Consider the following 56,556-nt stretch of genomic DNA (forward strand, 5'->3'; position numbering starts at 1 on the left):
ACAAATCCATTTTTATCACCCCCACCTTAATCCTCCCCCATCAAAGGGGGAGGAAAAAGTGAGGAGTACTCAGGACATGAATGTTGCCTTAGAATCTAAGGTCTCCAAAGAATCAGCAATAAATATCGCGGAGCAAAGGCTTGAAACCACAGGAGCGGTGCAAGTGCACACAGCAACTTTGTGCATTTGCCCTTTAGAAATGGACAGCGTAATAAGTTACTACTTAGTGTGGGATATTTCAATCGCTTGCTCAAATGAAATAGTGGGTTCCAGAAATAGCAAGAGAATCCTAATTGATGCCGTCACTGGTAAAATTTTGAAAGAATTTGATTTGATTTTTCATGGTAATTGGACTATTGATGGGCATGTGATGGGGGTAATCCGACCGGAATATCGTTATGATTCGCCAGATTGTCGGCTTTTTCCTTTTGAAAAACTTATTATAACATTGATCCGGGATATTATCATATTTTCTATACGAATGCCGTCGGTTACTATTATGACCAAGGATACACTTCGCAATCAACAAATCAATTAGAAATTAAACTTGCCGGGTTTTTTATTTCAGAAATGTGGAAAAAATGGTTTGATGCTATTCCACCGTGGATACATAATGCACCAATTGCTTCTCATTTCTATACATTTCCCAGTGCCGGAAGTCGCCATTATGATTATATCTGGTCTGAGAGCCAAGGCTCACAAGAGGAAGAAGCAATCAATGCTTATTGGCACACAACGAGAATTGGTAAGATAATAATGGATGAACCTTTTTGGTATTATGGTGCTGGTTATCCAATTAAAGTTTGGGTAAGTGAATATGACGGCGAATCACCATATTATAACCCATCTACCGAAGAATTATGGTTTACACGCTATTATAATTATCATTGGGCATTATCAAGTGACTGCATTTATCACGAGTATGGCCATCATATTATTTGGAATGTCTATGGGAAAGATTTTATTGGTGGGACAAATCCTACTTCTCAGAGTCGCGCGATGGAAGAAGGTTTTGCAGATTATTTAGCTTGCACAATAAACGATGATTGCCTATCTGGTGAGGATGTGCCAATCCCGGGCAGTTTACCAAGAAATTTAGATAATCAACTTATGTATCCTTATAACATGATTAATGAAGCCCATCATGATGGTCAGATCATCGCTGGTGCTGTGTGGGATCTTAGAACTTATTTAGGTAAATATAGGGGAGATTACTTATTTTTAAAGGCGCTGCGTATTGTTCCTCAACCTGTTGATTTCTTCGAGTATTTAGAAAACACACTCATTGCTGATGATGACAATGCCAATTTATCGGATGGAACTCCACACGACCCGGAGATTTTACATGCCTTTAAAAACCATGGAATTACGCTAACTGATTATCTTCCGCATCCATATAATCTTCATTCCACGCTTATAGAGGCTGACAAGATTTATTTAGAATGGGATCGCATTCCTTATGGTGAAGATGGATTTATTGTACAGCGCTGGACTCAGGAAACGGGGTGGATAGATTTACCACCCACACCCTATTTGTGGTGTCACGATGAGAATTTGCAGCCAGCAAAAACCTATCAATATAGGGTCGTAGCTTATAAAGGCTCTTTACGCTCTGGACCATCAAATACAATTACAGTTCAAACGATTTGGGCACCCTACGACCTTTTTGCAAATCCTGTGGTTTATGAAGGCGTGCAGATCTATTGGACTGATGATTTGCCAGACGAGGAGGGGTTTAAAATTGAAAAGAAGATTGGCACTGGAAGTTATTCAGTGGTTCACACCACTGGACCAAATGAGACATCCTGGTATGATGATGATATTGAAAACTATTCTGGTCAACAGGTCAGATATCGGGTAAGGGCATTTACGGGCAATTACATCTCTGATACTTCAAATTCGGTTGTCATCCCATCGGCCCCCGGCATCTTTACGGATAGCCTCAAAGCGATTGGCAATCATGTTCACAATGCGGGATACTTCAACTGTCGTAGTTTAAGGCGAGCAAATGATGGAGCCTGCCATTTGGTATTGGTTCATCATGGCAGAATATGGTATACAAAATCAACCAACAATGGCACAACCTGGCAATTAGCCATTCCACTTACTGAGCAAAATCCATCTACGCCCTCCTTGGCAATTAACTCATACAATCATCCCTGTTTTGTGTGGGATGAGACTAACGCACAGGGCAATCATATGCTTACATACGCATATCAGGATATTTCCGGAAATATCCATAAGTTCGCACTATTGACAAAACCTAATAGGTTATACCCTTCAATCGCAATAAGCCCTTCGGATTTGGTTTATATCGCTTATGTTGAAGATTCAACTTATAGTGCCGGTAAAGTGAAGCGAGTGGAATTTAATTATGATAATCCTGTGGCTTCAAATCCTGTGGTATATAATACTGCTGGCCCCCAGGGTATTTCAATAACCACCGACCCGCTGGGAAATCCCCATCTTGTTTGGATACACCGTTATATGGGCCACTCAATAAAATATGCAGGTCCCGATGGAAGCATAGAGACCGTAGGCGGCGGTGATGCACCTGATATTATTGCGAGTTCCGTGAATAATGTGCGTGTAGTTTGGGCTTCAAGCGGTGAAATATATTACAGGGAGCGCACCAATTCTGGGTGGGGGAATAGTATAATAGTAACTCAAGACCCTGCAGTGGGGAATAATGTGTATTTTCCAAGAATAACCCATAATAATGCTGTGCTTTTTAAAGGAACTTTTACACCTGAACCAGGTAATATTTTTGGTGTGCAACCGAGTGTGTTTTCTACGCTTGCTACTCTTCTTACTGCAAACACGCGCTATTACGATGCGGTGCCATTGCCGGGTGGGACTACCCCAACAGTATTGTTGGCTACTCAGCGGAATACCTCAGTTACTGGATTATACAAAATCGCATTTCTTATTAAACCAATACCTTTAAGACTACCGCATTATTGGGATATCATATATTCTTTACCATCTGGCCCACCTGTAGAATTCACGGCTTATAACAATTCAAGGCGGTTGATTCGGGATGCGAGTGGAGTTTTGCATCTGGCATTTACGAGCGGGAATAATATCTATCATACTTTCTTACAGGATACGAGCTGGGCAGAGCCGGAGTTCGTTGCCCAGGGGATGTATCCGTCATTATTATCGGGTGATGGCAATCTCTATTCTATCTATGCCCACAATGAACCATACCCTGCATTCCTTGAGGAGTTGAGATTCGCAAAGAGGGATGCAACTGGCTGGACAGTCTCTGATTTTCCAGTTGCCCATACCTATAACTCATTCTTATGGGGGATTGGTGCACCTTCATTTGCAATAAAAGATACAATCGGCTATTTTACCTTTGAGTCAATCTTTGGACCACAATTCCATCCACTCTCTGATAGTGGTTATGTGATAATGATGATTCTACGTCAGGGTCAGGCACTGGTCTATGGCAAATTCTCGCTCAATCATCCGGAAAACTTCCAGTATCAAATAATTGACTCATATTCATTCCCCATCATTCCTGTTGATACATTTAGGTATCGTGAGATAGTGAAGGATTCATTGGTTTCTCCATCAATTGCGGTTGATAATGATGGTGTGGTGCATATCTTATGGGAGGGGAGGGGTGATTCATTGAGGTATTATCGGATTGTAGATACGGTAATTACCAGAGAGTTCTATCCAGGCAATGGGATTGATTATCCATTTATTACAATGCGTGAGGACCAGATTGACCATTTCTGGTGCGATGCGGAGAGTATAAAGTATCGTTATGGCTGGACTGGGACAGAAAATTTGAGCGAGACCCAGGCTGTGGCGAGTTGTGAGAGTCCGATTTCAAGTGGACAGTATTTGACCTGGACAAAGCGAGAAGATGGTATTTCCCATCTATACTATGGTGCGATTCCGGCAAGTGGCACAATAAATCCAATAGAAATAAACTATTCTACAGATTTGATTTCCTATCCCCAGATTCTATTCAACCCAAAGCCTCCATCAATTGACCTGGTCTGGACCGAGTATAGTGAGATTGATTCAATCGGCAATATCTACTATCTCAATCTACCCCTGACCGAAGTCGCGCCAAAGTATGCCTTTGATATGGGAACTGAGACACCGGTGCCGATTCTGGTCCAGAGGGACGGGTATAAGGTATTGGGGACTGAAGACTATAAGACATTTGATTATGACAGCACAGAATTGGTCTATCATTTAACCTTGCATTCGCCGCATACAAAATACAGGATTCGCTGGACCTGGTATCATGAGGAGCAGAATAAAATAAAATTGCAGTTCAATATTGATGATATCTTTCACCATAATAAATGGGTAAAACCAGGAGAAAAAATAATAGAGGAATCCTGGATTCCAGATGCCTGCGTTCAAGATAATGAGATTACGATAAAAGTAAAGGTCTTAAATGGCACGATTGCAGTCCTTTCAGGATTTGAGATTTATGCAGAAGAGGTTGGTGGCGGTGGTCCACAGGGTAGCGAGGCACAGATTACAAGGCCATTTTATTTTGATAAGATATATCCCAATCCGACAAAGGGGATTTTTAAGATTCGGTATAATTCCCCGGACAATCGCAAGTTAACAATCAAACTCTATGATGTCTGTGGCAGGCTGGTGCATTCGCAGGAAATAATCAAATCGAAAATTGGAATAAACGAGGTCTTGATAAAGCCCGATGGATTATCAGCCGGGGTTTATTTTGTTAGACTTGAGACCGATGGCTATCAAAAAGTGGAAAAGGCAATTCTTCTTCGTTGAGGTGCCGAAACAAACAGCGAACTGAAAAAACGGGCAGCAAAACCGTATAACCTCATATGAGATAATGTGGTGGCAGAGATTGCTCTGCAATAAATAAAAAAATCGCAGTAAGAGAGAGCGCTCTGCAAAAATTGAGAATGCATTAGCTTGCTAATGCAACGATTAGTGATTGGGATTTAAATATCGTTTGGGTTCTGGGATTTGGAATTTTGATATAAAAAAATCCAGGGTATTGGGTCAATTTTTTCTCTTTGAAAGGAGGTGATCCAGCCGCACGTTCCCGTACGGCTACCTTGTTACGACTTAGCCCCAGTCACCGACCCTACCTTCATCCCGCTAAAGCGGGACTTCGGGTATTGTCGGCTCCCATGGCTTGACGGGCGGTGTGTACAAGACCCGAGAACGTATTCACCGCAGCATGCTGATCTGCGATTACTAGCGATTCCGGCTTCATGCGGGCGAATTGCAGCCCGCAATCCGAACCATGCCTGTCTTTGGTGGGATTTGCTCAGCCTCACGGCTTCGCTCCCCATTGTAACAGGCACTGTAGTACGTGTGTAGCCCTGGGCATAAAGGCCATGATGACTTGACGTCATCCCCACCTTCCTCCCCGTTAACCGAGGCAGTCCCCTTAGAGTGCCTTCACCCCTAAAAGGGCAAGATGGCAACTAAGGGCAGGGGTTGCGCTCGTTGCAGGACTTAACCTAACACCTCACGGCACGAGCTGACGACAGCCATGCAGCACCTGTGCTGGCTCCCTGCCGAAGCAGGGTCCCTCGCCTTTCGGCTCAGTACCACCAGCATGTCAAGCCCAGGTAAGGTTCTTCGCGTTGCCTCGAATTAAACCACATACTCCACCGCTTGTGCGGGTCCCCGTCAATTCCTTTGAGTTTCAACCTTGCGGCCGTAGTCCCCAGGCGGTGCACTTAACAGGTTACCTCCGGCACACACCTTATCGGCATATGCCAAGTGCACATCGTTTAGGGCTGGGACTACCGGGGTATCTAATCCCGTTTGCTCCCCCAGCTTTCGTGTTTCAGCGTCAGGACCGATTGATCGCTATCCGAAGATAACAACCAACCGGCTCTCCAAAAGGAGACCGCACCAGAGAGCCGCCTTCGCCATCGGCATTCCTCGCGATATCCACGCATTCTACCGCTACACCGCGAGTTCCACTCTCCCCTCACGGCCTCAAGTCCGGTAGTTTCGGATGCAATCCTCCGATTGAGTCGGAGGCTTTCACACCCGACACACCAGACCGCCTACACACCCTTTACGCCCAGTGATTCCGGACAACGCTCGCCACCTCCGTATTACCGCGGCTGCTGGCACGGAGTTAGCCGTGGCTTCCTCGCTGGGTACCGTCATCATCGTCCCCAGCAACAGGGGTTTACATCCCGAAGGACTCCATCCCCCACGCGGCGTCGCTGCGTCAGGCTTTCGCCCATTGCGCAAATTTCTAGACTGCTGCCTCCCGTAGGAGTTGGGACCGTGTCTCAGTTCCCATGTGGGGGGACGTGCTCTCACACCCCCTACCCGTCATCGCCTTGGTAGGCCGTTACCCTACCAACTAGCTGATGGGCCAAAGGCCTATCCTGGAGCGACCGAAGCCTTTCCTCCCAGGACTTGCGTCCTGTGAGCATATGGGGAATTAGCCCCACTTTCGCAGGGTTATGCCCCACTCCAGGGTAAGTTACCTTTGTATTACTCACCCGTTCGCCACTAACACCCTGCTGTATTGCTACAACAGGATGTCCGTTCGACTTGCATGTCTAAGACACGCCGCCAGCGTTAGTCCTGAGCCAGGATCAAACTCTCCAGAAGGATAATCAAAATTTCTGGGACCCAATACCCTGGACAATTCTCAAAAGGCAGATTGTCAAAGACCAAATCTAATAATTTTTAAACTTGAGCATATATATTATAATCAAAACCAAAAAAAAGTCAAGGGGAAAAATGCCTGAGTTATCCATATTTTTTATATCTTGCGAAGGAAGGATGAAACTTATAGGCAAGATTTGTAAGGGTAATCAATGATTTAGCGCTGGGTACTTTTGTAGGGCAAGGCTTTAGCCTTGCTTAAATTGCCAACCTGAGGTGGTAACCGGGAAAATGGTAGGCGCAGGCTTTAGCCTGCGGATAAATTTTTTTGAATCCGAGGGTATTTCGCACCTTGAAGGGTGCGGCTACCGCTAATAATTTAGCGCATAAAAATGATTTGACAAAAAGTGGAGGGAACTCAGGAAAAATGCAAGTTTGGATGTCAATCCTAACAATTAATTATAGAGGGATGAGGTTGGGCTTTCGGAAAAAACAAAATCTATAATATGCCGATAACTTCATCTCCTGGGTTAATTTTTAAAGTCTCATAAGCACTCTTTTTAAACCCGGCAATCTCATAGTAGTTTGAACTCCCTTTTATCCCGAAAATTTCGCCCGCCTCACCTTGGGCATAAAACTTTTTTATCGGAAATCGCCCAAATTCGGAGATTTCAATTTTTTTCAATGGTATATTAATGGGAATATTCGTTATCAAATTTCCAAAGTTGTCAATATAAACGACCTCTCCATAAATCCGGTTTTTGACTCTCTTTATCCGGGGAAAAGGGAATTTATAAAATTCATTTATCCGCCGGCCGATTTTTTCGGGTGCAATCCCGAGACTAATCTTTGCCGCGGCTGGGCCAAAAATATCGCGGGCATGAAATGTGCGACTAATTTTCTGGTGCATTTTTATCTCATAAACAATTGGAGTATTGTTATAAATGTAGGAAAATATGCCGTTATCAGGTCCAACAAAATAATAACCATCAGAAAAGACTACCAACGGCTTCCTCCTGCTCCCAACCCCAGGGTCAACGACCGCGAGATGAATTGTTCCTTCAGGAAAATTTTTGTAAACCATTTTTAATACAAAGGCCGCACCTTTTATATCAAATGGTTTCAAATCGTGTGTGATATCAACGATCTGGACACTCGGATTTATCCTAAGTATTTCACCCTTAACTGCCGCAACAAACCAATCCTTATTGCCAAAATCAGATGTAAAAGTGATAATCATACCCCTCAACCTTAAACCGTTCTTCCTTCCTGGTGATCTTTTTCAACCATTTATACCATTTTTCAGGTAACAGTTGTGCGATAGCCATGCCACTTTTAAAAATCATTGGAGCGATCTCACACTTTGCCATCAATCTTTCTTTGCCAAACAGAAATAAAAAGATTATCAGCACAAAACTAAAGAACAACCCCTTTATAAAACCGAGTCCGCCGCCCATTAAGCGGTCCATAATTCCAAGTGGTGTCAGATGGATCAATCGGGCGAGCAATCTTCCCAGCAGGGAGATCACTATAACCGTGAGCAAAAAAATAATTAAAAAAGCGAGATATTTGGGGATACTTAACCGTTCGGAATACTCCAGGGCAAGAAAAATACCAAGGATTATGCCGGTCAGGTCAAAAATACTCCGCACGAAGCCTACCACAAGACCTTGGATGATTAGCACTATAATAAGAATTAGAATCACAATATCAACTACGCACATGATTTAAATTATAAATATTTTTCCGAGGACTGTCAATCTTGACATCGCTCTTTTTTTAGTTATGCTTAGAGGTGGATTGTGCTAAACTTTATCTGGTGTTTTTAATCAAAATATAGTAGACCATAAAGGGGGTATAAAATGAAAGAAAAGGTCGAACAGATCCTTGCCGAAATAAGACCAAATCTGCAGATGGATGGCGGCGATGTAGAACTGGTTGAGGTTACGCCGGATGGAACGGTTAAGGTAAAACTGACGGGCGCCTGTGGTGGTTGCCCGATGAGTATGTTAACCTTGAAGATGGCGATTGAAAAAAGATTAAAAGACGCCATTCCAGAAATCAAGGCGGTGGAACAGGTTTTTTAAAACACAGGAGGTAATGTGCCGGTAGTCCATTTAACCGATGCCACCTTTGATCAGGAAGTAAAAAACGCAGAATTACCAGTGTTGGTTGACTTTTGGGCACCCTGGTGCGGACCCTGCCGGATGGTTGCTCCCACCATCGATGAAATCGCTGAAGAATACAAAGGTCGATTGATAGTCGCCAAAATCAATGTTGATGAAAATCCGGAAAAGACCGCGGAATACCGGATCATGTCTATTCCCAATATCAAAATATTCAAAAGCGGCAAAGTAGTAGATGAGATTGTTGGCGCAGTGCCCAAAGAAGAAATCGTGAAAAAGATTCAAAAGATTTTATGAATCTAAAGGCACTCCATCTGGTATCCTATGGCATTTATGTTGTCACTTCCCGAAAAGATGAAAAAATAAACGGTCAAATCGTCAACACTGTTTTTCAGATAACTGCCCACCCACCCCAGATGGGAATTTCAATCAACAAACAGAATCTAACCCATGAATATATCAAAAGCAGCAAAGTTTTCACTATTAACATTCTTACCAAAACAACCCCACCCAAATTCATTGGACAATTCGGCTTCCGGTCTGGACGTGAAATAGATAAATTCAAAGATGTGAATTTTAAATTGGGTAAGACCGGCGCCCCAATCATCATCGATAACATACTGGGTTTTATTGAATGCGAGGTAGTTAATAGCATTGATTGTGGAACGCATACCCTGTTTATCGGCAAGGTGTTGGAAGCAGAAATAATGGTGGAAAGTGGAGAACCTCTTACTTATGATTATTACCATAAGGAATTGAAATTGAAAGTCCCCAAGACCGCTACTACCTATCTACCAGAAAATAAATGAGTTGTCCCAAAGGAGGTTAAATGCATATTCGGGAAATAAAAGATAAAATCTATTGTGTGGGTGCCAATCACTGGGACCGCCGACTTTTTGATGAATTAATCCCCTTACCTGATGGAACGAGTTATAATTCTTATTTAATTATTGGCTCGGAAAAGACTGCCCTCATTGATGCGGTTGACCCGACGAAAGAAAATGAATTGATAGAAAATCTAAGAAAATTAAATATTCAGAAAATTGATTATATCATTTCACACCATGCAGAACAAGACCATTCAGGCGGTATACCAAGGGTGTTAAAAGTGTTTCCAATGGCAAAAGTGGTAACGAATGAAAAATGCAAGGGCATGCTTATGGACCTATTATTGGTTCCGGAAGATAAATTCATTAAAGTGGATGATAACGAAACATTGTCCCTCGGCAGCCGCACCCTGCAATTTATTTTTGCACCCTGGGTTCATTGGCCCGAAACGATGCTTACATATTTAAAAGAAGAAAAAATCCTGTTCACATGCGATTTATTTGGTTCCCATTTTGCAACGAGTGATTTATACGCAACTGATGAAGCAAAAGTTTATGAATCGGCAAAAAGATATTACGCCGAGATTATGATGCCTTTCAGAAAGAATATCCAAAGGCATCTACAAAAGTTGAGTGATTTTCAAATTGATATCATCGCACCAAGTCATGGCCCAGTTTATAATAGACCCGAATTTATCATCAATGCCTACAAAGATTGGACATCAGATAATGTCAAAAATGAAGTGGTATTTCCATATGTTTCAATGCATGGCAGTGTAGAAAAAATGGCGGAATATTTTATCGATGCCATAATGGAACGGGGTATCACCATCAAACCATTTAACCTAACAAAGACAGATATTGGTGAACTGGCGATGGCACTCGTTGATGCGGCAACGATAGTGATTGGAACTCCAACCGTGCTCACTGGACCACATCCATTAGCATTTTACGCAGCCTATTTATGCAACGCATTGAGACCAAAGACGAAATTTGCTTCAATAATCGGTTCATATTCCTGGGGCGGTAAGATGCTGGAAAAGATAAAAGAATTGATATCCAATTTGGAAATAGAACTAATCACACCGGTGATTGCTAAAGGTTATCCAAAACAAGCAGATTTCAAAGCCCTTGATGCCCTCGCCGATGGTATCCTCGAAAAACACCGCTCGTTAGGCATAGTTTAGAAAATTTTCTGATTACTCTAATCGCAGGTATTTGTGGACCTGCGGTATTATCCGCACATCATTCAATCTTTCCAGGGCTTTTTTCTGGATATCAAGAAGATTGGGAATCCGTCGGTTGAAGACCGGTTGAATTACCAAGGGAATATTATCATTTACCTTTTCTATTATTGAAACAACCTGGTCCAGCTCGCGGGGGATGAAATTTTCATTTATCACAATCTTCACAAATACCTCTTTTTTTGCAGCCCGCTTGAGCATCTCTTCATGTTTTTTCCACATTGCCGGGCGACCGGTAGCCGTAGGTATCTTGAAGTCGAGTGCAATAATATCTATTTTGTCTGCAACCATTTCAAAAGCACCAGGCAGGGTGCCATTCGTCTCCAGATAGATCAACTTATCCATTTTTTTTAACTCATTGCAAAGGTCGAGCAAAAATAATGGTTGGAGCAACGGTTCGCCGCCGGTGAGAACGATAATTTTTTCGGGGATTTTATCTAAGATAAAACTTAATTCCACGGGATTGGGATAGTGTTTCTTTTGATATACTAAGACACCTTCTTTCTTCTGACATTCCGGCACATCACAATAGTTACAGGAAAGGTTGCAACCCAAAAAACGGATAAAACTCATCCGTTGTCCGACCCTGATCCCCTCTCCCTGTATGGAGGTAAATATCTCCCGAATAAAGCCCGGCATAACTTTTAATGACAAACACTCACTGCACCCATTTAACCTTACACCGGGCGATGTTAATCTTCTCAATTTCTTTTGTATAACGGTCCATTACGAGATTAGCAAACTCATAAGGTTCAATGTCGTAATCCTTTAAACCTTTGGTTTTCACCGGGGTGTTGGTAGAGGTAATATTTATTCCAAAATGGATGAGCGAGGAAAGTGGCGAAACAGTAGCAACCGAAATAGAAAGTTTAGCATCATCTTCATAAAGGTCGGAATTGACCCTTCTAACAATGAGTCTTCCTTTTATTTCGTTTATCGCATCGCGCACAATACAGGTAAGCAGCAGTTGTCGGAGAATAATCTTCTCAATGTCAGTATCATAATGTTCAACGATAAAATGGAGCATGTATTCAGAGTAGATTGCCTTACCCGCCTTCAAATCTTCAATATCCACCATCTCTTTGAGTTTTACATCGCAAGGACCACAAAAAGCAATGATGGAGTCCCCAACGATCCCAAAAGTGGTATAGGCAAAATTACTCCGCAATTGCTCCCCGGTATAGGCAATTTCATCTTTGATGAGTCTATATCTCATTTATTTCCCCCTTTTCAGTTGAAGTTAATCTTTTTTTCAAATAAGGCACCAGTCCCCCTGCATCCAAAATCTCAAGAATAAATTGAGGTAAGGGTACCCCCTGGATTTCTTCTTTAGTGCGGGTATTTTTTATTACACCCCTTTTCAAATCTACCTCCAGAATGTCATTGTGTTCAACTTTTTGAGTTATCTCTTTGGCAATCATTATGGGCAATCCCAGATTTATCGCATTGCGGTAAAATATCCGGGCAAATGATTCGGCAATCACCAGACTTATTCCGAAGTATTTGAGACAGGTTGCCGCCTGTTCCCGGGAGGAACCGCAGCCGAAATTTTTGCCCGCGACGATGATATCTCCAGGTTTTGCGGTCTTCAGGAAATCAGGATAGGCAAGTTCAAAGCAATGTTTTGCCATCTCCTGGCGGTCGGTGGTGATGGAGAGGTACCGACCCGGATAGATATCATCGGTATTGATGTTGTTTCCAAATTTATAGACCTTTCCCCTGATCATATGCTAACACCTCGATGAGAACCTTAAAAAGTTCTAAAAGAAGAAATTTTTTCATTGTGGTTCAGTGATTTCGCCTTTGATTGCCGAAAATGCAGCAGTGGCCGGTGATGCCAGATAAATAAATGAATCCGGACTGCCCATCCGGCCTTTGAAATTGCGGTTTGTCGTAGAAAGGCATACCTCACCTGCTGCGAGCAAACCCTGGTGCGCACCCAAACAAGGACCACAACCCGGATTTAAAACCAGTGCTCCGGCTTTGATGAATATCTCAATGTAACCGGCTTTTAAGGCCTCAAGATAAACCTGGCGCGAAGCGGGAATAATTAAAAGGCGCACCTCCGGATGGACCTTTTTGCCCTCAAGGATTTGAGCAGCAATTTTTAAGTCCTCCAATCGTCCGTTGGTGCAAGAACCGATGAGCACCTGATGGATCTTCAATCCCGCAACTTCCATCACCGGTTTAACATTATCAACCGCATGGGGACAGGCAATCTGAGGTCGGAGGTCACTAACATCGTAGTTTAATGTCTGGCAATATTCGGCATCCTTATCGGGTAATACCACCTGAAATTTTTTTTGTGTCCTTTTGCGCACAAATTCAATCGTCTTTTCATCCGGAGAAACAAAGGCATTCTTTGCCCCCATCTCCATAGACAGATTGGTAAGTACCATCCGAGAAGCAATGGACATTTGGGAGATTGTCGGACCCCAGAATTCCACGGATTTATAATCCGCACCATCCGCCTTTAATTGTCCGATGATATAAAGAATCAAATCCTTGGCAGACACATATTTCCGAAATTTTCCTTGCACATAAATCTTAATAGACTCCGGCACCTTGAGCCATAATTCCCCAGTAGCCCAGACACCCGCCATCTCCGTGCCGCCGATTCCAGTGGCGAAAGTCCCAAATGCACCATGTGTTGTAGTATGAGAATCAGTCCCCACCAAAACCTCTCCTGGTCGGCAATGACCAAATTCGGGAAGTATCTGGTGACAAATGCCTTCTTTTAAATCATAAAAATATTTTATCCTCTGCTCTTTTACGAATTCCCGGATTCTCTTATGAGTGGTAGCGGTTCTCTCCGACTCGGCAGGAATTCGGTGGTCGAATAGAATCACAATCTTTTCGGGGTCCCAGACTTTTTTTACTCCAATTTCCTGGAATGCCCTCAACACCACATCCGCATTCTCATGGCTCATTGCCACATCTACCCGCGCCATCACTATCTCATTGGGAACGACTTTTTTCTTCCCGCTCGCTCTGGCTAAAATTTTTTCGACGATAGTCATATTTCTAAGGTTCTTTAATCAAATCACGCTCCCATGGTCCGTCGTATTCTACTTCTTGTTCACACATCCGGCGCATCGGCTTTTCCCTGGTCATCTCCTCATAGGCGTGGGCAATAAGCCCGGCACACCGACCTAATAAGAAGAATGCCTTGCCCAAACGCCAGTCAAATTCCATGTCCGAAATGATTGCCGCAATTGCTCCATCCACATTGACCGGCAAAGGTTTAGTCTTGGCGAACTCTGCTTCAATGACTTTCGTCAACCGGATATGGTCATTGGTAATATTCAATTCGTCTGCCAGGGCAAATAATTTTTTGGTGCGTGGGTCCTCGGTGTGGATGCGATGTCCAAAACCGGGCATGTATTTGTTTAGTGATCTCAGATGATTGAGCAAGTCTTGGGCGGTCTGTTCAAAGCTCCAGTTTTCTTTCTTCATCTTCTTTACCCATTCTTGAAGAATTCTTGCCGCATCTTCAATCGCCCCCCCGTGCACATCACCTACCGCTAAAATACCTGCGGCCACAGCCGTAGGCAGGGGCACGCCAGCAGAAGCCACAATCCTTGTCGCATGGGTTGAAGGTGGAGTAGTCCCATGGTCGATGGAGGCGGTGATTATTGCATCCATCATTTTTGCTTCACGCTTATCGGGTAAACGACCTTTGATCAAAAGAAAAAAGGCTGAGGCAAACGGAATATTGCCAATCAAATCTTCCTGGCGATATCCCCGGGTTACAATATGATTAGGTTCAATCTTGGTTATGCCACTCTTCCAAATCAATCTGCCTCCTTTTTGGCATAGTTGATTATATTAAACAAAAATTTTTTGTCAATGGATGTTAGCTATACCATATTGCAACAAATCAGCCATAGAATAGAGACCCGGTGGTTGTTGCACAATAAATTTGATTGCGCGTAAGGCGCCGGCGGCAAAACATTGCCGGTTTGTAGCATAGTGGCGCAGTTCTAAAAACTCTCCTTTACCAAAGAACAGAATCCGGTGTTCACCAACTACATCTCCACCCCGCACCGCCGTAATCCCAACTTCATTTCTTTTTCTTCCTTCACTGATACCACTACGCCCATGGACGAACTCGGTATCAGGTCTAACTTCCTTTATCTTCTCCGCAATCAACAGCGCAGTTCCTGAAGGGGCATCTTTTTTTGCCCGATGGTGTGTCTCCACGATCTCTATCTCGTAATCCCCAAGGACCTGTGCTGTGGTGCGCACAAGTTCGATCAGCTGATTTACCGCCAGAGACATGTTAGGACTTAGAAAAATGGGAAAGGAGCCGGAAAATTCTTTTATCGTCGTAATCTCATCCGGGGTAAATCCAGTGGTACCGATTAGATAAGGCTTTTTATAAGGTGCTGCCTTTTTTAGATTTTCCATCGTTGCCCGATGATTGGTAAACTCCACCACGCAGTCCGCCTCTGATATTACCGATGATAAATCTCCATAGATGGGAATGCCTTCTATCTCCTTATTCACCAGCGGGTGGGTACCTTCCTCAATCCCGGCAATTATCTGCATGTCTTTCTCCATCAAACAGAGATTTATTATCTCTTTCCCCATCCGCCCAGCAGCCCCACATAACACAATCTTTAACATAATTTTACTCCGTATTCCATCAGCCTTTTTCGCAGCAAAATAGTATTTTCCTCACTCATCGGTGCTAAGGGAAGGCGGGGATTACCCGCTGCCATACCCATCAATTCCATTGCTTTCTTTATGGGAATAGGATTAGTCTCAATGAATAAAGCTTTCACCACAGGAAACATCTTTATATGAAGTTCTTTTGCTTCGGAAAATCGTCCCTCAAAGAAAAATCTGCACATATCAGCGACAGCGCGGGGAAAGATATTAGCAATGACCGAAATCACACCCTTTGCTCCGATTGCCAGCATCGGCAGGGTGAGCGAGTCATCACCGGAAAGAATATCAAACCCTTCACCTACGAGACTGACTAATTCCGAAACCTGATCAAGATTTCCGCTGGCTTCTTTGATGCCGACAATGTTTTTACAATCCTTTGCCAGACGAGCAACAGTCGAGGGTAAAATGTTTACTCCGGTTCGTCCCGGAACATTGTAAATTATTATTGGTAAATCAGTAGCACTGCTCACGGATTTGTAATGTTGATACAATCCCTGTTGGGTTGGTTTGTTGTAATAGGGGGTTACGACCAGCAGCCCATTGGCACCGTATTGCTGGGCTTTCTGGGCGATTTTTATTGTCTTCGCTGTAGAATTCGTTCCCGCCCCGGCAATTACCGGAATTCTGCCATCGGCTATCTCAAGAGATATCTTGATCACCCGTTCATATTCCTCATCACTTAGCGTCGGACTCTCTCCAGTAGTGGCACAGGCAACAATGCCTGCCGAACCATTTTCAATCAAAAATTTGAGATTTTCTTTCAACCCGGTCTCATCAAGGGTATCATCCTTAAATGGCGTTACTATCGCAACATAAGAACCCTTATACATCCTACCTCCTTTAAATTTTCTTCAATCTACGCAGAAGTTCATAAATCCGATTAAAATCTTCCAGACTTAAACAATGGATCGTGATTGTGCCTTTATTACGTTTCCATTCCAGAGTCACTTTTGTCCTTAAAATCTTTGATAACTCATCTTCCAGCAAAAGAAGATTTGGTTCTTTTTCTCTACCCGGTCGGATTTTGGGAAGTTTTGCCCATCTCTTGATTAATCTCTCGGTTTCCCGGACCGAAAGTTGTTCTGAAACAATCTTTTCTGCAGCCTGGAGCATTGATATTTCGTTTTCCAGTGAAAGTAGAACCCGGGCATGTCCCTCCATGAGTAATCCCTTTTTCAAATATTCTTTTATCTTCTCCGGCAGACTGAGCAACCTTATTGCATTGGTAATGGTCGAACGATCCTTGCCCACAAGCCGGGCAATCTGCTCATGGGTTAGATTGAATTTTTTGTTGAGTTGCTCATAAGCCAGAGCCTCCTCTATCGGATTCAAATCCTCACGATGGAGATTTTCAATCAAACCGATTTCCAACAATTCCTGCTCCGATAGTTCGCGCACAATCGCTGGTATCTCAGAAAGACCCGCCAGTTGAGCCGCCCGGAATCGCCTTTCACCCGCAGCGAGAATATATTTATCGTTGTATCGTTTCACGATTATCGGTTCAATCACACCTTTCTCTCTTATGGACTCAACAAGCTCTTTGAGATTCTCCTCGGATATCTTTTCACGCGGTTGATAAGGATTGGGCTGAATACTCGCAAGCGGAATCATTCTAAATCCCTCCTGGAGAATAGTCTTTTCCTCGCGTGAGATCAATGCCTCAATACCTCTGCCTAATGCCCTTTTACGCATGATTTAATATCTCCCTGGTTAAATGGAGATATGCCTGGGCACCGCTGGAAGAAATATTATAGTGCAAAACGGATTTTCCGAAAGACGGTGCCTCCGCAATACGAACCGAACGAGGAATGATTGTTTCAAAAACCGAACCGGCAAAATGCTTTTTTATCTCTTCCACTACCTCCCTGGAGAGATTCAATCGGCCATCATACATCGTCAAAAGGATTCCTTCAATTTTTAAACTGGGATTTAAATTTTCCTTAACACTCTTCAAGGTTTTCAGCAATTTCTCAAGCCCTTCCAGGGCATAATATTCGCACTGGATCGGGACAATCACACTATCGCAGGCAACAAGGGCATTGAGAGTGAGTAAACCCAAAGATGGTGGGCAATCAATGATTGCAAAATCATATTCACCGTCAATCCGGATTAAGGCATCTTTTAATTTGCGCTCACGTTCACTCACCGCCACCAACTCCACCTCTGCTCCAACCAAGTCCGGAGTTGAAGGCAACACAGAGAGATAAAGCCATTTCGTTTTGATGACCGCCTTAAAGATTAGTTCTGGTTCAAAAAGACAATCATAAACAGAAATCTCCAGGTGTTTATAATCAATGCCCACGCCACTTGTAGCATTTGCCTGGGGGTCAAAATCAACTAAAAGGGTCCTTTTTTCGGCCAGAGATAATCCAGCTGATAAATTCACTGCGGTCGCAGTCTTTCCCACTCCACCTTTTTGATTACAGATGGCAATCTTGCGCATGATATAATTTTAGCAAAAAAACTCTCTAAGTCAACAATTTTCTTTATAAATTAATTATTGACTTTTTGCCAATTATAATTATAATCAAAAAATTAGAATGAAGGGGCTCATCCTTTCCGGTGGTTTTGGCACCCGATTGCGGCCGCTGACCTATACGAGTGCCAAACAGCTCATTCCTGTGGCTAATAAACCAATAATTTTTTATGGAATTGAATCTTTAGTCAATGCCGGCATAAAAGAAATCGGCGTCATCGTTGGTGAAACAAGGGAAGAAGTGAAAAATATCGTAGGTGATGGCTCTCGATGGAAAATCGAAATAGAATATATTTATCAACCAGTGCCCCTCGGTCTGGCACATGCAATTAAAATTGCTCATGATTTCCTCCAAGATGAACCCTTTATCATGTATCTCGGTGATAACATTTTAAAAGAAGGGGTAAACGATTTTATAGAAAAATTTAATAAAGTTCGGCCCGATGCGTTAATTCTTCTCACCCCGGTCAATAATCCGCAGGAATTCGGTGTTGCAGTGGTTGATGAAAAAGGCATTGTCAAAAAGCTTATTGAAAAGCCTAAAGAACCCCCCTCAAACCTGGCGCTGGTAGGTGTTTATTTATTCAACAAAAATATCTTCACGGCAATTGACCATATCAAACCGTCATGGCGTAATGAACTGGAGATAACCGATGCTATCCAGTGGCTCTTGGATAATGATTATAATGTTATTGCCGATCGGGTAAAAGGCTGGTGGAAGGACACTGGCAAGCCTGAGGATATAATTGAAGCCAATCTTTTGGTCCTTGAAGATATTGAACCCAAAAACGAAGGAACATCCATTGATACGGTTATGAATGGCCGACTGGTCATTGGACCAGGCACCAAGATTGAAAAAAGTGTGATCAGAGGTCCTGCGGTCATTGGAAATAATGTGCTTATAAAAAATGCCTTTATTGGTCCCTTCACCTCGATCGGTGATAATGCGGTAATAGAAAATTCCGAGGTCGAATGCAGTGTAATTATGGAGGGGGCAAAAATATTAAATATCAATAAACGCATCGACCGTTCGATCATTGGAAAAAATGTTATAATTAATCAAACGAATACCTCACCGCGCAGTCACCGGTTTTATCTTGGAGACCAGAGTTTTGTGGAGTTAGTAGAATGAAAGAGTTAATTGGTTTTAAGGGTAAAGAGTTAATTTCCGGAGTGAAAGTAAAACATCTCCGTCTCCTACCGGATGAACGGGGACGATTGATGGAGATTCTCCGGCAGGATGATGAATGTTTTGAAAAATTTGGCCAGATCTATATCACCACTGCTTATCCCGGGGTAGTCAAGGCATGGCATTATCATAAATTGCAAAACGATAATATGACGGTGATAAGGGGAATGGCAAAAATCGTCCTTTATGACGACCGGACGGATAGTCCCACCCTCGGTCTCATCAATGAATTCTTTATCGGCGACCATAACCATCTGCTAATTCATATCCCCAGATTAATCTGGCATGGTTTTAAGTGCATCAGTGAAGAAGAATGTATTATCGTTAATATCGTTACAGAACCTTACAACTATCAAAATCCTGATGAATATCGTAAACCCGCCCATGGTTCGGATATTCCCTATGACTGGGCTCGCAAAGATGGATGATCTATTAAATCCGAAATCCGAGATTCGAAATTCGAAATTATTATGAGAGTATTGATTACCGGTGGTTGTGGTTTCATTGGTTCCAATTTTATTCGTTATTTTAACTGTAAACATCCCTATTACAAGATTTTAAATGTTGATAAACTCACCTATGCTGGTAATTTGGAGAATTTAAAGGGGATGGAGAAGAAAGGTAATTATCACTTTGTTCGTGCAGATATAAGCTCGGCTGCGGCAATGCGTCGGATATTTGAAAAATTTCGACCCGATGCGGTGATAAATTTTGCCGCCGAGACCCATGTCGATCGGAGTATTATGAGCCCAGCACCTTTTATTAAAACCAATGTAGTAGGTGTGGGTGTGCTATTAAACCTTTCGTTGAAATATCAGATAAAGAAATTTTTACAGATTTCCACTGATGAAGTTTATGGATCAATTCTCCATGGAAGTTTTCGCGAAGATAGTCCGCTCGATCCTTCTAGTCCATATGCCGCAAGTAAGGCGGCAGCCGATATGCTCGTGCTCTCATATTACAAAACCCATGGCCTACCCATACTGATCACCCGCTCTTCTAATAATTACGGACCCTATCAGTTTCCTGAAAAACTGATTCCGCTGGTTATTTTAAATGCGCTCAATAATCGTAAGATACCCGTTTATGGGGATGGAATGAATGTGCGCGACTGGCTATATGTGGAAGATAACTGCGAGGCAATTGATCTGGTATTCCATGAGGGTAAAATCGGCGAGATCTATAATATTGGTGGAGAGAACGAATTGACTAACCTATATGTGGTAAAATATATCCTCCGCTTACTGAATAAATCCGAAAGTCTAATCACCTTTGTCAAAGACCGTCCGGGACATGACCGAAGGTATTCCCTATCATTGAGTAAAATCCGCCGCCAACTGGGCTGGCATCCTAAGGTTTCATTCGAAACCGGGCTAAAACGCACAATTGAATGGTACCGCAAAAATCAGAAATGGCTCAAAAATGCCCAGAGCGGGGAATACCGGAATTTTTATAAGCAATATTATTCCAAACTGGGTTTGAAAGAATTCTAATGGCGAATTTTGTTGTCGCCATCGACGGTAAAGCGGGCTCTGGCAAAAGTACTACCGCCCGGGGCTTAGCAAAAAAACTAAATTTTTTCTATCTTGATACCGGAGCAATGTATCGGGCTTTCACCCTTAAATATCTCCGATTCCAAAAAGCGGCTGGCAAATCGTGGGAAAATGGTAGACTTGACATGGAATTGATCAAGCAACTCTTAACCAATACCCGACTTGAATTAATCAAGGATGATGGTGAATTAAAAGTATTACTCGATGGTGAAGATGTGAGTAAAGAAATCCGTTCCCCTGAGGTTAACCAACTTGTCTCCCCTATTTCCGCGATTAAAGAAGTACGTGCCTGGATGGTAGCAAAACAAAGGGAAATTGCTCGAGATAAAAATATCGTCTGCGAAGGCCGGGATATGACAACTGTTGTCTTTCCCGAAGCCCAGGTGAAGATTTTTATGGATGCTGATTTGGCGGTTCGGGCGGAACGACGCCGCAAAGAATTGTTGGAAAAAGGGATAAACATCAGTTTTGAGGAATCGTTGGAAAATTTAAGATATCGAGATGAATATGACTCCAGCCGTGAACATTCGCCGCTCAGAAAAGCGACTGATGCGATCCTTGTTGATACTACCAATTTAACGATTGAACAACAAATTGAATTAGTTGAAAATATTGTAAAAGAAAAATTAAAATCGGTTAAGTAACAGAGTTCCCACCAATTCAGGTAAAGCATTTGGTGTTCCTAAATCTCCAGGATGAAACCAACTGATTTCTGGGATCTTCTTAAACCAGGTAACCTGTCTTTTGGCGAAATTCCGGGTATGCCTTTTTGCCTTTTCTATTGCCGTCTGCAAATCCCATTCCCCTTGTAGATATTTTACAATCTCCTTGTATCCAATCGTCCGCAGACCATAACAGTCAGGTTTAAAGCCCATATCTAAAATTTTTTTAACCTCATCAACAAGACCATTCTCAATCATTCTATCATAGCGCCCATCAATTCTTTTATACAACTCATCGCGGTTTAGAATAATTCCAATGTATTTCGCTCGGTATTTCGGTTTTCTTTTTTCTTTTTTGATCAATTCACTCAAAGGTGTTCTTGTAATCTCATATACCTCCAGCCCCCTCAAAATACGCTGTTTGTCTTTTGGTCCAATCCTCTCCGCCCATTGGGGGTCAATCTCCTGGAGTTTCTTATAAAGATAACCAATACCCCTCTCTTTTAATAAATTTTGCAATCTTTCTTTAAGTTCTTTATCTGCCTGAGGTAATTGATGTAAAGGGTTAAATAATGCCCGGATGTATAAACCAGTTCCACCACATACAATGGGCATCTTACCTTTAGCCAGGATTTCCTCAATCAGTCTTTCTGCATCCCTGGCAAACTGACCACAGGAATAGTTTTGGTCTGGTTCCAAAAAATCAATCAGATGAAACGTCACCCTCTTCCTTTCTTCTATGGTTGGTTTGGCAGTTCCAATATCCAAATACTTATAAACCTGCCTTGAATCCGCCGAGATTATCTCACCATTAAACTGCTCAGCAATCCTAATCGCAATCTCCGTCTTGCCAACCGCAGTCGGACCAATAATCGTAATAATCTCACGCATACATCAATTATAGTAAAATATTTTAATAGTGCAAGGTTTTCATTGTTTTGCATATATCTCCTTGACCATCCAACAAATTGGAATATAATCTCTTAATGAGTAGTCACCATAATCACAAAATCAATGCCCGCAACATTATCTTTGTAATTTTCTTAAATTTTTTTATCACCATTGCCGAGGTAATTGGTGGTCTGTTATCAAACAGTCTCTCCTTAATCTCAGATGCCCTCCATAATTTCAGCGATGGGATTGCTATTTTAATCAGTTATTTTGCCTTCCGCCTCGGGCAGCGCAAAAGCACCGTACAAAAAACCTTTGGTTATAAACGAGCAGAGATTATCGCCGCCCTGTTTAATGCCTCAGTTCTGATAATCATTATCTTCTTTTTATTCAAAGAGGCAATTACCCGACTCTTTTCACCCCGTCCCATTGATAGTAATCTAATGATGGTTATCGCCGTGATCGGTCTTGTCGCCAATCTCCTCGGTGTCTTTTTATTAAAAAAAGATGCAGGACACAGTATCAATATCAAATCTGCCTATCTTCATCTGGTTGCCGATTCATTATCATCAATTGCGGTAGTGATTGGTGGTATTCTAATAAAGATTTTTAACATTTATATCGTTGACCCCATACTGACTATTGCAATTGGTATTTATATTTTGCGGGAAAGTTATCTAATTGTGCGCGATACGGTTAATATCCTTATGCAGTCAACACCCGAAGGGATTGATCTGATGGCAATCAAGTGTGCGATTGAAAGCATTCCTGAAGTTCATAATCTCCACCATGTCCATATATGGCAACTCACTGACAAAGATATTCATTTTGAAGGACACATTGATGTCTGTGAAGATTATAAAACGAGTGAAGTTGCCGGGATTATTAAAAAAGTTGAAGATTTACTTGCCGAAAAATTTGGGATTAGGCATACTACTATCCAGGTAGAATTTAACACCTGCACAGAGAAGGATATTATCAAATATTGCTGAACCCACCGATTCTGAGGCCACATCATCAGTCTCGGCGGTTTTGGTCTCAATATTGTCGGATAGTATAATTAATCTCAGTTGTCTTATTCTAAGAATTTTATTCGCGCGCCTTTCGGATTTTCTAAATATATTAATAACGGCACAACCTTCATCCCGGGATACAAACTCTCTGCACCCTTTTTATACACTTTTAACTGATGAACATATTCGGCTTTTTCTGCACCGGTCTTGTAATCAATAATGATAACCTTATCAGGCTCAATCAATACCCGGTCGATATGAATAGAAACATCACGTTTCCCGTCTTCAAAATAAACCGGAAGTTCATTTTTAAATTTTACCTCTCGCCCATCTTTATAGAACACAAAGCGCATATCCGGGTCATTGAATAACTCTGTTAAAAGCGTTTTTAGTCTTGTGTCAATTTGCATGACTTCTTCCGGTATGCGGGCAAAATTATTCTTGATATATCTCAATAAATCCTCAATAAAATTATCAAGGTTCAAATCATCAAGCCATTCTACTCGGCTCAACGCCTTATGCACCAGATCGCCCAACTTCATCCCCGCTCGGCGGGCAGGTTCAATAATCTCGACCCCCCTCTCGGTAGGTGAATATAACTCTCTTTCTTCTTTCAAAATTGGGGTTATCTTTACTGGTTGGGTGTAAACTTTTTCTTCTCCTTTTGGCGGTTGTACGGTACGCGGAGTTATTTCATCGTAGGGTAAAGGGTTTTCCCCCAATTTCCTTTTGATTGTCTCAAACCACAATCCCCATTTTCCATTCCTGTCAGGATAACCCAAAATCCAAATACCCGTCTTTGCACGGGTAAGCGCTACATAAAGAAGATTTAAATCATCAATCTGAGATAATTCTTTCTCTTTCTCCATAAAATGTGAGAGGTATTTACCATATTTATATAAAATTAGCTTTTCCGGCTGGGATTTTTTTGAATAAACAAAAACAAACTTTCGCTGGTGACTTTCACTCCAATTGGTCTCCGGTAATATCACCACCTCAAATTCTAAACCTTTTGCCTTGTGGATGGTCATTATCCGCACCCCTTCAATCTGCGTCTCCTTGCTTTCCACGGTCTCCCCATACCGCTCAATCCAATTAATGAAATCGTGGAGTGAACCACATCCTTCCTTGATATAATCAACTGCACCGTCAAGCAATGAAGCAATGGGATAGGAAATATTAATCTTCAGCGTATTACAGATATGGAAGATAAGTTGGTAAGGATTCATAAAATAAACAACAGAGAGGAGCTCCTTGAGTTTTTTGGTTACATTCCAGTTTGGATAGTGATCAGCAAGGGTAAGATAAAGTGTTTTATTCTTTCTCTTTATTTTCCGGATGGTTTCCTCAGAAAGTTGGAATACTGGGGAAACCAAAATATGAAAGAGGCTAAAATCGTCTTCTGGATTATCCAGAAATTTCAATAAGTTCAACAGCAATTGAATATCGGGTTCGTCCATAATACTTGCCCGGGCACGGCTCAAATAAGGAATATTATTTTTGGAGAGTACCTCGGCAATCTTCCTTCCAAAGTCATTGCTCCTTACCAGGATGGCAATCTCATTCTCGCGATATCCCTTGTTCTGCAATTCTTTTATTATCTCAACCACGCGATTCTCTATTGTGCTTTCTACCTCCTCTTTTTCCCCCTGGATTTCTTCAATCCGTAACCAGCCCCCAATATTTTCTTCATCGGCTTTGTCTTTTTTGTCCAGAATCAAGTTTACAAAATCAATTATCTCTTTTTTCGTGCGATAATTCTTATCCAGCCGGTCTTCAATTATCTTCTCCGAATAGCTTTCTTTTAATTGTTCAAAAAGTTCCGGTGCTCCCTGACGCCAGCGAAATATTGCCTGATTTGGATCACCCACATAAAAGAGACTTTTTTCTTCGGGACGGTAGGAAGTAATCTCGTCGATAATCGGCATGAGTATATCTATCTGTTTGTAACTTGTGTCTTGAAATTCGTCGATCATCAGATGATTAATCTGGGCACCCAATTTAAAATAGAGATAGTCAATTTCCGCATTATTTTTTAGGCCAGCAAGAACTTCATAAGTTAAATTTTCAATATCGCTAAATGATATCACATTTTTGTTTCTTTTCTCCTCCTGAAATATTTCATAGATCTGTTTTATAGGCTTAAATTGAATGATAATTTCGTAATTAGAAAGCACCTCTAAAAAAGGTATGATCTCGCGATTGATTTCTTCAATCAGTTCCTCAAATTCTGCAGGATTTGCCAGTTTCTTACGGAAGAAATTAAAATATTGTTTGTTAAACCGTGAAACGATGAAATCTTCAAGCAATGGTTCTAGTGTTTCCGGGGTCTTTTTTGCAAGATAATCGTCTACCCGGTTTAAAAACTTTGCGATATTTGTATGCACCGAACCCTCTTTGGTATGAGTTGCGGCAACGTTCGCTTTCATAAAATCCCTCAATCTCTTTATTATCTTATAAACTCGCTCAAACCATTCATCGTATTGCTTTTTCCAATAATCTTCCCGTTCAATCAAGTGCAGAATGATTTGAATCCATGGCGTGTAATCTTTAAAGAGTCTGGTAATCGAATCCCGAATCGTTTTATTTTCGAGCATGATTAAATTTATAAGTGCTCGCGATGATTTTTCATCGAACCGTGCCTGCTCGAAATACTTATCAAGTGCCTGTTGAAAAATTAATGCCTCTTCAACTTCTTCAATAATCCGGTAATCCGGAAGGATACCAGCTTCAAAGGGAATAACCGCCAGAAAAGAGGCAAAGAGGCTATGAAATGTCGAAACATTCAGTTGGGTAAGATTATTAAGCAAATAATTTCTTTTCTGCTCAGCAATCTCTTTTAATTCTTCTTCCCGATAATATTGCCGAAAATAATTCAAGACATCAACTTCCTGGGGTTTCTCAGGCACACCGGTTGCTAAAACTTCCAAATATCTGATAATTCTTGATTTCATTTCGTAGGCTGCAGCGTTGGTGAAGGTAATGGCATAAAGTGAGTCCAAAGGATAATTGTTTTTGGATAAATAAAGGTAGAGAAAACGCTTGGTCAGAGCATGGGTTTTACCCGAGCCCGCTGCAGAGACCAAGGCGATATTTTCTATTCTCTCCATCTTTGCCTACCACAAAAAGTTTTATAAGCACAATGAATACAGAAATTGCCGTTTTCGGTTTGATAAAAAGGCACTTCAGGGTCAAGCATTTCATTAATTACAGGAGTTAATACTTTTTCCTGGAATTGAAACAAATAGTCGGCAATTGCTTCTTTTTCACAAATACTTTTTATCTCAGTTTTTTTACCAACATTATAGTAGAACAAACCACCGATTTTTTCAGGCTCCTTTCCTGCAAACATTAAAGCATAAATAGGTAACTGAAATTCAATGAAATCTTCACCTATCGCATACTCCTTACTTGCGGGTAAACTACCGGTTTTATAATCAATGATATAATAAAGGCCATCTTTCGTATCTATTCGGTCCACAAAACCAATCAGGGGAATCATCTTGCCGTCTACCTCAATCACATCTTTTAAAAAACTCTCTTCAAAGCCGGGGTGAATCATATAGCCTTCTTTAAATCTTTTGATTTCATAATTTACAAAATTTTCTAAAAATCTTTTATACAAAAAGATATCGAAGTATACCTCGGGTTTGGGAGGCAGCGCAACATATTTACTGGAGTTGAGATATTGGTCGAGCAACTCATTTACTTTTGCCACGACCTCTAATCTTTGTTCTTCGCTATATCCCTTAGGATAATGTTTTTGGTATAAATCCTTTGCCAGAGAATGGAATAAAGAACCCCACGTAAGGGCATCAAATGTTTCGGTTATCTCCTTTGGTTCGGTTATCTCCAGAAGGTATTTGAGATAAAATTGATAAGGACAGGATTTGTAGCATTTCAGAAGCGTATGACTCAAACCGTCTTTTATTCGTCTAAATAATGCTTTTAAAATTTCATCATCTTTTTTTACCTCCCTTTCTTTCGTCTCCATAGCGTTCTTTAGGAAAACAACCGGCAGGCTGTCCTCTCTAAATTCTTTAGCACGGTGGTTCATTAAAAATCGTGAGGGAATATCCATCTCTTCCTGGGTAAGATAGGAAATAAAAACTTCTTTTTTGCCCCGGGTGAGCTGGAGGAAATAATAATAGTAAAGACTGTTTCGCTCTTCTTCCGTAATCAAACCAATTGCCTTTCTCAATCCGGGGTTAATAAAAATATCCTTTTCACTCTTCTTAGGGAAAATCCCTTCATTCATTGAAGGAAGAATTATACAATCAAAATCAAGATTCCTTGCTTCCAGTAATCCGATCAACTGAATACCTCTCAGCGGTTCGCCTTCAATATGGTATCTCTCATCTTGAAGAACTTTCAAAATGAACTCTAAGGTTCCAATCCCTGGGGGAATGGCACCTTCTTCAATCTTTAGATAACTCAGGTTATGCAACCGCTCAAAAAATTCTTTAATCCCCGGAAAGTTTTTATTGATTAGATCTTGATTATAAGAAAGCAACTCATTGAGCAAGATGATTAAATTTGCGATATACTTATCAAAGGGCAATTTCTCCTCAACCGTGCTGAAACACTTATTTAAAAAATTAATCAAAGGCGAAAAATTATTACCCATTTCCTCAAGCATGAGTTGTGGTTCAAATTTCGGGGTCTTCAAAAAATAACGCTGGTTTTCCTGTATCATTTTTTTTCTTAACGCATAGACGAGCGGACGCAATTCTGTATTTTCTATTATGGCATTTTTGATTAAAGGGTGTTGGATAAAAGTAAAGAACTCATGGCAGTGAAAATTGCTGTTTACCGCTTCATATAAATGTTTCAAGAATGAATAGAAGATCAAATTTGTGAATGGTAATCCCGCCGAAATGTTACATTCTATATGATAAGAGTTAAGTATTTCAGTCACCGGAAAAAGTAATCCTTCATCGGTTAAAACAATCCCGATCCGATGTGCGTCCGGGTATTTGGTAAGGACATTCCGTACTACCTCGGCCAAATAAAATGTCTGCTTGGTAATCGTCTCCAGGGATTTGATATGAATAATCGCTCGTGGGACGGAGATATTTTTAATCACTTCTATCTTTGGAATATCCACACCCAGCTGATGTAACAATTTATAATGCAAATAGAATTCTTTATGGACATCATCGGCTGAGGCAATTTCCCTGGGGAAACCGGAATGGAGGATCATCTCAGCATTCAAGCTCTCAAGCATATTTTTTATGATAAATCTCTCAAAAGAAGTAGCAGCAGCAATCCCGGCGATGATAACCTGTTCGTATCCATGGAAAATCTTTGAATCAAAATTCTGATAAATTTTTTCAATCTGATCAATCTTATCCCGGTATCCCGATTTTTGCAAATTTTCTCGATATCGTTGATAGACCTTGCGCAAAATCGGGAGTTCGTTTTTGATATAGCGTTCGGAAAAATGCAACTCCACTGATTTCTTCTCTATATCTTCAATACTTACCCGTTCCTGACTTAATTCATCATAGAAATTTAATAGCCGATTACCGATGGCGATGAACTTTAAAAATGGAATCTCCCGCCAGTATTCAATCTTTAAATCGTCGATCGTCTTTTTTAGAATAAAGTTCCGCTCTATGGTCTGAAGGATGAGTGCCCTTTCCCCACCAATTTTTTCGTAAATAAAATCAATAAGTTCCTCGATCGTAAACATCGGTGGGGGAATAACCGCACCCTTATTTATGGATTCCAGGAGATAGCGCCGGAAATAAAATTTATTACGTTCACTCGGAAATACGATCAGAATATCGGAGAAATCCGGAAGTTTATTCCGAAATTTATCCGCAAAATATTCAGCCAGAACCCTTAAAAAAGGCTGGTCAATTGGAATAACTTTTACTTTTCCATCCAATGCCATCTTAGTTGTAATTATAAATATTTCCAAAAAAAAATCAATCTTTAAAAATAATTTCTTCGATTTAACCTTTCATTATAAACTTGGGGTAAACTTTTGGGTTTGCATTTTTTTGTTGAATTATAGGTAACTTCTATAACTTGACTATCGGGACTTAAATTATACACTCCGTAAAGTGTAGAAGGAATTCAGGCATAATGCTTATTGACTTTCCGATAATTTTGATTATAATTAGACTTAAGTCTTAAAAGGAGATACAATGGAGATTAAAATCTTAAACCAATCAATCCTTGATTTTGATGGGGACATAATAATCGTAAACCTCTTTGAAGGCGTAAAGATACCCGGTGGTGGAACCGGTGCAGTTGATAAAGCCCTGGACGGTGCAATAACCGAAATGATAAAAAAAGAAGAGATTACCGGGAAACTCGGTGAAACCGCTGTATTCCCTACTTTCGGAAAATTGAAAGCCAGCAAGGTAATGGTTGTTGGCCTTGGTAAATCCGATAAATTCGGAATTGAAGAAATCCGAAAGGCAAGTGGTTCAGCCGCAATGGCTGCAAAAAGGGCAAAGGCAAAAAAAGTAGGAACGATTCTTCACGGCGCCGGGATTGGTGGGATTGACCCTGAAGTGGCAAGCCAAGCACTCAGCGAAGGTACGCTCCTTGCCCTTTATGAGTTCAATGTTTACAAAAAAGTTGAAAATAACAAAGGAATTGAAGAATTTTATATTGTTGAGATGGACAAAAATAAGATTGGGAATATAAAAAAAGGTGTCCATCTCGGCACTATCCTTGCCCAATCCCAGAATATTGCACGGGATTTTACCAACGAACCCGCAAACAATCTCACACCGGAAAAATTTGAGAAAAAGGTTAAAGATATCATCAAAGATCTGGGACTCAGCGAGAAGATCAAAATAACAGTGATGGATAAAAAAGAGATAGAAAAACTCAAGATGGGTGCACTACTTTCGGTTGCCCAGGGTAGTGAGAATGAACCGAGATTTATCGTTTTACGATATGAAAATTCAAAAGGCCCTCTAATAAGCTTAATTGGCAAAACGGTAACTTTTGACTCGGGTGGTATTTCATTAAAACCTTCTGAAGGAATGGGTGCAATGAAGGGTGATATGACGGGTGGTGGCGTGGTATTTGCAACGACGCTCGCACTGGCACGGGCAGATGCAAAGGTCAATCTTTTGACAATAATTCCAGCGGTAGAGAATATGCCTTCAGGCAAGGCATCAAGACCCGGAGATATTGTAAGGGCAATGAATGGCAAAACGATTGAAATAATCTCAACTGATGCCGAAGGCAGGATGACCCTTGCCGATGCTTTATGCTATGCAGAAAAAGAAGGGGCAAAGACAATCGTTGATATTGCGACACTAACCGGCGGATGTGCGATTGCCTTAGGTGAAATCACTGCTGGTGTAATGGGTAATGACCAGGAATTGATAGATAAATTGCTCGCAATCTCAAAAAATACTGGCGAACGGATGTGGCAATTGCCTCTGTTTGAAGAATACGATGAGAAGATAAAGAGTGATGTTGCAGATATAAAAAATTCTGGGGGCAGGCTTGCATCACCGATTACTGCAGGAATGTTTTTAAAACACTTTGTGGAAAAGGCAAAATGGGTTCACATTGATATTGCGAGCAAAGAGTTTGCAGAAAAAGACCGATTCTATCAACCAAGGGGTGCCACAGGCTTTGGTGTGCGCACCTTATTTGAATTCTGTAGAAATATTAAGTAGGAGCGGTTTCCCAACCGCGATCAATCCCCGCTGGAAGCGGCTCCTACATCACAACATTACATAAAATTGCGAAAATATAGGGCAAACCACACTTTTTACTTAGACTTATTAAGTGATCATGGGTAAAAGCATGTCAACTGCTTTACCTCTATAGCCCCATTTTAATCTTAAAGCCTAATCCCAGCGACTTATACCTCTCACTTTGAATTCTCCGAATTTCAAAAGGACAATTCCTTTTTGATTATTTGTCTTAGTCTCAATGGCGACGGTAGAACCTTCTTGGTTAATCAATCTATTCATTTCACTATTTAGGGCAAATCGGGTGGCTCCGAAAGAGCGACTGCCAATATCGTAAGTAATTAAAATTATTTCTTTCCCAGCAATTGCAGTAATGTATAGCCGTTCTATATTAATCTTTTTCCTATAAAAAAAAATATCAGAACAGAGAAAAAAAGGATTAATAGATTCGCCTTTATTATCTGAGTATTCTTCCGTCCACAATATATTTCCATCTTTATCATACTTCAATAAAACAATCTTATTCAGTTCATTCTCATCTTCGCTACTCCCTGCAACATATACAGATAGCGATTCATCTACTATGAGACCCGTGGGACTGTCATTTCTGTGCGCCGGACCATCATATTTCTTAGCCCAGAGCAGTTTATTCTTCTTATCATACTTGAGTATGAAAAAATCATAACCCGTGTCATCATTTACACTAATACCCGTGAGATAAATATTTCCTTCTTTATCAGTCTTAATATCATGCAAAGCACCCTCTAATCCAGGGCTCTCATAAGTTGTCATTTTCAGAAAACTTCCAGAACTATCAAAAAGCATATGGCAGAAATTTCTTTTATCCTTCAAAACGCCACCAACAATTAATTCATTAGATTCTGCTATCAGAAACTTCAAACTTGCCATATCGCAGTTGGGTAGATAATGCTTTCTTATCCAGACCAGCTCTCCATTGGTTAGAACCTTTGATATAACTAAAGTAGAAGAATCTTCAGAACTTTTCTGCCAGCCTATTGCTAATATATCATTTTGACGTGTCGCCAGCAAAATACCATCAAGTTCAACCATAGATTTATGGATACCGCGCGCCCATTGCATATTCCCTAAGCTATCATATTTGAGAACTACCAGATTATTAGCATTTTCGCTATCAACCGCAGTAGCCAAAACATAAATCCCTAACTTGTTTTCTAATGTATTCTCCGAAATTAAGAGGATACACCTTCCATTACTTGATTTATAAATTCTATCTTGAAACAATCGACACCATCTTAGATTCCCTTGTGAATTATACACTCCAACTAAGCAGACTTCGTTTCCGTTGTTTTTCTGATAAGAACCACAAATGTAAATATTTTTGGAATCTGTAAGACTATTTAGTTTATAACTGCCTGCCCCGGCCGGTTCAAATCGACGAGTCCATTCAACCTTAATGTTACTACAACTCAATATCAACCAGTAAAAAATTACTACCTGCCCGATTTTTTTTCGCACAGACTATTATAACAAGAAATCGTTTTATGTCAACCCCCCAGATGTTGTCACTGATTTTTTGATAAATTTTTTGGTGTTAGCGCTTCAATCTGAGATTCAAATAGATGTCGGTAACATTCACAGTTTTCTAATAAATAATCATGGTTTCCTTTAGCAACAATTTTGCCTTTATCTAACACAAATATCATATCGGCTTCTAATATGGTGGCAAGCCTATGAGCTACTAAAATAATGATACGTCCGCGCTTTAAATTCTGCAAAGATTTCTGGATGAGATTTTCTGAAAATGAATCAATTTGGGAAGTTCCTTCATCAATAATCAAAATTTTTGGATTCTTTATGATTGCGCGTGCTAATGCAATCCTTTGTTTTTCACCGCCCGATAGTTTAGCACCTTTTTCGCCAACTATCGTTTCATAACGATAGGGAAGATTGTTAATAAAATCATGGGCGTAAGCCAATCTCGCTGATTCTACTATTTCTTTATCAGAGGCATCAGGTTTTCCCATCTTTATGTTCTCTTTGATTGTAGTGCTAAACAAGAACGGTTCCTGTGGAACCAAACTTATCATCCTCCTTAAAGCTCGTTTGTCAATTCTTCTTAATTCCGTGTTATTTAGAAAGATTTTCCCTTTATATGAATCGTATAATCCTAACAACAAATTTATTATAGTTGTCTTCCCTGTACCACTCTCCCCCACCAGTGCAGTAATTTCATTTTCATTAAAAACTAAATTTATCTGTTTTAATATTTCCTTCTTTGAATCATAGGCAAACGTAACATTATAATATCGCACTTTCTTTACCACGGGAGGTGCTAATCCACATTGATATTCACCAGAAACAGGGGTATCTAAAACATGATAAATTCTTTTAATTATAGCAATTGATTGTTGAATCCTTGTATTTGTATATATGAGAGATTGGATATTCGAAAAAATCATATTTAGATACGCAATCACAACATAGACCGTTCCCACAGATGTTCTGCCGTGCATAATTTGAATTCCAAGAATGTATATCACAGCTAATGTGCTCAAGGCAGTTATCAAAGAAGTTGTATCATAGATAGCTGCCCTTAGATATTCTTTTACTATTGACCTTTTAATTAAAGCTTTTAAATCTTTAATTATTCTTAATTTAAAAAAGTTTTCAAGACCATGCGATTTGATAAAATAAACGGAAGAGAAAACTTCCTGATATTTATTCCCCATGGTTGCTTGTGCTTCTTGTACTTCATTAGTTACTCGTCTTATTCTTCTAAGAAATAAAAATGTCATCAAAACATAAATAGGAATTAAAATAATCATAGCAAGAGCTAAGATTTCACTAATTGCAAATGTTATGGAAATGATAGCGATAATGGTAAAGAAAGGGGTAGCAATATTAGTAAATATATCAGTAAATATGTTGCCCAATGATTCTGTGTCTGATATTATTCGGGTACTTAAGTATCCTGATTCCTTATCTCTGAAAAAAGAAATTGGCAATAGTTGAATATGCTTAAACAAACCCAATAGTATAAAAAATTTGATTTTCTGTTTTGTTTTTTCAATCCAAAAGTCTTGAAGCAAAAGGAGAATATAAGATATGGCTACATTTAGGAAATACAGAAAGGCAACGCCCTTCAACAATGTAAAATTTTTGCACACGAAAACATCATCAATCAAGAATAGAATCAACAGTGGTCTAACGGTCCTTAAGCCCGTAGATAATAAAGTGGCACATAGAATTGTAATTCCTACTTTCCAATGAGGTAAGATAAAAGAGCGTATAAATCTTAGTTCAACTCCGAAATCTGATTTGTTATCCAATCCCTACTTCCTACTTCGTTAACCACAATAACCATTCGTCATTAATTTCATTCAGCGCCTTTCCATAGATTTCGTGTAACGCTGCAACAAGGCTGTCCCAACTTTTTGCTCCTTTGTATAATGCCACAAAAGACTTAATGCCATAATTTGTAATCAAGAATTTAACAAAAGAAGCAGCCTCAAAATAGGCAATGTCTTCAGGAATACTACGAAATTTCCACATAAGAGTATCAAGAGGAACTAATTGATTTTTCAATCTCAATTCGTCTATAATACTATCTAGCTTCTGTGGTTCCCATATAAACGTATAGTAAGTAGCAACTCCTTCCACCAAAAAGTCCATGGAAACATCAATAATCGCATATGTAATTGCGTGAACTATTTCATGATAACTCAGCGCGGGAGCAATTATTGTTTTTGTTTTCCCGGGGAAACAAGTACCACCTGCACTACTTAGTTTACCCTGGAGCAAGCCTGCTTCCTCTTTGTCTTTGCATAGATAGTAATCGATTCGTTCGTGCTGTACTCCCAGTTCCTGTGTTACATCTTCATAAAAATTATCAATGTCGGTTATCATACTATCAGATACAATTTGCCTGCTATAGATATTAAAGTATTTTGACCGAAATAATTTCCAATCTTTTGTAAAGAATTTCCAATTTACAATAACTATCTTACCATTCTCATCGGCAAAATAGACAATCCTTTCCATTACTTTTTGCTTACCATCTTTCGTATAAGCGGAAACTAAAACTCTATAATATGAAGTAGAATTGTATGATTTCTTTTCAACACCATCCACAACAATTTTGAGATTAGAAAGGATTTTACACCATTTGTCAAAAGTAGTAGAATCCGATGGTGTATCATGCTTTGAATAAAACTGCAAGTATTTAGCGTAATTATGCGTGTATGCCGTATTGAAGTATTCGCGGCATGCTTCTTCTATTTGCACTAACTTGCTTTTTTCACTATTAATGTGGGGAAAGCAAGTTAAGAGGCATAGAAAAATGACAAGCTTAGGATACTTTATTAGAACAACATGATTCATATTAAACTCCTTTCTTCGTATAAGGGCGGAAAGAACCCTGCAGAGATGCGATTATTTATGGAATGTAGACATAAAGGCCATCGCACTCAACAGTTGCCCCAAAGTTTAATTCTGGGCAACAGGTACAAGGCGATGGTGGTTCAGTCGTATGAGGCACGCTTGGTCCTCGATTAAGAAGCCTTATGTGTGCCATATCTATCACCTCCTTTCAACCGCACTGTTGTCTTTAAGTACCCTCAGCAGAAGTTCTCTCCGCCCGGTATTTAGCAAGTCTCTTATTTAAATATTCGTACCCAACTAAGTCAACCAAATAAGCATAAGCAAACAAATTTATTTCAAGAACTCTTTGGGCGAAATTACAGACAATTTCTGAAATTGGTTTATAATCATCCAATAGATCCCCGGCATGACATCCGCCCCCACATATATTTCTCGCCCAACACACATTACAAATTTTTCTCCGGTTACTAATAATCTGGTGATATTTCGACTGACAATTTCTGCTGAATCCTTGATTCAAATTCCCCATGAGGTAATTTTGAAGTCCAATAAACACGCCGCAAGGATATATTTCGCCATTTGGCGAAATAGCAACTTGGTATTGTCCCATTCCACAGCCCAAGGGTTTTCTTAATCTAAAATGTAAGTTTGCAATATCTCTCATATTAGCAAAAGATATCTCGGGACGCTGCATAAAACACTCAACCATGTATTTACAGAAATTAAGGTAATTTTTAAGATAAATCTCTCCCATTGCGGTATTAGGATCAATTCCATATATCCGATAATCACAAAACGCATTTGGCGCGGCTTTACCAAACGAAAGTCTTCTTGCCCCAAGCTGAAAAAAATGTTCAGCTGTATTAATCATATCTAAATTATACCTTGTGATCGTCGTCCTTATTAATATCCTGTCTGGATCATAATGTTCTAATAATTTTTTGAGATTCTTTACTACTATGTCATATGAACCTATTCCGTTTTTGAATGGTCTACATCGATTCTGGACATCAGGTGGTCCATCTAAACTTAGATTCAGGTATATTTTATAATTCTTTATAAACTGCAGTATTTTATCATCAAGAACAGAACCGTTTGTAGAAAGAAGAAAAAGAATTTCTTTATTATACTTCTCTGCCATTTTCTTGCCGTATTCCACGGTGATCTTTATCGTCGGAAAGTTTAATAATGGTTCTCCACCCGTAAACGAAACTAAACAAATTTTTGCATCACCAGATTCGTGCATTAAAAAATCTATAGATTTAATGCCTATTTCGGGTGGCATGGGCGTGTGTCTTTTATAAAAAGCACCTTTGTCAGCAAGGCAATAAATGCAATTCAAATTGCAATCTTGTGACACAATCATCATTAATTGCGATATAGGTTGAGAAGCATTCACACTGGATAGATTATCTATTTTATCATCTTTGAGACTATCAAAAAAGCCTAATTTCAATAAAGCAGCGTACAGGTCACTAATTTCAGTCAAAGAATATTTTTCAATGGCTGTTTTTGGAGAAGTCAAAAATTCATACGCCATCTCATCTAACTGATATATTTCAAGTGTAGAAGATTTAAATGCTAAATTTTTGCTTTCAATTCTAAAAATATGAATTTCTCTCGGGTCGTAATGTATATTCGAATAAACTTCTGAAGTGTTGACAGAATTTTCATTGTCCATTGCCATTGTATCCTCCATCTTCAAAATTTTGAATGTACACCAAAAATCTTGGTAATTAACGGTACATCTGAATGAGTGCTGATTTTTGCCTTGCCTGACAGGTAAAGCTTTGAAATCAAGCAATCAGGGACATTCGTAACTGTTATTTTCATCCTTACCCAACCTCTGCCCCAGTCATCCGGATTTACAATTTCGTCTATTGCATCTACTGCACCATCAAGCCACGGATATTGCGGAAATGGATATGCGTTAAGAAAAATTTTAACCTTTGTTCCCCTCTTAACTTTAAAAACTTCGTTTTCGCTTATATGGCACGAAAAGTAAATGTTTTCTAAATTAAACAATTCAAGTAATTCATCCCCTTCATTAATTTTTTTTCCCACATCCAGTGCATTTTTTAGACAGCAAAAACCATCGATGGGTGAACAAACTACTGCTGCGGCTAACTTACTCTTTAAAGTAGATATTTCGTTTTGAATCACTTGTAACTCCCGCACTTTCTGCTTTATTAATCTCTTATATCGCTTATGTTGTATGACTACACTCTGGTTGTACACATTATATGTAGCGAGTTTAATCTTGTAGTCTCTCACTCTACTATCGTAATCTGATTTGCTTATTAGGTGTTTACTATAGAGAGTTTCTGCAATTATGTATTTTGAATATGCTTCATCGAGTTGATATTTTAACTGCTCTACACTAACATTCCCCCAAGATGATTCATAGAGAGAATTTTGAAATAAATTCTTTTCACTAATAAGTAACTCAGATATCTCATCCTCAAGATTCTCACGTTTGAATAAGAGCGAATATAATTCATTTTCGATAGCTGTTTTATCAAAAATAACCAGTGTATCCCCAATTTTAACCTCCTGGCAATCCTTAACAAATATGTATTTTACAATCCCGTTTATTTTTGAATACACCTTGATTTTATTTTTAGCATCAATATATCCTAAGGCAACAATCTCCTGTTTCGTACTCAATTTTATAATTAACAAAATGTTAATCACAGCAAGCAAAAAGATGATAAATAGAATAAATATTGCGTTTCTGCTCATAATATACAAGTATCGACGAATCATCCTGAAGACCTGGGTTTTCAAAATGACGATTTCCTTTGGCATAGAATTTTTTCCTCTGTTTTATCTAAATCAATAGGTATGTATTCTGTTACTAGCCAGAGCAACTTCCCATTCTCTGATAAATGGTTGCATTCGTGCGAAGAATTTAACATAAATTGTTTGCGCAAAAAATATGATAACTCAAAGAAGCTGTATGGACTTATAAGGTAGGTAGGTAGGTAGGTAGTATTTACTAATTCCTATTAATAGCATAGTCTATTCTATTAACATAATGTTTTTTGTCAAGAGGAAAATGAATGTGGGTAAAAAACCTGATTTTATGCGGGTTTGCACGATTTTGGTTCTTAACTTTGTAGTAAATTTTTGTAGCATATTTTCAAAAATTTTTAAAAGAAAGAAATTAATGTGGATAACTTCAAGACTTAAGTATTAAAAAGAAGCATAAGAAAGAATAGCAGTGAATATAACCCCAAAAAAGGAAAATACCTTATAGTAAGTAGGAGCGGTTTCCCAACCGCGATCAATCGCCGCTGGAAGCGGCTCCTACATCACAACATTACATCAAAATTGCGAAAATATAGGGCAAACCTTCAGAGCCTGCCCCGAACCTTGTTTCGGGTCTGCCTTTAATCAATAAAAACGCGATTACGGACTGAATTCTTCATTCTCCGAGCGATAATTACCAAAAACTGATATTCCACCTATCGCATAGATTTTATTATTCACGACACCGACTGCCAGTGCCCTTCTTGGTGTAGGCATTGCAGGCTTTGTTGTCCAGGTATTTGAATTGGGGTCATATTCTTCATTTAACGAAAGGAAATTTTTACCATCAAATCCGCCGATTGCATATATCTTGCCATTAACAACGCCAACTGCCAAACCACCCCTTTTTAAAGACATATCAGTCTTTGTCTCCCAGGTATTCGTTGCCGGGTCATAGACCTCAACGACTGAAAGATAACCACTATCATTGGCACCACCAATAACATAAATTTTCCCATTCACCACCCCAACACCAACCCATGCCCGCAAGGTCGGCATTGGTGCTCTTGTAAACCACTGGTTTATTCCCGGGTCGTATACTTCATTCGTTCCCAGATAATTTCCATTCGCATAACCACCGATCGCATAGATTTTATTGTCAACGACCGCAATGCCAAGACATTCCCGCGGAAATGACATCGGCGCCTTCGTTGTCCAGGTATCGGTTTGTGGGTCATACATTTCATTTGTGGAAAGTGCTCCACCGTTTTCACCACCAATTACATAGATTTTGCCATTTACTACTGCCGCGCCAGCTCCGTACCTTGGGGTGGGCATAGGACTTTTTGTCGTCCAGGAATCAATCATTGGGTCATATACTTCATTCTTATCGCAGTAGTAGGTATATTTACTGTATCCACCTATCGCATATAATTTTCCATCAACAACCCCTATTCCAAGACCATCCCTTTTCGTCGGCATCTCTGCCCTTTTTACCCATGGTCCACCAACTCCCGTGATTACAATCTGTGCAGGAGATGACCAACCTGAAGTATCACCATTTACATCTATTGCCTGTGCCCTGACCAAATATATATCCGGTGTGCTCCAGGAATGTCGTGCGGTTGTTGACTCGCCTGACCCAACAAAATCAGTCCATTCCGATATCACACCATCACCCCAATCAAACCTAAGTGCAACATTATCTTCATCAATATCTATTGCGGCCGAAGAAAAATTATAAAAAGAATCAACCAATCCACTTTCTGGTCCGGAAGGAGTCACCGGTATCATAGGGCAATTATTTTTGCCACCACAGGCAATTATTACCAATAAAATGGCAACAATGTATGAATATTGAGAAAATCCTGCCATAATTACCTCCTATTAGATTATAACAATTTTTTGTGAAAAATTTGTGAAAAAATGCAAAAGATAATAATCTTCAATATCACTGGACAATTAGAACAGGAATTTATTTTCAATAATCATAGTATTTTAAACACCAAAATTTCAACCACAAGATTGAAATCAGGGGTTTATTTTATACAAATCTATGCCGAAGATATACATCAAATCAAGAAATTGATTATTATTAGATAAATACACTAATACTTTAATTAGTGAATTTGCTTCGGTTCTCACATACCCTGCGGAAGTGATAACCCTGGATTGATATTGTTACAGCAGTTGGAAATAAAGTCGGGCTTTTGAACAAGGTCCAGAAAAACAATAGCCAGAAATAACGAAAATAAACCAGTTTCAGTCTTATTTTCCAGCCTTTCTGGAAAAAGTATTATGCTTTATTGCCGTACCAGCATCTAAGCCCATCCACCAAAAACCATTTTTTAATATCCCCAGACTTCCTGGAGATATACGGTTCTTCTACAGGATGGACACAAAAATCTTAAATGTTCACTACGGTATGGTGGTGGAGAAGGCATTTTGGGCATCGCCTCCTCACCGAATTCTTGTGATAATACCAAAAATAGATTGGGATTGGCATAGGCAAGTTCGCCAACCCGGCGGGCAATCCATAATAGATGCGCCCTTGTAGTAATTACCTCACCACACCGTTCACACAAAATCAATTCTTTCTCAATCGCATTCTCATAACCTTCTTTCTTGATCTGCGCCAGGTCATATTCCTGGGTGTGATAGATCCCCTCTTTTGTTGTGCAATATGCAACACACTGACCACAATATATACAACGCTCCTGATAATGGATCTCCCGGCGCACTCTTTTGATTTTATCATCAATCTGGGCACGGGCATTTGCCGGACATACCTCAACGCAGGCACCGCATAAAATGCACTTATCAAAATTGAACTCTATCTTTCCCCGAAATCTTTTCGCCGCGGGCGAAGGTTTAAACGGAAATTTACTTGTATAAGGACCTTTAAATATCGCCCTTATTGCCTCACCAAGTTCCCTCAATTTTGGCTTACGCATCTTGCCTCCCGGATATTCTTGCAAGGCTAAAGCCTTGCCTTACATTATTTTTCTTATTCACCCTTATTCTCACCTCTTAACCCTTTTTCTTCTATCTGCTCTCCACCCAACTTCTCAGCACCGTATCTATCAATGATTGACTCTTTCCAGAGTTTTATTCCATAATGAAGAGAACCCTTTAATAAGGCATGAGCACCAACAGGATTGGTCAAAAGCAAGAATACACCACAGATTAACGCCTTTATACCCGTCTGGGAAAAGCCATAAAGCAAGAATATACCAATCATTAAACCGAATGAACCAAGGGTAACACATTTTGTAGAAGTCTGGAGACGATTGTAAATATCAGGGAATCGGACAAGTCCCACGGTTCCTAACAAATTAAACAAAATTCCAATCCAGATTATTATCCAGCCAATCGGGCTAATCATCTAAACTCCTTCTTTCCAGATACTTTGCAAGGGCAAGGGTGCCAATAAAACTGAACAAGGCGATGATGATTGCCAGATCCATTAGATAAGGCAGGTTATAGAAGATTGCAGTGAGGGCGGTAATATTTACAAATATCGTTCCCATAATATCCACACCCACGGCACGGTCCGGAATTGTCGGACCCTGCTGAATTCTATATAAACATAAGAACGCACTGAAGGTAAGAACTATAAACATCAGAATCATAATACACTCCTCATTGAATGCCAAATAAATCGAGCAAATGCACTTTTCTCTATAAATCCCAAATCCCAAGCATCAAATCCCAAACAAATCACGAATTTCAATAATCTAAATGAAATGTCGTTGTTTGTTGGTTGCGAAAAGCGATTCGTCTGTAGTTGGTCGTAACACGAAACCGCTTTTCTAAACCTTAGCGCATTTCGCAACCGTAAAACGCTTGAACATCTTTTCGGATTTCGGGTGCTAATCAAATATCCTCCTCAAAAATCGCTCAAATGGTCGGGCAATAATCTTTGATGCATTCTCAATATCGGTTGCCTGAACATAAATCCAGTGGATGTAGAGATAATCTCCATCTATATCCACGGTCATCGTTCCTGGGGTAAGGGTAATTGAGTTCGCCAAAAATACTTTTCCGGTATCGGATTTCAGATTCGTCTTAATCTTAACAATACCTGGTTTCAATGGTCTCTGGGGATGGAGTGTCCGGTATGCTACATCAAGGTTTGCTTTGATCATATACCATATAAATACAGGAACATAAATTATCAACCAGAATAATCTATGCGGCTGGAGCAATTTTTGTGGCTTATCAGTAAAATAACCACCAAATAATATCGTTCCTAAAAGAACTACAATCACACCCGCAATAATATGGTCTAAATTAGTTGTCAAAGTTAATAAGAGCCATAGCCCAAAGCCAATTACAAAATAAATTACATATTTCATAGGAACCATCCTTTTTCAACCTTATTTACCCTTCTTAACCCTTCTTCACCCATCTTCCGTGGAAGCATCATACCTCCCTTCACCCTCACCCTGAAATGAATTCGGGGCAGGCTCTTAATCCTCTCCCTTCAAGGGATAGGGAATGGCGGAATGGTTTCATTAAAATCCTCCCAATATCAGATTGATGTATTCAGTTCCTCTGAGCAATGCCTCAGCCGCCGGTTGTATCACAAAATCCATCATTGGTTTATACCCAATTCCCAAGAGAATAATTAAAATGACCAAAAATACCATTGCCACACGCATAAGGAATGGAGATTCTTTAGCCTCTACCCCATTTTTCTTCAAATACACATTGTTTTCAATCTTTAGCAAATAGCCAAGTGTAACACCGCTGAATCCAATTGCCACGATTGCAAGCCACAAGAACCCTTGTTTTATCGCACCAATGGCGATTAAAAATTTTGCGAAGAACCCCACAAGTGGTGGAAGTCCTATCAAAGACAAAGCACCAAATCTAAAACTCCAGGCAGTTGTCGGCATTCTCTCACCCAGACCACCCAGTTTATTAATATCCCTCGTGCCGGTTGCATATACTACAGAACCTGATGTTAAAAATAGTAAGCCTTTGGCAAGTGCATGGGCAAGGATATATAGTATTGCACCCGCAACACCATAAAAATTACCAACCCCTAAACCAAGCATTATATAACCCACCTGGGAAACCGTAGAATATCCTAACAGGCGTTTATAATCGTTCTGGTTTAGTGCAGTAACTCCTGCGAAGATTATTGATAAAAGCCCCAAGCCAATGAGAATATTAAAGAAGAAAGGCGCATTTTCGCGATTGAGACCGAATATATTAAAAATAAACCGGGCACTTGTATAAACTCCAAGGACTTTGATAAACACACCAGAAAGTAGACTCGATATTGGTGCAGGTGCTGCCGGATGGGCATCAGGAAGCCAGAAATGGAATGGCACAAGTGCTGCCTTTACTGAAAAAGCAAAGAGCAAGAGTGATAGAATTGACCAGTAGAATGCCGAATCCTTTATTGATTGCAAAGAAAGGGCGATATCCGCAAGGTTCAATGTTGAAGTCTTGGCATAAATCAATGCTATCGTCAAAAGAAGTGTCATACCGGCGATTTCGCCCATAACCATATATTTAAAAGAAGCCTCAAGTTCTTCTGCTTCTATACCGAAACTCACAAGGGCATAAGAAGCGATTGCAGAGATTTCTATCCAGACAAACATATTGAATAAATCACCGGTTACCGAAATACCCATTAAACCGGTAGTAATCAACATATATAATGTCCAGAATTTCCATTGACCTGTATAATGGTTCAAATAGCGGATTGCAAAAAGGGCACCAGAAAACACGACAATTGAAATCACCAGTGTCATAAATGCCGATAGGGCATCAAAACTGAATACGATACCGATCGGCGGTGGCCAGTTACCAAATTTATAAACGAGCATCGGAAATCCCTGGATTACTGCAATTCCATATAACGAAAGAACAAATAATAAAAAAGTAGTAATATTGCCAATAATTGGTGCAAATGGTTTCCATAATTTAGAGAGAAGAGGTATGAGGAAGGCAGATAACAAAGGTATAGCAATTAAAAGTGGTAGAAAGGTCATGCTCTCCTCCTTATTAAAAGGGAGAAGAGGGGAAAAAACGGGTAAAGAGGGGAAAACGCGGCTTGATATAATATTTTAATCATGCCGTTACCTCCAATTTCTTTTTGGTGAGTGATTGAATTAATCTCATCAGGAGATAATCTGTCCGCACAATTAAATTATTGAGAACTGCATATTCTCTATTATTAATGAGATTATCCTCAAGACAATCATCAACATCGCCAGAAAGTTCACCAAGAGAACCTTGGGCAATTGAAAGATGATGAATGTAATCACCAATTGAACTTCTCTTGTATCCTTCCTGAATATTCTGCTTTATAGACCTTGGGAATTTTTTGGTAATTTCATATACTAATTTCCTCAATTCACAAGCATTTTTCCATACAATTAACTTGGTATATCCCTTGACCATTAAGCCTTTCACTCCTTTTCCCCCATTCATCTCTTTTCTTCCTTCTTCACCCATACCTTTTTCAACTATCCCTTTTTTACCCCTTTTCAACCTTATTTTCCCTTCTTCACCCATTCTTGTTAGCCCTTTAACTTCTTTATCTCACTCACATCAAATGTCTTGAACTTTTCGTATATTCGGACGATGAAGGATAGGAGCAGGGCGGTTGTTCCAAGACCAATCACAATTGCGGTAAGAACAAGTGCCTGGGGGACCGGGTCAACAAAATTATGAGGCATATCAAGTTTCGTTATGATTGGTGCAATCGCGCCCTTTTTAAAACCAATTAATGCAAAGAGCAAATTCACGGCATACTCCATTATTGCAAATCCAATCGCAATCTTTATTAAATTGCGCTTTGCAACAACTGCATACAAACCAATTAGAAATAAAATCATACAACTTGCGAAAACAACCATCAGTCCTCCTTATTATATCGTCTACCGTTTACCGCTGACCGTTGACCGACATCATAATTGTGCGTACCTTTTACCGTTGACCGTTTACCGTTAACCGATTGCTCAAGTTTAATCAACATAGGAGAAATACGAATGCAAATTTCGCGGAGATTTTCATAAATATTCTGACTTATGAGCTTACGCCTTTTCAAAAGCGTTATCATTGGGATACATTCACGGTCGGATGTTAGTGTTATCTTGTAGTAATGCTTTTTCTCTCTATTAGAAATCTTACCACTGCCTTCAGCAATATTGCTCACAATAGAAAGTGCGGTACGTCTGAAATTGTCACCGAGCGAACTTTGCAATTGCCACGGTATTTTAGAAGTAATTTCAAAAACTTCGTCAACAAAATCAAGCGCAAGTTGATAGACATCAAGTTTTTCAAAATCAAAAACAAAATTTTTATAATCGGTAAACGGTTCACGGTTAACGTTTATCGGCTTTTCACTCATATCAGTCCTCCATTATATATTTCAATGCGGCAAGGGCAAGGAAAATAGATAATAGGCCAACCGAAACCTTTATACCGATCGCAATATTACATATTGGTATCAAACCAGCACTGAAAAGATGTAAGGGTTTACCGAGTCCAAAAATGGGTTCGTTCAAAAAGAATACACCTGCTACCAATAATCCCGTAAACGCTGCACCCCAGAAGAGCAGGGCACCGATACTTTCAAATACCGAACCAATCGTAGATAATCTTTTTTCTTTTTCCGCAGCACTTCCAAAAGAAAGGACCCGCAAAATTAATGCACCCGAAACAATAACGCCACCAGCAAAACCACCCCCTGGTGTTAAATGTCCATGCAAAATAATATAGATACCATACATAAATATGAAACCACTTACGAGATTTGTGATACGCCTAACGATAAGGCTCATAGCGCCTCCTATTTTCTTCCTGTTTTCCTCATCACCGCCAGTACTCCAATCACTGATGTGAATAGCACCGTTGCCTCACCGAGTGTATCAAGTCCGCGGAAATCAAGGATTACATCCGCAACAATGTTTGCACCACCAACTTTAGGTAAGCCCAATTTTATATATTCACTCGCCACCTTCATAATCGGCGAACCAAAAGGCGGCAAAGAGCTGAATATCCGTTCAATTATAATAATAAAAAGAATCACAAAAAATCCGTAAAAAACCAAGCCCGAAATTTGTGCGGGTGTGAATTTCTTATTCACAGTTTCGTCAATGTCTGTTGTTCTAAAGATTACGGCAACAAATATAATTACCGTAAGAATCTCTACTACTATCTGAACAATAGCAAGATCTGGTGCCTGGAGCAAAATAAACAGAATTGCCACAGAAAAACCAACTGCACCCACTGCTATCGCTGCCGCCAGTAAATCCTTTATTTCAATTGCGATGATTGCAGCAATAATCATAAAAACTAAAAATAGATATATCTCAATCATTATCTCACTCCTAACAGTAGCAATATTATCAATAGTCCTAAAAATATCCAGCCTATATATCCCTGTAACTCACCAGTGTGAATAGCAGAAAAGATGCTTCCAAGCGCAACTACAATCCGTGACAAAGCCTGGTAGGTTATGACAAAGAATTTATTTATCACTTCTCGGAAGAGAACTGAAAATCCTCCCGATACCCCACGTAGATAATTATAGAAATCAAATGCACCCTCTTCACCAAATTTGTAGGTTTTTTCTAACATATCAATTTGGTGAACAGATGAATAAAAATTTGGACCGGTAATTCTTGCCTCTTCTGTATCAAGAACCTCGCCTCCGACAAATATCTTTCCCTTCCGGGGTCTGAGTGCGGTTCCGAAAATAAAGATGATTAGTCCGATTCCAATGCCTGTAATCATCAAAATTGTGGTCAACCCCGCAGACCAGAATCCAATTGGGGCAATCTTCAAAAATGGCAGTGCGGGATAAATCAGCCTTGAAAGCGGTATTTGCTCCGCGAAAATGCCAAATATGATACACAAGAAGGCAAGTATTAATGTAGGTGTTACCATTTCAAATCGCACTTCTCGCACCTTATCAAATTCCATTGGCCTTTCACCTAAGAATAAAGAATGTATCATCTTCAAAAAAGATGCCAAAGTTAAAACACTTCCAAACATCGCAGCAACCAAGAATATAATCCATAAATTCGTTTCTTTATTCAATTCAATTATTCCCTGATATACCATCCATTTTGAATAAAAACCATTGAACGGTGGAACTCCGGAAATTGCAAATGCCGCCACAATAAAACAGAACGCTGTTAAAGGCATCCTTGTACCAAGACCACCAAGATGGTCAAGTTCGGTTGTGCGTGCACGATATTCAACCGAACCTGCAGACAAAAACAAACAGGCTTTGTATATTACGTTATTTATCATATGAAACAGCCCCCCTGCAACTGCCACTGGTACGCCTGTACCGATGCCAAGAATCATATACCCTACCTGTGATACCGCATGGAATGATAACAAGCGCATCGCCTCTTTTTGCACAAGTGCCATCATAACGGCAAAGATAATCGTTATTGCACCAATAACCATCAAGGTCATTCTTATCGGCATTGACTGAGTTATGTCAAATATATAATAAGAAATCCTGACGAGAAAATATATACCTAATAGTTTATCAAGACTCGCTGGAATAAACGCCATCGTTGAAGCAGGTACAACCTTTGCTGCCTCCGGAATCCAGGTATGCAATGGCATCGCACCTGCCTTGGCAAGGGCACCGACAAGAAGCAAAATATAGGCGGTGATTAAAACACCACTATTAAGCCCAAGTAAAGGCTCGGCAGGAAAGTTTGCATTACCGACAACCGAATAAACAATGATTATCCCCAGCATCAAAATGAAGTCCGAAACTCCCACAATCGTCAATGCCTTCCTTGCCGCTAATACACTGTATTTTTTACCGACGAGTAAAATACCATAGAGGGAAAAAACGAGCATATTCCAGAATATCAGCATCAATATCAAATTCCCGCTGAGGACCACACCGTTAGCCCCGGAAAGTGTTAATCCAAGGTATAATTGATAGACCTCCTCTCCATGCATCTTCTTCATCGTAATCTCTGAATAGAGTAAAATCAAAAATGCAAAAAACGAATTAAACAGGAGGATAAATCTTGTGAGATTATCGACATAAATGCGGAAATCAATTCCCGGGATGCTGGCAATGTTATATGAGAAATATTGATTCTGAAAGAGCAGGTAAATCCTCAGAGAAAGATAGAAGGTGATGACAAATCCAAGGAAACCCATTATTTTGCGAAGGCGTTTTATCAAAAAGCCGAGCAATCCACACATCACCGGGAGGAGTAAGATATAATAAAGTTCACTCATTAGATGCCTCCGAGATAGGTTAAAATTTCATAAAAAAAGATTCCCAGAACAAGGGAAAGCAATGTTAGAACAAAGACCACCCCGATTTCAACAACCCCCGGCTTCCTTTCCATCTTCACCATCATAAGGTCACATTTCTCCCCATAGAATAATTCATGATAAAAGCGGTCACTGTATAAAAGAGTAAATATTGCTACTGCAATCGCAAAGAATCCAAAAAGAATGTTCTTCTGCACCGCACCAATTACAACCATCAGTTTGGCGAAAAAGCCGATCATTGGGAAGAAACCCACTAATGAACTAAACAACAATGCCATATTGACTGTGAGGACCGGTGAGACCTTGAGCATACAGGAAATATTTTTGATATTTGCCTCGCCGGTAACATCTTCAATCGTGCCTGTGCCGTAAAAGAGACCAGATTTTGCCAGGGCATGGGCTAAAATATAGATGATCGCACCGTATTTTCCAAAATAACCACCAGCAGCAAATCCCAAGAGGATAAAACCAATTTGGCTTATCGTGGAATAGGCGAGTAGATACCGCAACCGATTGGTGATGTAAGCCGAACCGCCGGCAATTAAACTGGAAATGACCGCCAGATAACCAATAACCAAAAAATAGTTCACTGGTATCGCAGGATTATCGACAAAAAGCCGGTAAAACAATATTAAACCAAGATTTTCAGCAATCCCGGCGAGCGAGCCACCAATGGCAGAAGGAATCGCAGCGTAGGCAGGTATCAACCAAAAATGCAGTGGCAGAATCACTGATTTGGCAAAAATCCCAATGGTGAGCAAGACAATCGCCGGAATACTAAAGTTTTTTATTTCGGAGATTAAAAAAGAATTATTATCAAGATACAAGATACCAATTCCGATAAGCATCAATCCGGCAGCCAATAGGTTGGTGATGAATACCACATTGCCTGCCTCAATCTGTTCATTCCGGCGATAGTAAACAACTGCCCGCCATACTCCAAGGGTTGAAAGTTCCCAGCAGAGATACATCCATAATAAGTTGGTGGTGAGTGCCACCCCGATACCTGAAAGCACAATTAATAGCAGCATTAAGTAATATTCTAACCTGTGCCCTTTCTGCCTTATCGTACCCAAAGCATAGAGGAAAGACATAAAACCAATGAACAAAAAGCTAACTGCCAGAAAAATGCCGATTTTATCAGTTATCAAACCAAATTCCGCCATGAACTACCTCTTTTCATCTTCGATATTTTCTTCTTAGTTCTTCCGTCTTCATATAAGATAGTTTAAGCAAATCCTTGCCCGTATATTTCTTTTTACCATTTTCATAAACAGCCGTTCGCTCAGTACAACAATAGCACGGATCAACCGCAGCCAAAATTAGAGCCGCATCAGCAATTGAATAACCTTTAACCGCCGCAACATTTGAAGCAATGTTCATATAACTCGGCGCCCGAATTTTATGACGCACAGGCATGTTTGAACCATCAGAACGCACATAGTGGAAGACCTCACCCCGAGGGGCCTCATGACGACCAATCCCTTCCCCGGGTGGTATTTCCTCAATCTTTGTTTCAATTGGACCCTCTGGCATATTTTTGAGACACTGACGCACAATCTTTATTGATTCAAAACACTCCAACAATCTCACTTTTGCCTTTGCGAGAACATCCCCTTCTTCAAATACTACGATATTCCAGTCTACTTTATCATAGGCATCGTATGGATCATCTTTACGGACATCAATAGCCACACCCGAACCTCGGGCAGTCGGACCCAATACTCCATAGGCGATCGCATCCTCTTTTTTCAAAATTCCCACCCCTTCAAGTCTCGCTCGAATCACCGGATCGTCAAGAATTGCCTTTGTAAACATTGCTGTTTTCTCTTCAATCAAATTCAAATATTCTTCAATCTTTGGATAGTCTTCAGGCAGTATATCCCTTCTTGCGCCACCAATCTTGTTTATTGCATAATGGTTGCGATTGCCCATGATAAGTTCAAATAAATCAAGCAAGGGTTCGCGATAACGCCACACCCACATCCAGACTGTATTATAACCAATGAAATGACCAGCAAGACCAAGCCATAGGTAATGGGAGTGTATTCTCTCCAGTTCGCCAATAATCGTTCTAATATACTGAGCCCGGGGCGGCGGTTTGATACCGCAGATATCCTCAACTGCCAGGCAATAGGCATAAGGGTGGGAATCAGAACAGATCCCGCATATTCGCTCCACAAGAAATGGGACCTGGTCAAAGGTCATGGTCTGGGCAATATACTCGTGACCACGATGGTTGTAACCGAGATTTATTTCTAAATCAACCACCTTCTCACCCTCAACAATCAGTTTGAAAAATTCAGGTTCTTCCTGAAGGGGATGATAGGGTCCGATAGGCACCACCCGATATTTCGGATTTCGGATTTCGAATTTCGAATTTATCTCACTCATAGTCTCTCCTCAATGGATATGTCCCTTCGGGCCAATCATCTGAAGTTAAAAGTGGAATGAGATTTGGATGGCCGATAAAATCAACCCCAAGCAATTCGTGAATCTCTCTTTCAATCCAGTTGGCGGCGGGGAGAAAATCAGCAAGACTCTTAATCTTTGGGTCATCTTTAGGGACGACTGTTTTGATATTATAGTATGTGCCGCTTGGGTCATGAGAAAAATGATATAATATTTCTATCCCTGCATGGGTGTCAATCCCGGTAGCAATGGATAATCGGCAACCCAAATCATAAAAGAGATATCGAGCAAAATCATAAACGCGATCCCGATTTATTCGGATATAAGTCCGCCTTGGAGAATGGATTTTAATTTCAACCCCCGGGAATTTGTTCTTTATCTCATTTAATATCGCCTCGGAATATTCCTTCTTCATATACTCCCCTTACGCTCTTTTACCATACCCATAATTCGCTTTCCAGCCATATCTGCACACTTCATTTCAATCTCTGCAAAGCCTTTACCACCCCCATAATTATCGCTTCCGGTTTCGGAGGACAACCTGGGATATAGACATCAATCGGCAGATGCTTATCATAAGGACCGACGACATTATAAGATTTTTCAAACATATGACAATGACAGGTGCAGGTTCCAACACCAATCACCAAACAAGGTTTAGGGGTTTCTTCATAAACCCGTAATACCCTTGGTAAACTCTTTCTATTTAGAACCCCTGTTACGAGTAAGGCATCGGCATGTCGGGGTGAACCGACAAGGACGATCCCAAATCTTTCCACATCCCATCTTGGGGTCAAAACATCCAAAATTTCAATATCACAATTATTACAGGAAGCAGCCGCAACATGAAAAACCCAGGGCGATTTTTTTAATCCCCAGAGTTTGAAATTTCCCATCCCTCGCCTCCTTTTCAAAAACCCTTTAACGCCAGTACCACACCGACTATTGCTAAAATTCCCATAAACAGCCAGAAAAATTTTAAAGTTTGGTCAATGCGCAATCGGGGATTTGTATTTTTTATCAAAATTACCAAACCCAGGATTAATAGAAATTTCAAAATTGCCCACCAGTCCCCAATGCCACCCCATAAAAGCGAAATCATAAATAGGGGTAAAAGAAAGAGCATCATCGCCCGGGTGATTTTGTAAAGTCCGAGCGCGACGCCTGAATATTCGATATAAGGTCCAGCCATGATTTCTTGTTCTGCCTCGGGAATGTCAAATGGTACAAAACCAAGTTTTGCCTGGATAACGAATAAAAATATCAATCCGAAGATAATGCCCGAGATTGAATAAAGAAATGGACCATGCATCTGCTGATATTGGATTATATCGCCAAACTTTATTGTGCCCCCGGCTTTTAAAACAATTCCGGCAAGGGTGATTAAAAATGGCAACTCATATGCGAAATACTGTGTCATCTCCCTTGAAGCACCAACGCTCGCTAGGGGATTGCGCGAAGCTGAACCACCGATGATAACTCCGATTGGCGGTAGAGCAAGAAGGTAAATCATCACGATAAGGTCACCCACAAAAGTAGTCTTTGGTGCAAAGTTCATCTTAAACAACATCACTGCCAAAAGAGACATCGCAATCAAACCAAGTAGTGGTCCCAGGTAGAAAAGGACCGATGAGGTTCCTTCAGGGATGATCGTCTCTTTGATTAACAATTTCAAAAAATCGGCATAAGGTTGATACCAGGGAGGACCAACCCGCATCTGGATTCGCGCTGTCACCTTGCGGTCAATCCAGGTTAAAAACATCCCGATTATTGCCGTAAATAAAAACCCAGGGAAGACCAAATAATTGAATAAAAATTCCAGAATATTCATCACCTTCTCCTCATAAACGCATCTTTTGATAACATCCGCACACCAATTTCCAGTTTTTTAATTTCACTTTCCTCAAGAAACTGCAGGGCCCCTGAGGAACAGGCTGCCACACACCTCGGTCCTTCCTCACGGTCCGCACAAAGATTACATTTCTGCGCAATATGTCGCACGAGCGGTGCATCAATAACCCCAAAAGGACAGGCGAATACACAGCTTTTGCAGCCGATGCACCTGAAAGATGAACGCACGACCCGCCCGGTATCCTCATCTCTGGTTATCGCCTGAACAGGACATGAAGCAAGGCAGAGCGCTTCTTTGCAGTGCCGGCAGGCTAAAGGTAAATATGCCATATTCTCAATCGCGCCGTGGCGGATCCGTCCTTCGCCTTTAAATGCTGAACGACATGCTGCTTCACACGATCGACACCCACAACATAGGTCTAAATCTAAAACTATTCGACGGGCCATATCTGCACCTCGGTAGGAATAAAATTCACAAAATCCCCCACCAGTTCATATGCAAAAAGACCTCGTACCTCCGGAGTTTCGGGTTGTGTGAAGACCGTCCCCCGAGGTACCTCTGACATAATCTTCACCTGTAACTTAGCCTTACCCATTATCGATTCGATCACCACCGGTTCATTCTCTTTCACTCCCAGTTCCCGAGCATCAAATGGATTTAATTTCAAAACCGGCTTTTCCCATAACCCCATATAGTGGAAGGCAATTTTTTCCCCGAATAAGGTTAAATTGCGTTTTTGAACTCTATCTTTCAGCCGCTGAATTCCTTCTTTTACATCAAATTTCAATTCGCATCCAGGTAATTGACCTTCGGAACTCTCCAGCCCACAGCGTTTGAAAAGCGTCTCAATCGTTTGTGCCCCACTCGCAGGGACAATTTCACCGTCCAGTTGTCTTTCGCCTCCGATCGTAATAATCGTTCCGGACTTCTCAATATTTAATGCCATGGGTAATTGGGTATACTTTTTGAAACGGAGGGTAGAAGTAGCATATGCCTTTATCTGCCCCAGACCATTGGTGATCTGAGGGTAATAAAAAGGAAATAATTCTCCGAAGGTGATCAGATACTTGATCTTGTTATCTTTAACAGCATTCCAAATTTTACCAAAAGGTGGTAGTTGAAAATGGGGGGTAAATTCAAATATTGGCAATATCTTTTTGTTCGCACTACTCAATCTCCTGGCTCCTTCTAAAATCAATTGAGGTTCATAACTATGAGCAAATGGCAAAGTGAGAATTAAAAGGCTATTCTCCGTGGTCTTGAATACCTGGGCAATATCATCAAGTGTTCTCTCGGAAACGCCGCAAATTTCTTCAATATTGAATCCGGGCATCTTTTCGCCTGCAAGTCTCAAGAGCAGTATCCCTTCGGTCCCGGGGTGCACGCGCAAAAAGTCGGTAGCAAAATAAGCCGTATGACTACGGAGCGAATCAACGACCACCAGCCGGTGTTTTCTATCAGCAAGTCGCCAGTTGATCAAATCGCGCGAAATCATAGGGGTATAGTTAAAAACATCTCCCACCACAATTATCATATCGGACTTTCCAATCTCCTCAATTGACGCCCAAGATTGTCTGTCAATAAAATACCTCAGTCCTGACTCGGGTTCAAGGTAAGCACTTACAATATTTTTAATCCCATACCGATGCGCGAAACCAATCACCCGCACCTCTTCTTCAATAGTCAAGTTGCGATCAAGGGTAATTGCGACGGTCTCGGGCTCTTTCAATATCTCAGCCAATTCTGATTTTATACTCTCCCACTCCGTATATTTGTCCTCTCGGACCGGGACGCAAAGCCGTTTGGGATGATTCAGATATACCGGTGCCGCACTTCCTCGGGGGCAGATCCGCCCCTGATTGGGAGTGTCTTTTAAGTATTCGACACCTTTTATCCCAAAATCATCAAAAACGATACCCAGTTCGCACCCGTATCCACAGAAAGGGCACAGTGTGCGTTTAATGGTTAATTTTGAATCCTGAGTAATCATAGGAACGGATCCTCAATATCTTTAACATCCTTCCAGGTCAATACCGGACCATCCTTGCATACATAGAATTTGCCCACCCGACAGTGATTGCATTTTCCAATACCACAGGACATATTTTTCTCCATTGAAAGATAAATATTGGTATCTTTAAAACCTGCCTCAACCAGCCGTTGGGTTGTAAACTTCATCATCAAGGGTGGACCACATACGATTGCGGGCGTCGTTTTTACATCCACCGGGATTTCATCAAGAATGGTAGTAACCACTCCCACCCTGCCTTTCCATTCTTCATCACCCACATCCACGGTCAATAGTATATCAACATTTTTTATCTTTTGCCATTCTGGGATTAAATGTTTGTAGACAATATCTTTAGGAGTGCGTGCTCCATACCGAATGTATATCTTCTTGTAGTCCTTGATATTTTCAACCAGTGCCAGAAAGAGTGCCCGCAGTGGTGCAAATCCTACTCCTCCACCCACGATGAAAACATCTTTCTTTTTAAAATCTTTAAGCGGATAAGGTTTTCCAAAAGGACCCCGTACCCCCAAAATATCACCTTCTTTCAATTCAAAGAGTGCCTGGGTGACCCGTCCCACCTTCATGATGGTAAATTCAAGATCTTTCGCATAAGGCGAGGAAGAAGGTGTAAATGGTGCCTCACCCACTCCCGGTACGGTTAATTCAGCAAACTGACCGGCTTCAAACTCAATAGGCTTTCCTTCAAGCACGAAGGTCTTTATCGTTGGTGTTTCGGGGATGATCTTTTTTATCCGGGTCAAAAGCGGTTGGTAAGGATTCATAATTTAGTTAATATCTTCCTGATATCTATCTTTGCCGAACAACCCACCAAGCATCGTCCGCAGCCTGAACAGGCAAAGATTTTTTCGTATTGATAAAAATAATTAAATTTGCATTGAAATCTATTCCAGAATCGTTCATCAATGCGACTGCGCGGATTTGCTCCACCGCCGACGCGGGCATAAGCCGCATAATAACAGGCATCCCAGGTTCTGACACGCTCAATGTCATCGCCTTTTTTATAATCGCTTAACAAAAAACAGTAACAGGTGGGACAAGCATAAAGACAGGAAAAACATTCAACACATTCATCCCGGGCATCACGAATTTTATTTCTATCTACTTTCTCCACCAGTTCCGGAATTTTAGCCTTGAGTTTATTTTTATTTATCATCTCCAGTTTTTCCAGTGCCTTTTTCCGGCTCTCATCCCGCTCTTGGAGAATTTCCTCAGCGGCTTTTTCAAATAAATCACCATTCTCATTGATCAATACCTCGCCCCTGGGAGTGAAAACCTGAATTAAATACCCACCCTGCACTGGAGTGAGATTTAAATCACCCACTCCTTCTGGGTAGGGTTTCAACCCTACCATATTACAAAAACAGGTATCTTGAGGCTCCGGACAATCTGCAGAAATAATAACTGTGTTTTCCCGGCGAATTTTATAGATGGAATCAACCGGCTCCCAATTCAGAAAGACCCGATCATGAACTTCGATTCCTCTGAGATCACAATTTTTGATTCCCATGACGATAATTGGTTCGGACCTTATTTCCATTGCGGTGGGAAAACGCGCCACTGTCCCCCGGCTGGGAAAAAAGAAATGTTTAACATTCTCGGCTGTTCTAATCCCGGTAAAATCCGGATGAACAAATGATTCAGCACAATAGGCAATAATATGGCTCTTACCATTTTCCCGAAAAGGATAGAAAACTTTTGCCCGCCGGGCAAGCCTCTCTATCCATTCTTTAATATTATTCACGGGTAATAAAAAATTCATAAGACATAGATTATATCCAAAAAGAAAAAAAAGTCAATAATTCACATTACTGAGTACTCCTCACTTTTTCCTCCCCCTTTGATGGGGGAGGATTAAGGTGGGGGTGATAAAAATGGATTTGTCTCTTGATTCTTTTTCAATTTGTTTTAAAATCATGGCGGAGGCCATGATGAAAA

At 40.5% G+C, this 56,556-nt stretch carries 53 protein-coding genes, 1 rRNA gene and 1 pseudogene; 12 read left to right on the forward strand and 43 right to left on the reverse strand.

The genetic code is table 11. The annotated features are described in order from the left end of the window. Positions 1 to 76 precede the first annotated feature (76 nt). Both ABIL39_03730 and ABIL39_03735 read left to right on the forward strand, forming a co-directional pair. Positions 77 to 538 carry a PepSY domain-containing protein gene (locus tag ABIL39_03730; GenBank protein ID MEO0165231.1) on the forward strand — a complete coding sequence of 154 codons (462 nt, stop codon included), beginning with the start codon at positions 77 to 79 and terminating at the stop codon, positions 536 to 538. Positions 539 to 570: 32 nt separating this feature from the next. Next, positions 571 to 4,779 (forward strand): T9SS type A sorting domain-containing protein, encoded by a 4,209-nt coding sequence (locus tag ABIL39_03735; protein ID MEO0165232.1) that lies wholly within the window; start codon positions 571 to 573, stop codon positions 4,777 to 4,779. 254 nt (positions 4,780 to 5,033) lie between these two features. Here the strand turns inward: ABIL39_03735 and ABIL39_03740 are convergent. The 3 genes from ABIL39_03740 to ABIL39_03750 all read right to left on the reverse strand — a co-directional run bounded on the left by ABIL39_03740 (position 5,034) and on the right by ABIL39_03750 (position 8,324). Continuing rightward, a 16S ribosomal RNA gene (locus ABIL39_03740) occupies positions 5,034 to 6,603 on the reverse strand. Between the two features lie 496 nt (positions 6,604 to 7,099). Then, the gene (locus tag ABIL39_03745) at positions 7,100 to 7,840 is read right to left on the reverse strand and encodes an SAM-dependent chlorinase/fluorinase (GenBank protein ID MEO0165233.1); all 741 of its coding nucleotides are present in this window, start codon (positions 7,838 to 7,840) and stop codon (positions 7,100 to 7,102) included. Further along, positions 7,818 to 8,324, reverse strand: a complete 507-nt coding sequence (locus ABIL39_03750; GenBank protein MEO0165234.1) for a CvpA family protein — start codon at positions 8,322 to 8,324, stop codon at positions 7,818 to 7,820. Before ABIL39_03750 ends, ABIL39_03745 begins: the two co-directional genes overlap by 23 nt. 138 nt (positions 8,325 to 8,462) lie before the next feature. Here ABIL39_03750 and ABIL39_03755 point away from each other — a divergent pair, with 138 nt between their 5' ends. Genes ABIL39_03755 through ABIL39_03770 form a run of 4 tightly spaced genes read left to right on the forward strand, consistent with a single transcriptional unit; the run spans position 8,463 to position 10,740 of the window. Further along, entirely contained in the window at positions 8,463 to 8,687 is a 225-nt protein-coding gene (locus tag ABIL39_03755; protein MEO0165235.1) for a NifU family protein, read from the forward strand. Positions 8,688 to 8,702: 15 nt separating this feature from the next. Beyond that, positions 8,703 to 9,023, forward strand: a complete 321-nt coding sequence (gene trxA, locus ABIL39_03760; GenBank protein MEO0165236.1) for a thioredoxin — start codon at positions 8,703 to 8,705, stop codon at positions 9,021 to 9,023. Next, positions 9,020 to 9,535 carry a flavin reductase family protein gene (locus ABIL39_03765; protein MEO0165237.1) on the forward strand — a complete coding sequence of 172 codons (516 nt, stop codon included), beginning with the start codon at positions 9,020 to 9,022 and terminating at the stop codon, positions 9,533 to 9,535. The genes trxA and ABIL39_03765 overlap by 4 nt, the downstream gene beginning before the upstream one ends. 20 nt (positions 9,536 to 9,555) lie before the next feature. Further along, entirely contained in the window at positions 9,556 to 10,740 is a 1,185-nt protein-coding gene (locus ABIL39_03770) for an FprA family A-type flavoprotein (protein ID MEO0165238.1), read from the forward strand. A 12-nt stretch (positions 10,741 to 10,752) separates the two neighbouring features. On the opposite strand, the gene ABIL39_03775 is transcribed toward ABIL39_03770, so the two are convergent. Genes ABIL39_03775 through ABIL39_03815 form a run of 9 tightly spaced genes read right to left on the reverse strand, consistent with a single transcriptional unit; the run spans position 10,753 to position 17,917 of the window. Then, positions 10,753 to 11,451, reverse strand: a complete 699-nt coding sequence (locus ABIL39_03775) for a 7-carboxy-7-deazaguanine synthase QueE (protein ID MEO0165239.1) — start codon at positions 11,449 to 11,451, stop codon at positions 10,753 to 10,755. 4 nt (positions 11,452 to 11,455) lie between these two features. Then, the gene (locus ABIL39_03780) at positions 11,456 to 12,013 is read right to left on the reverse strand and encodes a DUF366 family protein (GenBank protein ID MEO0165240.1); all 558 of its coding nucleotides are present in this window, start codon (positions 12,011 to 12,013) and stop codon (positions 11,456 to 11,458) included. After that, positions 12,003 to 12,524 (reverse strand): 3-isopropylmalate dehydratase small subunit, encoded by a 522-nt coding sequence (locus ABIL39_03785; GenBank protein MEO0165241.1) that lies wholly within the window; start codon positions 12,522 to 12,524, stop codon positions 12,003 to 12,005. The genes ABIL39_03780 and ABIL39_03785 overlap by 11 nt, the downstream gene beginning before the upstream one ends. A 51-nt stretch (positions 12,525 to 12,575) precedes the next feature. Then, positions 12,576 to 13,817, reverse strand: a complete 1,242-nt coding sequence (locus ABIL39_03790) for a 3-isopropylmalate dehydratase large subunit (GenBank protein ID MEO0165242.1) — start codon at positions 13,815 to 13,817, stop codon at positions 12,576 to 12,578. A 4-nt stretch (positions 13,818 to 13,821) separates the two neighbouring features. Continuing rightward, a complete protein-coding gene (locus ABIL39_03795; GenBank protein ID MEO0165243.1) occupies positions 13,822 to 14,595 on the reverse strand; it encodes a citryl-CoA lyase in 774 nt (257 codons plus the stop codon). A 48-nt stretch (positions 14,596 to 14,643) separates the two neighbouring features. Continuing rightward, positions 14,644 to 15,426, reverse strand: coding sequence for a 4-hydroxy-tetrahydrodipicolinate reductase (gene dapB / locus ABIL39_03800; GenBank protein MEO0165244.1), 783 nt, complete (start codon positions 15,424 to 15,426; stop codon positions 14,644 to 14,646). Next, positions 15,420 to 16,301, reverse strand: a complete 882-nt coding sequence (gene dapA, locus ABIL39_03805; GenBank protein MEO0165245.1) for a 4-hydroxy-tetrahydrodipicolinate synthase — start codon at positions 16,299 to 16,301, stop codon at positions 15,420 to 15,422. The genes dapB and dapA overlap by 7 nt, the downstream gene beginning before the upstream one ends. 10 nt (positions 16,302 to 16,311) lie before the next feature. Then, a complete protein-coding gene (locus ABIL39_03810) occupies positions 16,312 to 17,163 on the reverse strand; it encodes a ParB/RepB/Spo0J family partition protein (GenBank protein MEO0165246.1) in 852 nt (283 codons plus the stop codon). Next, positions 17,156 to 17,917 (reverse strand): AAA family ATPase, encoded by a 762-nt coding sequence (locus ABIL39_03815; GenBank protein ID MEO0165247.1) that lies wholly within the window; start codon positions 17,915 to 17,917, stop codon positions 17,156 to 17,158. The genes ABIL39_03810 and ABIL39_03815 overlap by 8 nt, the downstream gene beginning before the upstream one ends. Positions 17,918 to 18,011: 94 nt before the next feature. On the opposite strand from ABIL39_03815, the gene ABIL39_03820 reads away from it, so the two are divergent. Genes ABIL39_03820 through cmk form a run of 4 tightly spaced genes read left to right on the forward strand, consistent with a single transcriptional unit; the run spans position 18,012 to position 21,333 of the window. Continuing rightward, entirely contained in the window at positions 18,012 to 19,079 is a 1,068-nt protein-coding gene (locus ABIL39_03820) for a glucose-1-phosphate thymidylyltransferase (protein MEO0165248.1), read from the forward strand. After that, positions 19,076 to 19,564 (forward strand): dTDP-4-dehydrorhamnose 3,5-epimerase family protein, encoded by a 489-nt coding sequence (locus ABIL39_03825; protein ID MEO0165249.1) that lies wholly within the window; start codon positions 19,076 to 19,078, stop codon positions 19,562 to 19,564. Before ABIL39_03820 ends, ABIL39_03825 begins: the two co-directional genes overlap by 4 nt. Positions 19,565 to 19,606: 42 nt before the next feature. Next, positions 19,607 to 20,629, forward strand: coding sequence for a dTDP-glucose 4,6-dehydratase (rfbB, locus tag ABIL39_03830; GenBank protein MEO0165250.1), 1,023 nt, complete (start codon positions 19,607 to 19,609; stop codon positions 20,627 to 20,629). Then, on the forward strand, positions 20,629 to 21,333 hold the full coding sequence (gene cmk, locus ABIL39_03835) for a (d)CMP kinase (protein MEO0165251.1): 705 nt from the start codon (positions 20,629 to 20,631) through the stop codon (positions 21,331 to 21,333). The genes rfbB and cmk overlap by 1 nt, the downstream gene beginning before the upstream one ends. Here the strand turns inward: cmk and miaA are convergent. Then, positions 21,316 to 22,242, reverse strand: coding sequence for a tRNA (adenosine(37)-N6)-dimethylallyltransferase MiaA (miaA, locus tag ABIL39_03840; GenBank protein MEO0165252.1), 927 nt, complete (start codon positions 22,240 to 22,242; stop codon positions 21,316 to 21,318). The genes cmk and miaA overlap by 18 nt on opposite strands. Before the next feature lie 95 nt (positions 22,243 to 22,337). Between miaA and ABIL39_03845 the strand changes: the two genes are divergently transcribed. After that, positions 22,338 to 23,234, forward strand: coding sequence for a cation diffusion facilitator family transporter (locus ABIL39_03845; protein MEO0165253.1), 897 nt, complete (start codon positions 22,338 to 22,340; stop codon positions 23,232 to 23,234). An 83-nt stretch (positions 23,235 to 23,317) separates the two neighbouring features. Here ABIL39_03845 and ABIL39_03850 read toward each other — a convergent pair whose 3' ends face one another. Next, positions 23,318 to 26,365: a UvrD-helicase domain-containing protein gene (locus tag ABIL39_03850; GenBank protein ID MEO0165254.1), complete on the reverse strand. Its 3,048-nt coding sequence runs from the start codon at positions 26,363 to 26,365 to the stop codon at positions 23,318 to 23,320. Further along, on the reverse strand, positions 26,353 to 29,154 hold the full coding sequence (locus ABIL39_03855) for a PD-(D/E)XK nuclease family protein (GenBank protein ID MEO0165255.1): 2,802 nt from the start codon (positions 29,152 to 29,154) through the stop codon (positions 26,353 to 26,355). Before ABIL39_03855 ends, ABIL39_03850 begins: the two co-directional genes overlap by 13 nt. A 256-nt stretch (positions 29,155 to 29,410) precedes the next feature. On the opposite strand from ABIL39_03855, the gene ABIL39_03860 reads away from it, so the two are divergent. After that, a complete protein-coding gene (locus ABIL39_03860; protein MEO0165256.1) occupies positions 29,411 to 30,910 on the forward strand; it encodes a leucyl aminopeptidase in 1,500 nt (499 codons plus the stop codon). Positions 30,911 to 31,084: 174 nt separating this feature from the next. Here the strand turns inward: ABIL39_03860 and ABIL39_03865 are convergent, their stop codons facing one another. From ABIL39_03865 to ABIL39_04000, 28 genes and pseudogenes are all read right to left on the reverse strand, one after another. Next, entirely contained in the window at positions 31,085 to 32,425 is a 1,341-nt protein-coding gene (locus ABIL39_03865; GenBank protein ID MEO0165257.1) for a hypothetical protein, read from the reverse strand. Between the two features lie 47 nt (positions 32,426 to 32,472). Further along, positions 32,473 to 34,239, reverse strand: a complete 1,767-nt coding sequence (locus ABIL39_03870; protein MEO0165258.1) for an ABC transporter ATP-binding protein — start codon at positions 34,237 to 34,239, stop codon at positions 32,473 to 32,475. A 10-nt stretch (positions 34,240 to 34,249) separates the two neighbouring features. Then, on the reverse strand, positions 34,250 to 35,290 hold the full coding sequence (locus ABIL39_03875) for a hypothetical protein (GenBank protein ID MEO0165259.1): 1,041 nt from the start codon (positions 35,288 to 35,290) through the stop codon (positions 34,250 to 34,252). 55 nt (positions 35,291 to 35,345) lie between these two features. After that, positions 35,346 to 35,483, reverse strand: a complete 138-nt coding sequence (locus tag ABIL39_03880) for a hypothetical protein (protein MEO0165260.1) — start codon at positions 35,481 to 35,483, stop codon at positions 35,346 to 35,348. Between the two features lie 33 nt (positions 35,484 to 35,516). Beyond that, a complete protein-coding gene (locus tag ABIL39_03885; protein ID MEO0165261.1) occupies positions 35,517 to 36,977 on the reverse strand; it encodes a radical SAM protein in 1,461 nt (486 codons plus the stop codon). 14 nt (positions 36,978 to 36,991) lie between these two features. Continuing rightward, positions 36,992 to 38,098 (reverse strand): efflux RND transporter periplasmic adaptor subunit, encoded by a 1,107-nt coding sequence (locus tag ABIL39_03890; GenBank protein MEO0165262.1) that lies wholly within the window; start codon positions 38,096 to 38,098, stop codon positions 36,992 to 36,994. A gap of 603 nt (positions 38,099 to 38,701) precedes the next feature. After that, a complete protein-coding gene (locus ABIL39_03895; GenBank protein MEO0165263.1) occupies positions 38,702 to 39,916 on the reverse strand; it encodes a kelch repeat-containing protein in 1,215 nt (404 codons plus the stop codon). A 241-nt stretch (positions 39,917 to 40,157) separates the two neighbouring features. Continuing rightward, positions 40,158 to 40,322 (reverse strand): annotated as a pseudogene (locus ABIL39_03900) (DUF4070 domain-containing protein). Positions 40,323 to 40,389: 67 nt separating this feature from the next. After that, a complete protein-coding gene (locus tag ABIL39_03905) occupies positions 40,390 to 40,995 on the reverse strand; it encodes a 4Fe-4S binding protein (protein MEO0165264.1) in 606 nt (201 codons plus the stop codon). Positions 40,996 to 41,048: 53 nt separating this feature from the next. Continuing rightward, positions 41,049 to 41,426 (reverse strand): monovalent cation/H(+) antiporter subunit G, encoded by a 378-nt coding sequence (gene mnhG, locus ABIL39_03910; protein MEO0165265.1) that lies wholly within the window; start codon positions 41,424 to 41,426, stop codon positions 41,049 to 41,051. Next, the gene (locus ABIL39_03915) at positions 41,419 to 41,673 is read right to left on the reverse strand and encodes a monovalent cation/H+ antiporter complex subunit F (protein MEO0165266.1); all 255 of its coding nucleotides are present in this window, start codon (positions 41,671 to 41,673) and stop codon (positions 41,419 to 41,421) included. Before ABIL39_03915 ends, mnhG begins: the two co-directional genes overlap by 8 nt. Before the next feature lie 240 nt (positions 41,674 to 41,913). Continuing rightward, the gene (locus ABIL39_03920; protein ID MEO0165267.1) at positions 41,914 to 42,399 is read right to left on the reverse strand and encodes a Na+/H+ antiporter subunit E; all 486 of its coding nucleotides are present in this window, start codon (positions 42,397 to 42,399) and stop codon (positions 41,914 to 41,916) included. A 159-nt stretch (positions 42,400 to 42,558) separates the two neighbouring features. Beyond that, positions 42,559 to 44,049, reverse strand: coding sequence for a proton-conducting transporter membrane subunit (locus tag ABIL39_03925; protein ID MEO0165268.1), 1,491 nt, complete (start codon positions 44,047 to 44,049; stop codon positions 42,559 to 42,561). A 79-nt stretch (positions 44,050 to 44,128) separates the two neighbouring features. After that, positions 44,129 to 44,575 carry a four helix bundle protein gene (locus ABIL39_03930; GenBank protein ID MEO0165269.1) on the reverse strand — a complete coding sequence of 149 codons (447 nt, stop codon included), beginning with the start codon at positions 44,573 to 44,575 and terminating at the stop codon, positions 44,129 to 44,131. 5 nt (positions 44,576 to 44,580) lie between these two features. Continuing rightward, entirely contained in the window at positions 44,581 to 44,919 is a 339-nt protein-coding gene (locus ABIL39_03935; protein MEO0165270.1) for an NADH-quinone oxidoreductase subunit K, read from the reverse strand. Continuing rightward, complete coding sequence (locus ABIL39_03940; GenBank protein MEO0165271.1) at positions 44,919 to 45,413, reverse strand: four helix bundle protein; 495 nt, start codon at positions 45,411 to 45,413, stop codon at positions 44,919 to 44,921. Before ABIL39_03940 ends, ABIL39_03935 begins: the two co-directional genes overlap by 1 nt. 1 nt (position 45,414) lies before the next feature. Further along, positions 45,415 to 45,846, reverse strand: coding sequence for an MnhB domain-containing protein (locus tag ABIL39_03945; GenBank protein ID MEO0165272.1), 432 nt, complete (start codon positions 45,844 to 45,846; stop codon positions 45,415 to 45,417). Positions 45,847 to 45,854: 8 nt separating this feature from the next. Next, positions 45,855 to 46,385: a hydrogen gas-evolving membrane-bound hydrogenase subunit E gene (mbhE, locus tag ABIL39_03950; GenBank protein MEO0165273.1), complete on the reverse strand. Its 531-nt coding sequence runs from the start codon at positions 46,383 to 46,385 to the stop codon at positions 45,855 to 45,857. Further along, positions 46,385 to 48,286 (reverse strand): complex I subunit 5 family protein, encoded by a 1,902-nt coding sequence (locus ABIL39_03955; GenBank protein ID MEO0165274.1) that lies wholly within the window; start codon positions 48,284 to 48,286, stop codon positions 46,385 to 46,387. The genes mbhE and ABIL39_03955 overlap by 1 nt, the downstream gene beginning before the upstream one ends. Further along, complete coding sequence (locus ABIL39_03960; protein ID MEO0165275.1) at positions 48,286 to 49,491, reverse strand: complex I subunit 5 family protein; 1,206 nt, start codon at positions 49,489 to 49,491, stop codon at positions 48,286 to 48,288. The genes ABIL39_03955 and ABIL39_03960 overlap by 1 nt, the downstream gene beginning before the upstream one ends. A 13-nt stretch (positions 49,492 to 49,504) precedes the next feature. Then, complete coding sequence (locus ABIL39_03965; GenBank protein MEO0165276.1) at positions 49,505 to 50,719, reverse strand: nickel-dependent hydrogenase large subunit; 1,215 nt, start codon at positions 50,717 to 50,719, stop codon at positions 49,505 to 49,507. Continuing rightward, on the reverse strand, positions 50,712 to 51,152 hold the full coding sequence (locus ABIL39_03970; protein MEO0165277.1) for an NADH-quinone oxidoreductase subunit C: 441 nt from the start codon (positions 51,150 to 51,152) through the stop codon (positions 50,712 to 50,714). The genes ABIL39_03965 and ABIL39_03970 overlap by 8 nt, the downstream gene beginning before the upstream one ends. Before the next feature lie 61 nt (positions 51,153 to 51,213). After that, positions 51,214 to 51,633, reverse strand: coding sequence for an NADH-quinone oxidoreductase subunit NuoB (nuoB, locus tag ABIL39_03975; GenBank protein ID MEO0165278.1), 420 nt, complete (start codon positions 51,631 to 51,633; stop codon positions 51,214 to 51,216). 14 nt (positions 51,634 to 51,647) lie between these two features. After that, positions 51,648 to 52,568 (reverse strand): complex I subunit 1 family protein, encoded by a 921-nt coding sequence (locus tag ABIL39_03980; protein MEO0165279.1) that lies wholly within the window; start codon positions 52,566 to 52,568, stop codon positions 51,648 to 51,650. Continuing rightward, positions 52,568 to 53,035 (reverse strand): 4Fe-4S dicluster domain-containing protein, encoded by a 468-nt coding sequence (locus ABIL39_03985; GenBank protein ID MEO0165280.1) that lies wholly within the window; start codon positions 53,033 to 53,035, stop codon positions 52,568 to 52,570. Before ABIL39_03985 ends, ABIL39_03980 begins: the two co-directional genes overlap by 1 nt. Further along, a complete protein-coding gene (locus ABIL39_03990) occupies positions 53,020 to 54,579 on the reverse strand; it encodes a molybdopterin dinucleotide binding domain-containing protein (GenBank protein MEO0165281.1) in 1,560 nt (519 codons plus the stop codon). The genes ABIL39_03985 and ABIL39_03990 overlap by 16 nt, the downstream gene beginning before the upstream one ends. Then, a complete protein-coding gene (locus ABIL39_03995; protein ID MEO0165282.1) occupies positions 54,576 to 55,382 on the reverse strand; it encodes an FAD/NAD(P)-binding protein in 807 nt (268 codons plus the stop codon). The genes ABIL39_03990 and ABIL39_03995 overlap by 4 nt, the downstream gene beginning before the upstream one ends. Next, on the reverse strand, positions 55,379 to 56,380 hold the full coding sequence (locus tag ABIL39_04000; GenBank protein ID MEO0165283.1) for a 4Fe-4S dicluster domain-containing protein: 1,002 nt from the start codon (positions 56,378 to 56,380) through the stop codon (positions 55,379 to 55,381). The genes ABIL39_03995 and ABIL39_04000 overlap by 4 nt, the downstream gene beginning before the upstream one ends. Between the last annotated feature and the right edge of the window lie 176 nt (positions 56,381 to 56,556).

The organism is candidate division WOR-3 bacterium (assembly GCA_039802205.1).
In the GTDB taxonomy this organism is placed as follows: Bacteria; Hydrothermota; Tepidihabitantia; order SM23-42; family JAOAFX01; genus JAOAFX01.

Bases quoted from the DNA above. Each gene is read 5' to 3' on its own strand.
- ABIL39_03730 (MEO0165231.1), top strand. From the start codon at position 77: ATGAATGTTGCCTTAGAATCTAAGGTCTCCAAAGAATCAGCAATAAAT.
- ABIL39_03735 (MEO0165232.1), top strand. From the start codon at position 571: ATGTGGAAAAAATGGTTTGATGCTATTCCACCGTGGATACATAATGCA.
- ABIL39_03745 (MEO0165233.1), bottom strand. From the start codon at position 7,840: ATGATTATCACTTTTACATCTGATTTTGGCAATAAGGATTGGTTTGTT.
- ABIL39_03750 (MEO0165234.1), bottom strand. From the start codon at position 8,324: ATGTGCGTAGTTGATATTGTGATTCTAATTCTTATTATAGTGCTAATC.
- ABIL39_03755 (MEO0165235.1), top strand. From the start codon at position 8,463: ATGAAAGAAAAGGTCGAACAGATCCTTGCCGAAATAAGACCAAATCTG.
- ABIL39_03765 (MEO0165237.1), top strand. From the start codon at position 9,020: ATGAATCTAAAGGCACTCCATCTGGTATCCTATGGCATTTATGTTGTC.
- ABIL39_03770 (MEO0165238.1), top strand. From the start codon at position 9,556: ATGCATATTCGGGAAATAAAAGATAAAATCTATTGTGTGGGTGCCAAT.
- ABIL39_03780 (MEO0165240.1), bottom strand. From the start codon at position 12,013: ATGAGATATAGACTCATCAAAGATGAAATTGCCTATACCGGGGAGCAA.
- ABIL39_03785 (MEO0165241.1), bottom strand. From the start codon at position 12,524: ATGATCAGGGGAAAGGTCTATAAATTTGGAAACAACATCAATACCGAT.
- ABIL39_03790 (MEO0165242.1), bottom strand. From the start codon at position 13,817: ATGACTATCGTCGAAAAAATTTTAGCCAGAGCGAGCGGGAAGAAAAAA.
- dapB (MEO0165244.1), bottom strand. From the start codon at position 15,426: ATGTTAAAGATTGTGTTATGTGGGGCTGCTGGGCGGATGGGGAAAGAG.
- dapA (MEO0165245.1), bottom strand. From the start codon at position 16,301: ATGTATAAGGGTTCTTATGTTGCGATAGTAACGCCATTTAAGGATGAT.
- ABIL39_03810 (MEO0165246.1), bottom strand. From the start codon at position 17,163: ATGCGTAAAAGGGCATTAGGCAGAGGTATTGAGGCATTGATCTCACGC.
- ABIL39_03820 (MEO0165248.1), top strand. From the start codon at position 18,012: ATGAAGGGGCTCATCCTTTCCGGTGGTTTTGGCACCCGATTGCGGCCG.
- ABIL39_03825 (MEO0165249.1), top strand. From the start codon at position 19,076: ATGAAAGAGTTAATTGGTTTTAAGGGTAAAGAGTTAATTTCCGGAGTG.
- rfbB (MEO0165250.1), top strand. From the start codon at position 19,607: ATGAGAGTATTGATTACCGGTGGTTGTGGTTTCATTGGTTCCAATTTT.
- cmk (MEO0165251.1), top strand. From the start codon at position 20,629: ATGGCGAATTTTGTTGTCGCCATCGACGGTAAAGCGGGCTCTGGCAAA.
- miaA (MEO0165252.1), bottom strand. From the start codon at position 22,242: ATGCGTGAGATTATTACGATTATTGGTCCGACTGCGGTTGGCAAGACG.
- ABIL39_03845 (MEO0165253.1), top strand. From the start codon at position 22,338: ATGAGTAGTCACCATAATCACAAAATCAATGCCCGCAACATTATCTTT.
- ABIL39_03850 (MEO0165254.1), bottom strand. From the start codon at position 26,365: ATGGAGAGAATAGAAAATATCGCCTTGGTCTCTGCAGCGGGCTCGGGT.
- ABIL39_03855 (MEO0165255.1), bottom strand. From the start codon at position 29,154: ATGGCATTGGATGGAAAAGTAAAAGTTATTCCAATTGACCAGCCTTTT.
- ABIL39_03860 (MEO0165256.1), top strand. From the start codon at position 29,411: ATGGAGATTAAAATCTTAAACCAATCAATCCTTGATTTTGATGGGGAC.
- ABIL39_03875 (MEO0165259.1), bottom strand. From the start codon at position 35,290: ATGAATCATGTTGTTCTAATAAAGTATCCTAAGCTTGTCATTTTTCTA.
- ABIL39_03880 (MEO0165260.1), bottom strand. From the start codon at position 35,483: ATGGCACACATAAGGCTTCTTAATCGAGGACCAAGCGTGCCTCATACG.
- ABIL39_03885 (MEO0165261.1), bottom strand. From the start codon at position 36,977: ATGGCAATGGACAATGAAAATTCTGTCAACACTTCAGAAGTTTATTCG.
- ABIL39_03890 (MEO0165262.1), bottom strand. From the start codon at position 38,098: ATGCCAAAGGAAATCGTCATTTTGAAAACCCAGGTCTTCAGGATGATT.
- ABIL39_03895 (MEO0165263.1), bottom strand. From the start codon at position 39,916: ATGGCAGGATTTTCTCAATATTCATACATTGTTGCCATTTTATTGGTA.
- ABIL39_03905 (MEO0165264.1), bottom strand. From the start codon at position 40,995: ATGCGTAAGCCAAAATTGAGGGAACTTGGTGAGGCAATAAGGGCGATA.
- mnhG (MEO0165265.1), bottom strand. From the start codon at position 41,426: ATGATTAGCCCGATTGGCTGGATAATAATCTGGATTGGAATTTTGTTT.
- ABIL39_03915 (MEO0165266.1), bottom strand. From the start codon at position 41,673: ATGATTCTGATGTTTATAGTTCTTACCTTCAGTGCGTTCTTATGTTTA.
- ABIL39_03920 (MEO0165267.1), bottom strand. From the start codon at position 42,399: ATGAAATATGTAATTTATTTTGTAATTGGCTTTGGGCTATGGCTCTTA.
- ABIL39_03925 (MEO0165268.1), bottom strand. From the start codon at position 44,049: ATGACCTTTCTACCACTTTTAATTGCTATACCTTTGTTATCTGCCTTC.
- ABIL39_03930 (MEO0165269.1), bottom strand. From the start codon at position 44,575: ATGGGTGAAGAAGGGAAAATAAGGTTGAAAAGGGGTAAAAAAGGGATA.
- ABIL39_03935 (MEO0165270.1), bottom strand. From the start codon at position 44,919: ATGGTTGTTTTCGCAAGTTGTATGATTTTATTTCTAATTGGTTTGTAT.
- ABIL39_03940 (MEO0165271.1), bottom strand. From the start codon at position 45,413: ATGAGTGAAAAGCCGATAAACGTTAACCGTGAACCGTTTACCGATTAT.
- ABIL39_03945 (MEO0165272.1), bottom strand. From the start codon at position 45,846: ATGAGCCTTATCGTTAGGCGTATCACAAATCTCGTAAGTGGTTTCATA.
- mbhE (MEO0165273.1), bottom strand. From the start codon at position 46,385: ATGATTGAGATATATCTATTTTTAGTTTTTATGATTATTGCTGCAATC.
- ABIL39_03955 (MEO0165274.1), bottom strand. From the start codon at position 48,286: ATGAGTGAACTTTATTATATCTTACTCCTCCCGGTGATGTGTGGATTG.
- ABIL39_03960 (MEO0165275.1), bottom strand. From the start codon at position 49,491: ATGGCGGAATTTGGTTTGATAACTGATAAAATCGGCATTTTTCTGGCA.
- ABIL39_03965 (MEO0165276.1), bottom strand. From the start codon at position 50,719: ATGAGTGAGATAAATTCGAAATTCGAAATCCGAAATCCGAAATATCGG.
- ABIL39_03970 (MEO0165277.1), bottom strand. From the start codon at position 51,152: ATGAAGAAGGAATATTCCGAGGCGATATTAAATGAGATAAAGAACAAA.
- nuoB (MEO0165278.1), bottom strand. From the start codon at position 51,633: ATGGGAAATTTCAAACTCTGGGGATTAAAAAAATCGCCCTGGGTTTTT.
- ABIL39_03980 (MEO0165279.1), bottom strand. From the start codon at position 52,568: ATGAATATTCTGGAATTTTTATTCAATTATTTGGTCTTCCCTGGGTTT.
- ABIL39_03985 (MEO0165280.1), bottom strand. From the start codon at position 53,035: ATGGCCCGTCGAATAGTTTTAGATTTAGACCTATGTTGTGGGTGTCGA.
- ABIL39_03990 (MEO0165281.1), bottom strand. From the start codon at position 54,579: ATGATTACTCAGGATTCAAAATTAACCATTAAACGCACACTGTGCCCT.
- ABIL39_03995 (MEO0165282.1), bottom strand. From the start codon at position 55,382: ATGAATCCTTACCAACCGCTTTTGACCCGGATAAAAAAGATCATCCCC.
- ABIL39_04000 (MEO0165283.1), bottom strand. From the start codon at position 56,380: ATGAATTTTTTATTACCCGTGAATAATATTAAAGAATGGATAGAGAGG.